The sequence below is a fragment of the Achromobacter pulmonis genome, assembly GCF_002885955.2.
GTDB lineage: Bacteria > Pseudomonadota > Gammaproteobacteria > Burkholderiales > Burkholderiaceae_B > Achromobacter > Achromobacter pulmonis_A.
Window position 1 is genome coordinate 167789 of record NZ_POQS01000004.1, and the last position, 54644, is coordinate 222432.

Sequence of the window (54644 nt, forward strand, 5' to 3'; positions counted from 1 at the left end):
GTGCGCGCGATGGCCGCGCGCTGCTGCTGGCCGCCGGACAGCGTGGAGGCGCGCTGAAATGCGTAGTCGTCTATACCAACCTGGGCAAGCGCATCGAGGCCCTGGCGCACTTCGGCGCGCAGGAAGCAGCGCGTCAGGCTGCGCCACAGCGGCACGCGTGGCAGCAGGCCGGTCAGGACGTTGGTGATGACGGGCAGGCGGCCCACCAGGTTGAACTGCTGGAACACGAAGCCGATGCCGGCGCGCGCGCCGCGCACGTTGCGGCTGAGGCGGCCGTCCTGCTGGATCGGCTGGCCGTTGACGGCCACGCTGCCCGCGTCGCCGGCCACGAAGCCGGCCAGATGGCGCAGCAGCGTGGACTTGCCCGAGCCGGAGGCGCCCAGCAAGGCGACCATTTCTCCGTCGGCCACTTGCAAGTCCACGCCGTCGAGCGCCTTGGCGCCCGCGTGGAAGCTCTTGCTCAGCCCTTGCACTTCGATGGCGTAAGTCATGGTCGAATTCCCCTTGATTGGTTCATGGGCGCATTCTGTTTTCGCGGCATGACAGCACGATGACCTGGGGATCGAATGATTTGGCGGAATTTAGGGACACCGCAATGGCCTGAAAGATCTCCGTCATAAACGCAGGCGCGCCAGCGCCGCGCGCCGCGGGTATATTCAAAACATCCCCACCACCTGCCGGGCGTTCATCATGATCAAGGGTTCCTGCCTGTGCGGCCGCATTGCGTACGAGATCACCGGCCCGCTCACCGACGTCCTCAACTGCCACTGCACGATGTGCCGCAAGTCGCACGGCGCGGCCTTCCGCAGCCGCGCCACGGTGCGGGTCACGGACTTCGCCTGGACGCGCGGCGAAAACCACGTCACCTGGTACTGCTCATCGCCGGGCAGCTACCGCGGCTTCTGCGAAGCCTGCGGCACGCCGCTGCTCAGCCGCTTCGACCAGCGGCCCGATTTCTACGGACTGCCGCTGGGTGCGCTGGACGACGACCCGGGCGTCAAACCCGCCGCGCACTGCCACGTCTCCAGCAAGGCGCCGTGGTTCGACATCACCGACAACCTGCCCCAGTACCCCGAGGGCTGCGGCTCGTTCGAAGAAGCCGATCCGCAGGCGGTTACATAAAAGCTCAACCAAACAGTTGAATCTCCGGCCTGGGCGGCGTTATATTCAACCGTATGGTTGAATCAACTTCCTCTCCCGCCCTGGATGCCGTGTTCCGCGCGCTGGCCGACCCCACGCGCCGCGACATGCTGCGCAGCCTGGCGCAAGGCGATCTGACCATCGGCGAACTGGCCGCCCCCTTGAGCATGAGTTTTGCGGGCGCCTCCAAACACGTGCAGGCCCTGGAGCGCGCCGGCCTGGTCCGGCGCTCCATCCGCGGCCGCACGCACGTATGCAGCCTCGATCCCGGACCCATGGCCGAGGCCATGCAGTGGCTGCGCTTTTATGAACAATTCTGGTCGGGCAGGCTGGGCGCGCTGGAAGCCGCGATCGCCGCCAGCCGCGCCCCGGCCGAGCCTTCTGGAGATCAGCATGAGTGATTACGGCGTCGTCCTTGACCCCACCTCCATCCGCTTCATCCGCATCCTGCCGGCCAGCGTCGAAGAGGTCTGGGCATTCCTGACCGAATCGGAGAAACGCGGCCGCTGGCTGGCCAGCGGCGACATGGAACTGCGCGAAGGCGGCGGCGTGACGCTGCGTTTCGTGCACGCGGACCTGTCCTCGGTGGCCGAGCCCGTGCCCGAGGCCTACAAACCCTATGCCGACGGCGTCACCACGCAGGGCGTCATCACCCGCTGCGAGCCGCCGCGGCTGCTGGCCTTCACCTGGGGCGGTTCGCCCGGCCATCCGTCCGAGGTCACGTTCGAGCTGTCGCCGCAGGACCAGGGCACCCGCCTGGTCCTGACGCACCGCAAGCTGGGCTCGCGCGGCGACATGGTGGACGTGGCCGGCGGCTGGCACGTGCACCTGGGCGTGCTGTCGGCCCGGATCGCCGGGCGCGAACCCGGACCTTTCTGGTCCGTGCTCGGGCAGGTCGAGGCGGAATACCGGCAGCGCATCCCGGGGGCCTGAAGTCGTTCAGCCGCAACTATCACAGGTCTGCAACAGATAAAAACTGGCTAATCATTGCGCTTTGCAGTAACATAAGTCCGTGATTTTTCCGCGAAAACCGGGCTTCGGTCATTCTGCGTCGCGAACCTGTAACGCCTCAGGGCAGTATTGCGAGGCCCCTTCTGGACGCGCCCGGCACTTCAGGATCAAGCCCGTCGCCGCCAGAGGCGCCACCGCACCGGGTGCAGTGCCTGCCGGCGCTGCACCAAACGTTCCAACCCGCTTCTTCCGGCAACGCGCGCATGGCGCGGCGCCGCGACCAAGCCGCGCATCGCGCGCACCTCGCCTGACCAGGCGCGAGTATCCGTCATTTCAGACATCCGCCAGGATGCCGTGGCCCCTACCGCGCCTGCCCGGACGTTTTACGTTCAAACCGCTGGACCTGCTAATTTGAGTCCAACGCGCTTGCCGCCCCGCGGCGAGCCATGCCGCCGGCATGGCTGCGCGTATTGATAGGAGTAGAAAATGGCTAAAGAAGAACTCATCGAACTGGATGGCATCGTTGACGAAGTGCTGCCCGATAGCCGCTATCGCGTCACGCTGGACAACGGCATCGAAGTCGGCGCCTACGCCTCCGGCCGCATCCGCAAGCACCGCATCCGCATCCTGGCCGGCGACCGCGTCACCCTGGAAATGTCGCCGTACGACCTGACCAAGGGCCGCATCAACTTCCGCCACAAGGACGAGCGCGCCCCCGCCACGGCCCAGCGCCGCCCGCAGCAGTTTCGCCGCTGAGCCGGATGCCAGGGCCGGCGGCTTCCAGCCGCCCCCGGCCTTTCCGGCGCCAGCCTTAAGCCGGCCCGCCGGCATGCCGTAATGCGGGCAGCGCCGCACCCTGAAAGAATGGCGATCCCGCCAGGCGCCACCTGGGGCGGGACGCGCACGACGCAAGATGGATCTGAAAGAACAGTTGCAGGCAGCCGCTGACGAGCTTGCCCTGGCGCGCCGGCGATACGCCAAGGGCGAGGAAGGCCTGCGCCTGCTGAACCAGTCGCGCGAGGCGTTCATCAACAGCCTGCGCAACACCGGCCTGACCTACGCCGAGGCCAAGACCAAATTCGACAACTGCCTGGACGAGCAACAGGCCCAGCAGCTGCACGTGCGCCAGCAGATGGAGTATGCCGAGCGCATGCACCAGCACGTGCTCGGCCAGATCGCGCTGCAGGCCGCGCCCGCCTGAGGCGCGCGCCCGCTCAGGGCTTGAACGCCCCGATGAAGATGGCGGGGTCCACGCGGGCGTCGTTCAGGCTGACGTTCCAGTGCAGATGCGGGCCGGTCGCCCGCCCCGTCGATCCCACCTTGCCCACCAGCCCGCCGCGCGGCAGCTCGTCGCCGACCTTCACGTCGATGGCCGACATGTGGCAGAACATGCTGACGAAACCCTGGCCGTGGTCCAGGAACACCGTCTTGCCATTGAAGAAGTAATCCCCCACCAGCACGACCACGCCGGCCGCCGGCGCCTTGATGGGCGTGCCCGCCGGTACGGCGAAATCCAGGCCCGAGTGCGGATTGCGCTCCTGGCCGTTGAAGAAGCGCCGCAGGCCGAAGGGGCTGGACAGGCGGCCGCCGTCGACCGGGCGGTCCAGCAGCAGGTTGCTGGGCGTGACCCCGGCGCGGTAGCCGCGATTGGCCGCGCTCTGCTCGGCCAGTTCGCGTTCGATGCGCTTGAGGTCGTCCGGGTTGGGTTCGACCTGGCGCTGGTTCTTCAGCGTGATGCGCTGGGCCGCGTATTCCTTGGCGCGGACCTTGAAGGACAGCGTGCGCTGGCCCTGCGCGTCGGACACGGAAACCTGGTGCTCGCCCGGCTTGACGCTGAGCGCGATGCCGACCACGGCGATCCAGCGCCGGCCCTCCTCGCGCACGACCAGCACGCGCCGCCCCTGGAACGTGACTTCGGGGGCCTGATCGGCGTCGCCCAGGCCCAGCACGGCGACGCCGCCGGGCACCGGGAAGTCTAGCTTGCGGGTGAGATAGCCGGCCGGCACGGCGTGCGCGGGCCAGCCCAGGCCGGCGGCGGCCGCGGCCAGCCCCAGCTTCAGAAGGTCGCGGCGTCGGAACATGGCGCTTACAGGCACAGGTTCGCCGGCTCGATGATGCTCTGGTCGCGCCGCGCGATGCGCGTGGACAGGCGGGCCTCGGTCTTGCCGCGCCAGTGGGTGGTGGTCAGCACCGCCTCGACGCCGAAGCTGTCCTGCTGGACCAGCTCGAAGCCGTTGCGCACGGCCTTGCGCTCGAATTCGATGCCCAGGTTCTTCCAGGCCTCGGCCACGCAGTTCGTGTAGTCCTCCGCCGTGCGCTGGGTCGAACCGTAGAACACGGGGTCGCGCTCGCGCACGTCTTTGACGTTGGCGCAGGCGGTCAGGGCGGCCAGGGCGGTAAGGGACAGGACGGTACGGACCTTCATGGCAATGGAACTCTCGTGCGGATGAAAATGGGATCGGGCGCGGCCAACTATAGCGCAGCGCCGGCGCGGTATCAGCGGCGGGCCGATTTGGGGCGGAAGGCCGCGACGACCTCGGGGCGGGTCTCGGCATACGGGCCGCCGATCAGGTCGATGCAATACGGAATGGCCGCGAAGATGCCCGGCACCAGCGCGGCGCCGTCCTCGCCCTTCAGGCCTTCCAGCGTTTCTCGGATGGATTTGGGCTGGCCGGGCAGGTTCACGATGAGGGCGGCGTGGTCGGCGGTTTCCCGGATCACGGCCACCTGCCGCGACAGGATCGCCGTGGGCACGAAGCGCAGGCTGATCTGGCGCATCTGTTCGCCGAAGCCCGGCATTTCCTTGGTGGCCACGGCCAGCGTCGCCTCCGGCGTGACGTCGCGGCGCGCCGGGCCGGTGCCGCCGGTGGTCAGCACCAGGTCGCAGCCGCAGCCGTCCACCAGTTCGATCAGCGTCTCGGAAATGCGGGCCGGCTCGTCGGGGATCAGGCGGTCGACCGCCTGCCACGGCGAGGCCAGCGCGCCGCCCAGCCACTCGCGCAGCGCGGGCAATCCCTGGTCCTGATAGGCGCCGCTGGAGGCGCGATCGGAAACGGATACCAGGCCGATGATCAGTTCATCGGGGTGGCTGCGGGCGATACGGGTAGCGGTCATGGCGAAATCGTCGTATGGGCAGAATGGGCGCCGCGGATGCGGCTCGTGGCGCGGTCAATCATGGAAATCCACGAGCACCGCGCAGCAACGATGCTATCGCATTCTTTCCCGGGGCTGGCTAACATCCGCCTACCCTCCGATCGGCGATCTTCCATGACTAAACGCACCTTGCGGCAGCACGCGCTGGCGGCGGCGCTGGCACTGGCCGCCGCCGCGGCCGCCGGATGGATCGCGCTGCACGCGCTGGCGCTGCGCACCGAGGCCGTGCCGCCCGCCGCCCCCGGCATCCACATCCCCAACCTGGGCAACACGCTGGAGGAACAGACCCGCAACCTGTCGCGCCTGAGCCAGGCCCTGCGCACGGGGGACCGCCTGGTCATCCTGGGTTCGTCGGAGCTGACCAGCAACGACCTGCGCTTCGTGCCCTACCGCTATCTGCCCGACGAGCTGCAGATGCCGGTGCTGGCCTACGGCCATTCGGGCTTCCAGTCCCTGGGCATGCAGCTGGTGCTGGCGGCGCTGGCCGACGATCTCTCGCCCGCGTCGCGCGTGGTGGTGATGCTGTCGCCCGGCTGGTTCGACGGCGACGGCGGACTGGGTCCGGACGAATTCAAGGAACACGTCAATCCGCTGCTGCCGCGCCTGCTGCGCCAGCCCGAGGGCCGGGCCGAGCTGCTGCGCTGGCTGCGGGCCAAGGGCGACGCGGGCGTGGCCTGGTCGATGGCGGCCGAACAGGCCTACGTGCTGCGCCAGCGCCTGGCCGGGCTGTGGACGCCGGCCCATGCCGCGCCCGCGCCGCAGCCGGAAATCGCGGGGCCGGCCGCCGCCGCCCGGGTGGTGGACTGGGACGCCCTGGCCAGCCAGGCGCAGGACGCCGAACAGGCCCGGATGGCAGGCAATCCCTATGCGGTGCGCGACGAGTTCTTCGGCAAGTACCTGCGGACGGTGCCGGCCGGCGGCAAGACGGCCTGGCTGCCCCAGCCGCTGACCGGCCGCGACGAGCTGCGCGAGCTGGACGCGCTGATGGCGCTGCTGCGCGGGCGCGGCGTGGACGCGCTGTTCGTGATGCAGCCGCTGCATCCGCTGGTGTTCAAGGACCTGGACCGCTTCGAGCCGGTGCGGCGCGAGGTCGCGGCGCTTTGCGGCCGCTACGCCATGCGCTGCATGGACATGTACGGCGCGCCCTTCGAAGTGGGCACGCTGCGCGACGTGCAGCACCTGGGCGAGCTGGGCTGGCTGCGCGTGAACCAGAAAATCGCCGAAACCTTTCGCCCCTGAAGACGGAGTCGCCCATGAAAAGAACCTTGTGGCTGTGCCTGCTGTACCTGGGGCTGCTGGCGGTCATGTTGATCCAGGCCGATACGTCCGCCAATCTGGGCAAGCCGATGGAAATCGAATTCCAATATTCAAAGTTCTGAGCCAGCCCGACGGTGCGTCCCGATTTTTCGGGCCGGAATGTGACAAGAAACAGGTCACAAATCTGCAATAATCAGCGTCTCGCCGGAACCTCTCCCCTCCTCCATGTTCGACCTCTTCCACGGCCTAGACTTCTGGGTTGGCCTCAGTCTCGTGCTGGCCCTGACATTCGTCCTGGCCTTCGAATTCATCAACGGATTTCATGACACGGCCAATGCCGTGGCCACCGTCATCTACACCAAGGCCATGCCGCCGCACCTGGCGGTCGTGCTTTCCGGCATTTTCAATTTCTTCGGCGTGCTGCTGGGCGGCGTGGGCGTGGCCTACGCCATCGTGCACCTGCTGCCGGTGGAGCTGCTGATCAACGTGGACACCGGCCGCGGGCTGGCCATGGTGTTCGCCATGCTGGCCGCGGCCATCGCCTGGAACCTGGGCACCTGGTACTTCGGCATCCCCGCCTCCAGCTCGCACACGCTGATCGGCTCGATCCTGGGCGTGGGCCTGGCCAATGCGCTGATCACCGACCTGCCGCTGGCCGAGGGCGTGAACTGGGGCAAGGCCATCGACATCGGCCTGTCGCTGGTGGTGTCGCCGGTGGCCGGCTTCCTGGTGGCCGGCGGCCTGTTGCTGGCGCTCAAGCGCTGGCTGCCGCTGTCGAAAATGCACAAGACGCCGGAACAGCGCCGCGCCATCGACAACAAAAAGCACCCGCCGTTCTGGAACCGCCTGGTGCTGGTGCTGTCGGCGATGGGCGTGAGCTTCGTGCACGGCTCCAACGACGGGCAGAAAGGCATCGGCCTGATCATGCTGGTGCTGATCGGCATCGTGCCGGCCAATTTCGTGCTGGACACCAACAGCACCACCTACCAGATCGAGCGCACCCGCGACGCGGCCAATCACCTGCAGATGTTCTACCAGCGCAACGAGGCGATGCTGGGCGATTACCTGGCGCTCAAGCGCCACGACGCCACCACCGAGCTGCCGCCGAACTTCCGCTGCGATCCCGAACTGACCCTGCCGACCATCGCCGCCCTGCAGACCGATCTGCACGGCGTGGCCAACTACGTCGACCTGCCGGCCGACAAGCGCATCTCCGTGCGCCGCTACCTGCTGTGCCTGGACGACACGGCCAAGAAGGTGGCGCGCATCGAAGGCCTGCCGGCGCGCGAACGCTCGGACTTGCAGCGCCTGCGCGCCGACCTCACGGCCACCACCGAGTACGCCCCGTTCTGGGTCATCGTGGCGGTGGCCCTGGCCCTGGGCGCGGGCACCATGGTCGGCTGGCGCCGCGTGGTGCTGACGGTGGGCGAGAAGATCGGCAAGCAGGGCATGACGTATGCGCAAGGCATGTCCGCGCAGCTGACCGCGATGGGCGCCATCGGCCTGGCCAACGTGTTCAGCCTGCCGGTGTCGACCACCCACGTCCTGTCCTCGGGCGTGGCCGGCACCATGGTCGCCAACCGCACCGGCCTGCACGGCAGCACGGTGCGCAACATCCTGATGGCCTGGGTGCTGACCCTGCCGGCCTCGATGCTGCTGGCCGCCGGCCTGTTCTGGGTCGGCGTGCAGATCGCGGGCTGACCGCGCGTCCGCGGACGAACGCCCGACGCGCGGCACCCATCAGCCAGCCAACGCCAGCAAAACCCCATACCCCGCCATGCCCAGCAGCACGGCCGCGCCCGTGTTGCTGACCAGCCGCGCCGCCACGGCCGTGACGACCAGCCCGCCGGCATAAGGCCCGATAATTGCGGCCTGCTCGCCGGCGGCAAGCAGGTCGGGCACGATCACCGCGGCGGCGATGCCCGCCAGCAGCGACGGTCCCAGCGCGGCCAGCGCCGAGCCTTCGCGCGACAGGTGGCGCAGCAGCCGGCTGCGCTCCGACAGCATGAAGGGCAGCGCCCGGGTCAGATAAGTGATCACGGCCATGGCGGCCACCGCCGCCCAGAAACCCAGTCCGTCGGCGTTCATGCCGTTCTCCTCAGGCGGTATGCGATGCAGCCCACGACGGCGCCGACCAGAATGGCCGTGCTGGTGTATCCCAGCGCGGCGACCGCGCCGGCGGCGGCCACCGCGGCCATCACCGGCAGGCCCATGCCGCGCCGGGCGCTCTGGCACACCAGGGCCATGAACAGCGCCGGCAGCGCGAAGCGCATCACCTGCGACAGCATCGGGTAATGGCGTTCCAGCCCGTCGCCGGCATAGACGCCGACGGCGGTGCCGGCGATCCAGGTCAGCCAGGCCCCCAGCCCCAGGGCCGTCATCCAGTCCTGGCGGCTTGCCGGGCTGACGCCCTGCAGGCGGTTGAAGGCGGTGGCGAAGACCTCGTCGGTCAGCAGAAAGGCGATTTTCAGGCGGTCGCGCAGCGCCGCCGGCAGAAAGCGCGACAGCAGCGGGCCGTACAGCAGGTGGCGGGCGTTGAGCAGCGAGCACAGCGCCACCACCCACAGCCAGGGCGTGCCGGCCTTGATGGACGCGAGCAGCAGGAACTGGCTGGCGCCGGCATACACCAGCACCGAAATCAGCACGACCTGCAGCGGCGCCAGGCCGGCCGCCATGCCGGCGATGCCGAAGGTCACGGCCACCGGAAAGTAGCCGATCATGACCGGCAGGCAGGATTTCAGGCCATCGAGGCGCGCGCCCGCGGGAGCGGGCGCCGGGGCGGATGAAGTCTCCAAGTTTTTTCGCTTTTATGGGTTGCGGCAGGCGCGTAGTTTACCGAGCCTCGTTACCCGGCCCCGCTAGACGTCGTCGGCCCCCAGCACCCGCAACTGGGCTTTCAGGCGCCGCACCTCCTGGCTCAGGTCCAGGATCAGCGCCGCGGCGTCCAGGCTGGCGCCGAAATCGCGCTCCAGCCGCCGCGCGTCCAGCGCGCGCTGCAGGTCCACGCTGTAGAAACGCCATTCCGCGGGCCGGCGTCCGCTGGCGTTGACGATGCCGACCTCGACCAGCCGGGCTATCCATTCCACTTCCTGGCCACAGGCGCGAGCGAGGTCGTCGGCGCTCAGCGGCTGCGACTTGCCCACGACGGTGGCGCTGGTGATGACGAGCTTCTTCATGATCAGACCCCCATGTGGCGCCGCGGGTTGAAAGGCAGCTCCTGTTCCAGCCTGCGGTAGGCCGCCTTGGCCGCCTCGCTGTCGGCCGGCGGCAGCACCAGGTCCAGCACCAGGTACAGGTCTCCCGGCGGATCGCCCGGAATGCCGCGTCCGCGCAGGCGCAGCTTGCGGCCGTTGCCGGAACCCGGCGGAATCGTGACCTCGACCGCGCCGCCCGGCGTGGGCGCCGTGACGGCGGCGCCCAGCGCGGCCTCCCAGGGCGCCACCGGCAGCGTCATGTAGAGATCGCGGCCGTCGGCGCGGTAGCGCGGGTGCGGCTTGAAGCGGATCTCCAGGTACAGGTCGCCGTTTTCACCCCCGCCATAGCCGGGCATGCCCTGGCCGGCCAGCCGGATGTACTGGCCTTCGCGCACGCCCGCGGGAATCCGCACGCTCAGCGTACGGGTCTGCATCTGCGGATGGCCTTCGTCGTCGATCTTCATGGAACGCAGGCTGATGTCGCGCGTGGCGCCCTTGATCGCATCCTCCAGGTCCACCTCGATGGCGGCGTGATGGTCTTCGCCGCGCGCGCGGAATTCCTGCTGCTGCGGGCCGCCGCGGCGGGCGCGGCCGCCGAACAGCGACGAGAAGAATTCGCTGAACTGGGCTTCCTCGCCGGGCGCCGCGCCGCGGTGGAATTCGAAGCCCTCGTCCCAGCCGGGCGGCGGCTGGAAGCCGCCTCCGGGCGACACGCCCGCGGCCAGATTGTCGTAGGCCAGCCGTTTTTCCTGGTCGCGCAGCACGTCGTAGGCCTCGTTGACGTCGCGCATCTTGGTCTCGGCGTCTTTTTCCTTGCTGACGTCGGGATGGTACTTGCGGGCGAGCTTGCGGTAGGCGCGCCGGATCTCGTCCTCGGACGCGCCGCGCTCCACTCCTAAAATGCCGTAGTAATCCTTGAACTCCATGGTCCGCCCTTTGCGAGGGTTGCGGCCGCCTTCGGATCGCGCCGGAATCCGGCCTTGAATATCAAGAAGATAGGGGCTGCGTACCGATTTTTCAATGCGTCCGGTCAGCCATCGTGCGCGGCGGCCGGGACGGCGATTAGCGTAGTATTTATGTTTTACCGGGTGAAACCGTCCTATCGCAACGCAGGATCGACCATGAAAATGAGCAATATCCCCTTCGGCACCACAGACTGGTCCGAGGTGGAACGCACCGAACACGCCGGCGAGACCGGCATGGCCTACTGGCGCACGCGGCACTTCGGCGACCTGCGCGTGCGCATGGTCGAATACACGCCCGGCTACCTGGCCGACCACTGGTGCAGCAAGGGCCACATCCTGTTCTGCCTGGAAGGCGAACTGCACACCGAACTCGAGGACGGCCGGCAATTCGTGCTGACGCCCGGCATGAGCTACCAGGTCGCGGACCAGGCCGAGCCGCACCGTTCCTCGACCGCCACCGGGGCCCGGCTCTTCATCGTGGACTGAGCCGGCCCGCATCAGTTTGGATATCACCGGAGACCGCACTTGGGCGCCCCGCTTACGCTATTCGTCGATTCCCTGTTCCTCAGCCCCTACGCCATGTCGGCCTATGTGGCGCTGACCGAGAAACGGCTGCCGTTCGAAATCCGCCCCATCGACCTGGAGGCGGGCGAGCAGCGCATGCAGCCCTACCAGGCGCGCGCCCTGACTTCGCGGGTGCCCGCCCTGACCCACGAGGGCTTTCACCTGACCGAATCGAGCGCCATCGCCGAATACCTGGACGAAGCCTTCCCGGCGCCGGCGCATGCCGCGCTCTATCCGAAGGAGCTGCGGGCGCGCGCCCGCGCCCGCCAGCTGCAGGCCTGGCTACGCAGCGACCTGGCCGCGCTGCGCCAGGAGCGCCCCACCGAAACCGTGTTCTACGGCGCCGCCGGCCAGCCGCTGTCCGACGCCGCCCATGCCGCGGCCGCCAAGCTCATCCAGGTGGCGAGCTGTCTGCTGGAAGGCGGCCGGTCCTGTCTGTTCGATGAATGGTGCATCGCGGACACCGACCTGGCGGTGACGCTCAAGCGCCTGTCCCAGGACGACCTGCCCGACGCGCTGCGCGCCTACGCCGACGGGCAATGGCAGCGGCCCTCGGTGCAGACCTGGCTGGAGCACAACGCCGCGGCGCGGGCCTGATCGGGCGCGCCGGCCGCGGCGCGGGATATAAAGGGACGGGTAATTCCGGCCTGTTTGACGCCGATCAGCCTTGCTCATGTTGCGATGCAACATCCGTTGCGGTGTAATGGGGGAGTCAATCTGGCCGGGTTCCACTCGGAACCGGCCTGGCGGCGACCGTCGCCGCCGATATCAAAGGAGATCGCCCATGGCCGGTTCCGACACCAATCGCTCCCCCGCCCCGCTCTTGAATCCCTGGGCCGCGGCCTACGAATACGCCGTGGACGCCTGGCAGCGCGGCGTGCTCTACGCCGACGTGATGCGCCAGCGCGGCAACCAGTATCACGAACACATGGCCAAGCGCGCGCCCAACGTGCTGAGCATGGAATCCGAGCTGGTGCTGGACGGCCGCTGCCTGCCGCGTCCCGTCAATTACGGCCTGCTGCGCATCAAGCCGCCGGCCGGCGTCGAAACCGACCCCATCAAGCGCCCCTTCCTGGTGGTGGACCCGCGCGCCGGGCATGGCCCGGGCATCGGCGGCTTCAAGCCCCAGAGCGAAATCGGCGTGGCGGTGCGCGCCGGGCATCCCTGCTATTTCGCCACCTTCCTGCCGCAGCCCATGCCCAGCCAGACCGTCGAAGACGTGATGATGGCCGAGGCCCGCTTCCTGGAAGAAATCATCGCGCTGCACCCCGACGCCGAGGGCAAGCCGGTGGTGGTCGCCAATTGCCAGGCGGGCTGGCAGATCATGATGACCGCGGCGGTGCGTCCCGAGCTGTTCGGCCCCATCATCGTGGCCGGCGCGCCGCTGTCGTACTGGGCCGGCTGGCGCGGCATGAATCCCATGCGCTACGCCGGCGGCCTGCTGGGCGGCAGCTGGCTCACCGCGCTGACCAGCGATCTGGGCAACGGCATGTTCGACGGCGCCTGGCTGGTGCAGAACTTCGAGAACCTGAATCCGGCCAACACGCTGTGGTCCAAGCAGTACAACCTGTACTCCAAGGTGGACACCGAGTCCCCGCGCTACCTCAGCTTCGAGAAATGGTGGGGCGGCCACGTCTTCCTGAACGGCCCCGAGATCCAGTACATCGTCGACAACCTGTTCGTCGGCAACCGGCTGGCCACCGCCGGCCTGGTGACTTCCGACGGCATCCGCATCGACCTGCGCAACATCCGTTCGCCCATCGTGGTGTTCTGCTCCAAGGGCGACAACATCACGCCCCCGCCGCAGGCGCTGGGCTGGATTCCCGACCTGTACCAGAACGAGGCCGAGGTGCTGGCCCACGGCCAGACCATCGTCTACGCCGTGCATGAAAGCATCGGCCACCTGGGCATCTTCGTGTCCGGCAGCGTGGCCTGCAAGGAGCACCTGGAGTTCACCTCCAACATCGACATGATCGACGTGCTGCCGCCGGGCATCTACCAGGCCGAAATCGCCGACAAGACGCCCGAGACGCCCAACGCCGACCTGGCCTATGGCAACTACGTGCTGTCGTTCGAGCAGCGCACGCTGGACGACGTGCGCGCCATCGTCGACCGCAAGGAAGAAGACGACCGCCGCTTCGCCGCCGTCGCCCGCATCTCCGACATCAACCTGGGCATGTACCGCAGCTTCGTGCAGCCCTGGGTGCGCGCCATGGTCACGCCGCAATCGGCCGAATGGGCGCAGCGCCTGCATCCGCTGCGCCTGCCCTACGAACTGATCTCCGACCGCAACCCGCTGGTCGCGCCGGTCGCCCAGGTGGCCGAGCAGGTGCGCGAACACCGCCAGCCGGTCTCGCCCAACAACCCCTTCCTGCAGGCCCAGGAAATGTTCTCGAAACTGATCGAGACCAGCCTGAACATCTGGCAGGAGCTGCGCGACTCGGCCGACGAGCGCACCTTCATGAGCGTGTACGGCTCGCCCCTGGTGCAGGACCTGGCGGGGCTGGGCGCGCGCTCCGGCCCGCCGCGCAAGCACCCCGGCGTTTCGCCCGAACACCTGCAGTTCATGGAGCAGCGCGCCGCCGAGCTGTGCTCGCTGCTGCAGGAAGGCGGCCTGCGCGTGGCCGCCATCCGCATGCTGCTGTACGTCTCGGGCGCCGAGGGCGGCCTGGACGAGCGCAGCTTCGCACTCATTCGCAAGATGCGCGCCGAGTCCGACACCGCGCTGACCCTGCAGGAATTCAAGGACATCACCCGCGACCAGGCCCTGATGATGACGCTGGATTCGGCCGCCGCGGTCCAGGCCATGCCGCGTCTGCTCGACGGCGCGCCGGCTGCCGCGATCCGCGAAACGCTGGACACCATGAAGCACGTGCTGGAGGCGGCCGAGCCGCTCAGCGAGGCCGCGCGCGCCAGCCTGGGCGAGATGGAACGCATCTTCGAGGCCGCCGAAGAACGCGCCAGGAAGTGCGAACAGGCCCTGCTCGAAGCCTCGCCCGCGGTCAAGCCCGCGGCGCGCGTGGCCTCGGCCCGCAGCGCCGCGCCGGCCGCCGCGGTCAAGCCCGCCAAGGCGGTGAAGGCCGTGAAAGCCGTGAAGACCGCCGCCAAGGCCGCTCCGCCGGCCAAGCGCGCCGCCAAGACCCCCGCACGCAAATCCGCCAAGGCCAACACACGATGACCCTGCCCGCCGCCACCCACTACGACAAGCTCATCGCCCGCGCGCAGACGCTGGCGCCGGCCCCGTGCGCCATCGCCCATCCCTGCGACGAACCGTCGCTGTCGGCCGCGCTGATGGCGCGCGACCTGGGCCTGCTGCAGCCCATCCTGGTGGGGCCGGAACTGAAGATCCGCTCCACCGCCGCCGAGCACGGGCTGGACCTGGGCAACGCCCGCATCGTCGACGCGCCGCACAGCCACGCGGCCGCCGAAACGGCGGTCGCGCTGGTGCGCAGCGCCGAGGCCACGCTGCTGATGAAGGGCAGCCTGCACACCGACGAGCTCATGCACGAGGTGGTGGCCCGCAACACCGGGCTGCGCAGCGGCCGGCGCATCAGCCATGCGTTCATCATGGAGGTGCCCACCTACGCCGAGCCGCTGTTCATCACCGACGCGGCCATCAACATCTTCCCCGACCTCGAAACCAAGGCCGACATCATCCGCAACGTGATCGACCTGCACCACGGCCTGGGCCTGGGCGAGCCGCGCGTGGCCATCCTGTCGGCGGTCGAGCAGGTCACGCCCAGCATCCCCGGCACCATCGACGCGGCGGCGCTGTGCAAGATGGCCGACCGCGGCCAGATCACCGGCGGCCTGCTCGACGGCCCGCTGGCGCTGGACAACGCCATCAATCCCGAGGCGGCCCGCATCAAGGGCATCCGCTCCCCCGTCGCCGGCATCGCGCAGGTGCTGGTGGTGCCGGACCTGGAAGCCGGCAACATGCTGGCCAAGAACCTGACCTTCCTGGCCAACGCCGAGGCGGCCGGCATCGTGCTGGGCGCGCGCGTGCCCATCATCCTGACCAGCCGCGCCGACAGCCCGCGCTCGCGGCTGGCTTCCTGTGCGGTGGCTGCCATCTACGCGCACCACCTGAGCCAGCAGCAGGCCCGCCCGCTGGCGTAAAGGTAAAACCCGGCAAAAAACCCGCCGCCCCTACTCTCCCGGAGTTACAGCGCCATGAGCGACACGCCCCGCGACACCATTCTCGTCATCAACGCCGGCAGTTCCAGCATCAAGTTCTACCTGTACGACATCGGCGGCGAGCAGGACCTGACCCCGCGGCTGGGCGGCCAGATCGAGGGCATCGGCACGCTGCGCCCCAGGCTGCGCGTGCGCGACGCGGCCGGCCAGCCGCTGGTCGAGCGCGACATCGCGCCGGGCCACGCGTCCGACGTGCCCAATGCGCAGGAAGTGGTGGGCACCTGGCTGAGCGGCCATCTGGGCGGCGCGCCGCTGGCGGTGGGCCATCGGGTGGTGCATGGCGGCCCCGACCTCTCCGAGCCCGTGCTGGTCGACGACGAGATCCTGGCGCAGCTGGAGGCCTATGCGCCGCTGGCGCCGCTGCACCAGCCGAACAACCTGGCCCCGATCCGCGTGATCCGCGAGCGCCGCCCGGCGATCGCGCAGGTGGCCTGCTTCGACACGGCCTTCCACCGCAGCCATTCCGACGTGGCCGACCGCTATGCGGTGCCGGAAAAGCTGTACCGCGAAGGCGTGCGCCGCTACGGCTTTCATGGCCTGTCCTACGAATACATCGCGCAGCGCCTGCGCCAGGTCCTGCCCGACATCGCCACGGGCAGGGTCATCGCCGCGCACCTGGGCTCGGGCGTGTCGGCCTGCGCCATGCACCACGGCAAAAGCGTGGACAGCACCATGGGCTTCACCGCGCTCGAAGGGCTGCCCATGGGCACGCGTCCGGGCCGGCTGGACGCCGGCGTGGTGCTGTGGATGATGGAACAAGGCATGAGCCACGACGAGATCGAGCACATGCTGTACTACGACTGCGGCATGAAGGGGCTGTCCGGCATCAGCAACGACATGCGCGAACTGCTGGCCAGCGAAGCGCCGTCGGCCAGGATGGCGCTGCAGTATTTCGCATGGCGCGTGGCCGAAGGCATGATCGGCCTGGCCTGCGCCATGAACGGCGTGGACGCCATCGTCTTCACCGCCGGCGTGGGCGAGAACTCCGCCGAGATCCGCCAGGCGATCAGCGCGCACTGGGGCTGGCTGGGCATCAGGCTGGACCCCGAACGCAACGCCCGCCACGGCCCGCGCATCTCCAGCGACGACAGCCCCATCGGCGTCTACGTCGTGCGCACCAACGAAGAACTGATCATTGCCCAGCACACGCTGGCGCTGCTGCGCCAGCGTTAGGCGCCGGCCGGCGCCAGCGCTCGATCGCGTCGACCGCCTGCTCGGGGCTGCCGAAGATCTTGTCGCGGCCGATCTTCCTGACCAGGCCGGAACGCTCCAGCGCCGTGCGGAACTGGCCGTGTCCGCCGGCGATCAGCAGCGTCATGCCGCGCGCGTCCAGCTCGCGCTTGAGTTCGTACAGCGCCTCGACCGCGTCGGCGTCGGCCTGGGTCATCGCCTCGGCGTCCAGCACGAACCACTGCGCGCCGGCGGCCTGGTCCATCACTTCACGGGCGCGCCGGCGGAACGCGTCGGCGTTGAAGAACCACACGGACGATTCGAACAGCCACACCACCGTGCCCGGCACCGGCTGAGCGTCGGGGTTCAGGTGCAGCTTGCCCAGCACCGATTCGCCGGGCAGCCGCCCCAGCAGCGCGTCGCGGGGATTGCCCGACACGTACATGGCGTACAGCAGCGTGGCGCCCACCGAAACCGCCACGCCCTGCAGCACGCCGAAGCCGATCACGCCCACGGCCGCCAGGATGCCGAAGGCCAGTTCGATGCGCGAAATGCGCGCCAGGCGCATGAAGGCCTGGCCGTCGAACAGGCTGACGGCGGCCAGCAGCAGGATGGCCGAGAGCACCGCCTGCGGCAGCCAGTACAGCGGCGCGCTCAACAGCCCCACCACCACGGCCAGCGCCGCCGCGGCGCTGATGCTGACCAGCGGCGACGAGCCGCCGGCCACCAGCCCGACCGCGGTGCGCGAGTCGGCGCCGGTCACCACGAAGCCCTGGAACAGGCCGGCGGCCACGTTGGCCGCGCCAAAGCCCACCAGCTCGCGGTTGGGGTCGATGTGTTCGCCGGTGCGCGCGGCGAAGCTGCGGGCCGTGACGATGCCGCTGGAAAAGCTCACCACCAGCACCCCGGCCGCGCCCATCAGGATGCCGTCCACGCCCTCCAGCCGCAGCGGCAGGCTGAGCGCCGGCAGACCGGCGGGCACGTCGCCGACCACGGCGATGCCCAGCGAGGGAAAGTCGAACAGCCAGGACAGCAGGCAGGAGCCCGCCACCAGCATGATGGGGCCGGGCCAGCCCGGCCGCCAGCGCTTGAGCGCCACCAGCAGCACGCATGAAAGCACGCCCAGGATGAGCGTGGGAATCCGGACCTCAGGCAGGCGCCGCGACAGCTCCAGGAAAGGATGCACCAGGCCGCTGTTGCGCAGGCCCACGCCCGTCAGGCCGCTGAGCTGCGAAAGGGCCAGCGTGACCGCCACGCCCGCCATATAGCCGATCAGCACCGGCCGCGACAGCAGGTTGGCCAGCACGCCCAGGCGCAGCACGCGCGCGATCAGGCAGCCCACGCCCACCGTCAGCGCGATGCCGGTGGCGGCCACCAGGCGATCTTCGGGGGTGCTGAGCGCCATGCCGGTAAGCGTGGCGGCGATCAGCGTGCAGGTGGCGGTGTCGGGCCCGACGATGAGCGTGCGCGACGATCCGAAGACCGCGTAGCCCAGCATGCCCGCGATGGCGGCCCACAGGCCGGCCACGGGCGGCACGCCCATCATGGCCGCGTAGGCCAGCCCCACCGGCAGCGCCACCGCCGCCACGCTCAGGCCGGCCATGGCGTCGCGCCGCGCCGATTCCCGGGTGAGGCCGCGGAGGTTGTTCAGGCCGGGAAACAGGCGGAGGATCATGGCGGCGCAATGACGGCAATGGCGGCAGCGGGGCCGGAGAAAACCGGCGGCTCGCGCCGCCGGATGGGTTACGCGCCGGCGTCCGTCGAGGCGCGGGCTTCCAGCACCGCGACGGCGGGCAGGGTCTTGCCTTCCAGGAACTCCAGGAACGCACCGCCGCCGGTCGAGATGTAGCCGACCTGCTCGCCGATGCCGTACTTGGCGATGGCGGCCAGCGTGTCGCCGCCGCCGGCGATGGAAAAGCCGGCCGAGTCGGCGATGGCGCGGGCCACCACTTCGGTGCCGTGGGCGAACTGGTCGAACTCGAACACGCCCACCGGGCCGTTCCAGACGATGGTGCCGGCCTGCTTCAGGATGCCGGCCAGCTGCGCCGCGGTCTGCGGGCCGATGTCCAGGATCATGTCGTCCTCGGCCACGTCGGCCGCGGCCTTGACCGTGGCTTCGGCGTCGGCGCCGAAGGACTTGGCGCAGACCACGTCCACCGGGATCGGCACGGCCGCGCCGCGCTGTTTCATCATATCGATGACGGCGCGGGCCTGCTCGACCTGGTCGGGCTCGGCCAGCGATTTGCCGATGGGCAGGCCGGCGGCCAGCATGAAGGTGTTGGCGATGCCGCCGCCCACCACCAGCTGGTCGACCTTGTCGGCCAGCGATTGCAGGATGGACAGCTTGGTCGAGACCTTGGAGCCGCCGACGATGGCGACCAGCGGACGCTTGGGCTCGTGCAGCGCGCGGCCCAGGGCTTCGAGTTCGGCGGCCAGCAGCGGGCCGGCGCAGGCCACGGGCGCGAAGCGCGCGATGCCGTGGGTGGTGGCCTCGGCGCGGTGCGCGGTGCCGAAGGCGTCGTTGACGTAGACGTCGCAAAGCGCGGCCATCTTGCGCGCCAGGGTTTCGTCGTCTTTCTTCTCGCCGACGTTGACGCGGCAGTTCTCCAGCAGCACGACCTGGCCGTGGTCGACCTTGACGCCGTCGACCCAGTCGCGCACCAGCTGCACGGGCATGCCCAGCAGCTCGGACAGGCGCTGGCCGACCTTGGCCAGCGAATCGGCCTCGGTCGGCACGCCTTCCTTGGGGCGGCCCAGGTGGGACGTGACCATCACGGCGGCGCCGGCGTCCAGCGCCATGCGGATGCCGGGCACCGAGGCGCGGATGCGGGTGTCTTCGCTGATGCGGCCGGCGTCGTCGAACGGCACGTTCAGATCGGCGCGGATGAACACGCGCTTGCCGGACAGGGCGCCGGACTTGGCCAGCGCGGACAGGGTATTGACCTTGGGCATGAGTATGGATTCCTACGATTGGCGTACAAAGGGGACGAACCCATTTTCCGCGCCGGCGGAAAACAAATCCGTCCCCTGTGGACTGACTGCGTGGCTTACTTGGCCGTCATCAGCGCGACGGTGGTGTCGAGCATGCGGTTCGAGAAGCCCCACTCGTTGTCGTACCAGGACGAGACCTTGACCAGGCGGCCCGAGACCTTGGTCAGCGACGCGTCGACGGTGCTGGAGGCCGGGTTGTGGTTGTAGTCCACCGAGACCAGGGGTTCGGTGTTGTAGTCCAGGATGCCCTTGAGCTCGCCTTCCGAGGCGGCCTTCAGGATGCCGTTGACTTCTTCGACGGTGGTGTCGCGCTTGGCCACGAAGGACAGGTCGACGATGGACACGTTGATGGTCGGGACGCGGATGGCGTAGCCGTCCAGCTTGCCGTTCAGTTCAGGCAGCACCAGGCCCACGGCGGCGGCGGCGCCGGTCTTGGTGGGGATCATGCTCATGGTGGCCGAACGGGCGCGGCGCAGGTCTTCGTGGTAGACGTCGGTCAGGACCTGGTCGTTGGTGTAGGCGTGGACCGTGGTCATCAGGCCGTTTTCCAGGCCCAGCTTGTCGTTCAGCGGCTTGACCAGCGGGGCCAGGCAGTTGGTGGTGCACGACGCGTTGGAGATGACGGTGTCCGAGGCCTTCAGCACGCCGTGGTTCACGCCGTACACGACGGTGGCGTCGACGTCCTTGCCGCCGGGAGCCGAGATGATGACCTTCTTGGCGCCGCCCTTGATGTGCGCGCCGGCCTTTTCTTTGGTGGTGAAAAAGCCCGTGCATTCCAGCACCACGTCGACCTTCAGCTCGCCCCAGGGCAGCTCGGCCGGGTTGCGGTTGGCCAGCACGCGGATCTTGTCGCCGTTGACGACCATGTATTCGCCGTCGACCTCGACCGTGCCCGGGAACTTGCCGTGGGCGGTGTCGTACCGCGTCAGGTGCGCGTTGGTCTTGGGATCGCCCAGGTCGTTGATGGCGACGATTTCGATGTCGTGCTTCTTGCCACCTTCGTAGTGGGCACGCAGGATGTTGCGGCCGATGCGGCCGTAACCGTTGATGGCGACGCGAATGGTCATGACTAAGCTCCTTTTTACAAAACTTGGCGGACGGTCTCGGCCACCTTGTCGGCGGTCAGCCCGAAGAACTTGAACAGCGCGCCGGCCGGCGCGGATTCGCCGTAGCGGTCGATGCCGACGACGGCGCCTTCCAGGCCCACGTACTTGTGCCAGAAGGCGGTGATGCCGGCCTCGACGGCCACGCGCGGCAGGCCCTTGGGCAGCACCGACTGCTTCCAGGCGGCGTCCTGGCGGTCGAACACATCGGTGCTGGGCATGGAGACCACGCGCACCGCGATGCCTTCCTTGGCCAGCTGGGCCTGCGCGTCCAGCGCGATGGCGACTTCCGAGCCGGTGGCGATGATGACGGCGCGGGCGCCCTCGGCGTCGCGCAGCACGTAGCCGCCGCGGGCGATGGCGTCCACGGTGGCGGCGTCACGCTGCACGAACGGCAGGTTCTGGCGCGACAGCAGCAGCGCCGTGGGGCCGCCGTCGTGCACGTCCATGCCGATGCTGGCCGGGCGCGTCACGGCCGCGTTCCAGGCCACGGCCGTTTCCGTGGTATCGCAGGGGCGCCACAGCGACAGGTTGGGGATCAGGCGCAGGCTGGAGGCGTGTTCGATGGACTGGTGGGTCGGGCCGTCTTCGCCCAGGCCGATCGAGTCGTGGGTGAACACGTGCACCACGCGCTGCTTCATCAGCGCCGCCATGCGGATGGCGTTGCGCGAGTAGTCGGAGAAGGTCAGGAAGGTGCCGCCGAACGGCAGGTAGCCGCCGTGCAGGGCCACGCCGTTCATGATGGCGGCCATGCCGAATTCGCGCACGCCGTAGTTGATATGGCGGCCGAACTGGATGCCCTGCTCGCCGGCGCGCACCGGCGCGACGCCCTTCCAGTCGGTGAAGTTGGAGCCGGTCAGGTCGGCCGAGCCGCCCAGCATTTCCGGCAGCGCGGCGGCCAGCGCCGCGATCGCGAACTGCGACGCCTTGCGGGTGGCCACGGTCTCGGCCTTTTCCAGCGTGGCGTTCAGGAAGGCCTGGAACTGCTCGGCGTAGCCGGCGGGCAGCTCGCCCTTCATGCGGCGGGTGAATTCGGCGGCTTCGGCCGGGAATTCGGCGGCGTAGGCGTCGAAGGCGGACTGCCATTCGGCCTGGGCCGCGGCGCCGCGCTTGCGGCCGTCCCAGCCGTCGTAGATTTCCTGCGGGATCTGGAACGGCTCCGACGACCAGCCCAGCGCGGCGCGGGTGGCGGCGATCTCGTCCTTGCCCAGCGGCGCGCCGTGCACGTTGTGGGTGCCGGCCATGTTGGGCGAACCCTTGCCGATGACGGTGCGGCAGACGATCAGGGTGGGCTTTTCCGATTGCGCGCGCGCGGCCTTGATGGCGGCGTCCACGGCGGCGACGTCGTGGCCGTCCACGCCGCGGATCACGTTCCAGCCGTAGCCTTCGAAGCGCTTGGCGGTGTCGTCGGCGAACCAGTGCTCGACGTGGCCGTCGATGGAAATGCCGTTGTCGTCATACAGCACCACCAGCTTGCCCAGCTTGAGCGTGCCGGCCAGCGAGCAGACTTCGTGCGAGATGCCTTCCATCAGGCAGCCGTCGCCGGTGAAGGCATAGGTGTGGTGGTCGACGATGGTGTGGCCGGGCTTGTTGAATTCGGCGGCCAGCAGGGCTTCGGCCAGCGCCATGCCCACGGCGTTGCCCAGGCCCTGGCCCAGCGGGCCGGTGGTCGTTTCCACGCCCGGGGTGATGCCCACTTCGGGGTGGCCCGGGGTCTTGGAATGCAGCTGGCGGAAGTTCTTGAGTTCTTCGATCGGCAGATCGTAGCCGGTCAGGTGCAGCAGGGCGTAGATCAGCATGGAGCCGTGGCCGTTGGACAGCACGAAGCGGTCGCGGTTGGCCCAGGCGGGATCTTTGGGGTTGTGACGCAGGTTGCCGGCCCACAAGGCTTGGGCGATTTCCGCCATGCCCATGGGAGCACCCGGGTGCCCGGAGTTCGCTTGTTGCACGGCGTCCATCGCGAGGGCGCGGATGGCATCCGCCAAGGCAAGTTTAGGGGCGGTCGGATTGCTCATTCGGAAGGCTCTTTGAAGCTGGTCACCTGGAACACGGCAGGGCCAGTTAAGTAGGTTGCGAAGCAGGGGATTTTAGCACCCGGGGGTTTCCCTCAGGCCATCGGCCATAAGCCGTCCCCCATGCTAGGCTACGCGGCTGACGCAAATGCCCCGCGCCGGCTCCGCCGCCGGGGCCGGCCGCCCCCCGGAGGGGCTGTTTTTTCCCCGATCCGCCACGTTTCGTTTCATGTCCGCCCCCCGCTTCTTCTGCGACCTCCCTCTGACCGCCGGCGCCCGAGTCGCCCTGCCGGACGCCCTGGCCCACCACGCGCTGCGGGTGCTGCGGCTGCGCCACGGCGAGGCCATCGTCCTGTTCAACGGCCAGGGCGGCGAATTCCCCGCCGTACTGGAGGCCGAGGGCAAGGCCGGGTTCGCCCGGCTGGGGCCGTTTTCGCCGCGCGAGGCCGAGCTGGCCGGGCGCATCACCCTGGTCCAGGGCCTGCCTTCCGGCGACAAGATGGACTGGGTGGTGGAAAAAGCGGTGGAACTGGGGGTGGCCCGGGTCTGTCCGGTGGCGGCGCAGCGCAGCGTGCTGCAATTGTCGGGGCCGCGGCTGGACAAGCGCGTGGCGCACTGGCGGCGCATCGCCCAAGCCGCCAGCGAGCAATGCGGACGCAACCGGCTGATGGCGGTGGACGCGCCCCTGGCGCTGGCCGAATGGCTGGCGCAGCCCGCCGACGGCCTGCGCCTGATGTGCCATCCGGAAGCGGCCGACGATCTGGCCGCCCGGCTGCGCGCAGATCCCGGCCTGCAGGCGCTGACGCTGCTGGTCGGCCCCGAGGGCGGATGGTCGGACAAGGAACTGGAACAGGCGCGGCAGGCGGGGGTCCAGGCGGTGCGCTTCGGCCCGCGGGTGCTGCGCACCGAGACGGCGGGCCTGGCGCTGGCCTCGGCCGCCGGGGCGCTGCTGGGCTGGTAGCCCGGCCAGGGCTTCAGTGGTTTTCGCCGTAGGGCGCGGCCGCCACGCCCGGCTCGGGATCGGGGTGCCTGCCGGCGTGTTCGATCACGTACGAAAACACGCGCCCGTTTTCGCGGGCGAAATCGGACGCATCGGAACATACGGTTTCGATCAGGCCGGCGTCTTCCTCGAGCGCCGGATCGCCCGAGTGCAGCCGGTACAGCCACAGCACCACGCCGGTCTTGTGGTCCAGCACGGTGTCGCACAGACAGTCGTAGAGCGCGTCGAGATTGCCGCCGAAGTACTCGGGGAAGTCGACCGCCTTGACGATGGCGCGCAGCACCGCCGAACGGCTGCGGGCGGGATCGCAATTGGCGACGAACAAGGCCAGGCCGAGCTCATGGGCGGCGTCTACCACGGCCTTCTTGTCCAGCCCCTCGTGGGCCAGCGCACCGCCGCGCAGCAGCTGCCGCTGCAAAGTAGATTGGCCATTGCGCGTCATGCCCGAGCCTCCTTGAAAAAGGCGATCACTTCATCGCTACGCTGCATCGTATCGGCATAACCCAGTTCAATCAATCGCTTGGTGTAGCTGGATTCAAACAGGAGGTAGGACATCAGCGACCCGCCTCCCGGACGGCCTGGATCGGACGATACACCGAGCACGCGGAAAAGGGCACGGGCCTGGGTCGGCATGTCCTTCAAATGCTCCAGCGCCATCAGGTCCAGCGACTGGCTGGGCGTGATGGTCAGCACCTCCACGCGGCGCACGCCGCCGCGGACGCCCTCCTCGCCGGCCAGCTCCGTCAGGAAGTTCATGCGCTGCAGGCGCTCGACGTCGGCCGATAGCCCGTCCAGGAAGATGCTGGCCAACGCATGGCCGCCCACCTGCGCCAGGGACGGGTACGGCGGCGAGTCTTCGCGGTTCTCGGGGTGGGTGTCGTCGCGGAATCCGGTGCCGATCACCAGCACGCGGCTGGCGCCCAGGTGGATGGCCGGGCTGATCGGCGCCAGCTGGCGCATCGAGCCGTCGCCGCACCATTCGCCCTTGCCGTGCACCTGCACCTGGCGGGCCGGGAAGACGAAGGGAATGGCCGACGAGGCCATCAGGTGGTCGATGCCGATCGGGGTCGGGATGGCCAGGCGCAGATAGCGGTGCCAGGGCTCGATCGGCGTATGCGCCTGGTAGAAGGTCAGGTGCTCGCCGCTGGTGTAGCCCGAGGCCGTGATGGCCAGCGCCGACAAGGCGCCGCTTTCGAGGTTGGCGCGCAGGTGCTGGAAGTCCAGCACCCGGCCCAGCAAGGCCTCCATGGGGCTGTTGTCCAGCAGCGAGGTGGGCCGCTTGCGCGCCAGGCCCGAGAACATCCAGCCCAGCGACAGCAGGCCCAGCCAGCGGCCGCCCGTGCGGATGATGCCGGGCGTGTCGGCCCGGTAGATCATGTCGGTGTTGAGCGAAGACCACAGGCGCCGGATGCGGCGCACGCCCAGGTGCGGACGGTCGGCGCGGCAGGCCAGCGCGGCGGCGTTGATGGCGCCGGCGGACGTGCCGCAGATGATGTGAAACGGGTTCTGGAAGCGCGAATGCCAGTCCGGGTCCAGCAGCTCCATGATGGCGCTGAGCACGCCGACCTGGTAGGCGGCGCGGGCGCCGCCTCCGGTCAGGACCAGGCCGGTCTGCGTGCGCGGGCACGCAGGGCCGGCCGGGCGGACTTCAACGCGGGGTGTTGGCATCGACGACCGTCATGGCGGTCATGTTGACGATGCGGCGCACGGTCGAGCTGGAAGTCAGGATGTGCACCGGCGCGTTCGCGCCCAGCAGGAACGGACCCACCGCCACGTTGCTGCCCGCGGTGGTCTTGAGCAGGTTGTAGGCGATGTTGCCGGCGTCCACGTTCGGGCACACCAGCAGGTTGGCCTCGCCCTTGAGCGAGGACGAAGGCAGGATGCGCATGCGCAGCGCCTCGTCCAGCGCGCAGTCGCCGTGCATCTCGCCGTCGATCTCCAGTTCCGGATCGATCTCCCGCACCAGCTCCAGCGCGCGGCGCATCTTCGCGCCCGAGGCCGAGCTGCCCGAGCCGAAGTTGGAACGCGACAGCAGCGCCGCCTTGGGCGCCAGGAACATGCGGCGCATCTCGTGGGCGGCCGCGACGGTGAACTCGGCGATCTGCTCGGCCGTGGGCTCGTCGTTGACGTGGGTGTCGACCAGCACCACCGTGCGCTCGTTGAGCAGCAGGATGTTCATGGCCGCGTACACGTTGTGGCCCGGACGNCGTAGACCACGCCTTCGATGTCGGTGACCCAGACGTTCTCCAGCGGCAGCCCCAGGTCCACCATCAGGTCCAGGCAGGCCAGCGCGGCCGCGCCGGCGCCCGAGGTCACCACCTTGACCTGCTTGATGTCCTTGCCCACCACCTTCAGGCCGTTGATGAAGGCCGCCGACACGGTAATGGCGGTGCCGTGCTGGTCGTCATGGAAAACCGGGATCTTCATGCGGTCGCGCAGCTTGCGCTCGACGATGAAGCATTCCGGGGCCTTGATGTCTTCGAGGTTGATGCCGCCGAAAGTGGCTTCCAGGCCGGCGATGATCTCGACCAGCTTGTCCGGGTCGGTCTCGTTGATCTCGATGTCGAACACGTCCAGGCCGGCGAACTTCTTGAACAGCACCGCCTTGCCTTCCATCACCGGCTTGGACGCCAGCGCGCCGATATTGCCCAGCCCCAGCACCGCGGTGCCGTTGGTGATCACGCCCACCAGGTTGCCGCGCGCCGTGTAGCGGAACACGTTGGCCGGGTCGGCCACGATTTCCTCGCAGGCCGCCGCCACGCCGGGCGAGTATGCCAGCGCCAGGTCGCGCTGGTTGGTGAGCTGCTTGGTCGGCATGACCGCGACTTTGCCGGGGCGTCCGTGCTCGTGGTATTCAAGGGCGGCTTTGCGGAGATTGGCATCCATAGGGGCGGGCTACTTGCTAGAGTGTGAGACACGGAAAGGGGGGAATTCTATTCCGATGGCGCCGGCCGCGATACCTCCGCGCCCCTTGCCAGGCTTGCGTTTCCATCTTAACGCGAGCTTACAAATTGTCGCTATTGCGGCGCCGACAACAAGGGGAAACGGCCGTCCGGATCGAACAGCGCCTTCACCCGCGAATCCAGCCGGGTCGTGGCCAGCCCGGGCGGCTCGGCCGGCGGCGGCAACTGCGGCGCCGGCGGCGCGTCGGCCAGCGTGACGCCAGACACCCACGCCAGCGTGCCGCCGTGGCCCAGCAGCAGCTGCCCCAGGTTGACGGTGGCCGGCGCCTCGGGCTTGAGCGCGTCCAGGCGGTAGCGTCCCAGCCAGCGTTCGCCGTCGCGCGTGGCGAAGGCGTCCCCGCCCGAGGCCAGCTGGAACAGCGACGGCACCAGGCGCTGCACGGTGGCGGAACGCAGCGGCTGCACGTCGGCCTCGCCGAAGGCCCCCAGCGTTTCCTCCACCCCATCGGCCAGCATCACGTCCACCGCCAGCACGCCCGAACCGGCGCAGCGCCCGGCCTCCCAGCGCGCCGGCGCGGCCAGCCAGGCGGCCAGCGTCAACTCGCCCGGCAGCCCGGCGAACTGGCGCAGCCCGGCGCGCGCCAGCGCGGCCAGCGGCACCCCGGGCCGGGCATGCCAGCGCGCGGGCTCGCCGGGCAGGCGCAGCAATTCCGTCAGGGCCGACGGGTCCACCCGCAGCAACGGCCCGTAATGGGTTTCGAACGGGCCTTCGGCCCCTTCAAGCGCCAGCGTGATGCGGTACTCGGCGCACAGGGCGCGGGCGTGCGCCACGTCGGCCTCGCGCGCCGGGATCAAAACGGCCCGGGGGCCGGCCTCGCCGCTCTCGCCCAGGTCGCGCACGGCGCCCTGGCACAGCAGCCCCAGGCGCTGCAGGAATGCCGCCCAGGGGCTCTGGGCCGGACGTCGGCCCAGGAGGAAAGCGCGGCGCGATGGCTGCATGACTACAATTCCTTTTTTGCTACGAAACGCCTTCGAGAATCCCATGCCCCGCCTTGCCGCCCGCACCCACGATTTCCTGACCTTCCAGGTAATGGAGCTTTTCAAGCAGGCGCAAGCGCTGCAGGCGGCCGGCAAGGACATTATCAGCCTGGGCATCGGCGAACCGGACTTTACCGCGCCGCCCCAGGTCGTGGAAGCGCTGGAACGCGCGGCCCGCGCCGGGCTCAGCGGCTACAGTCCCTCGGCCGGCCTGACCCCGCTGCGCGAAGCCATCGCCCGGTTCTACCACGAACAGTTCGGCGCCAGCATCGATCCGTCGCGCGTCATCGTCACCGCGGGCGCCTCGGGCGCGCTGACGCTGGCCTGCGCGGCCCTGGTCAACGGCGGCGGCGAAGTGCTGATGCCCGACCCCTCCTACCCCGCCAACAGCAATTTCGTGCTGGCCGCCGGCGGCGTGCCGCGGCTGATTCCCAGCACGGCGCAGAAGCGTTTCCAGCTGTCGGCCCAGGACGTGGCCGATAACTGGACGCCGGCCACCCAGGGCGTGCTGATCGCTTCGCCCAGCAACCCCACCGGCACCTCCATCGCCCACGGCGAACTGGCCGAGCTGCTGGCGCAGGTCCGCGCGCGCGACGGCTTCGCCATCGTCGACGAGATCTACCTGGGCCTGTCCTACGAGGGCCAGCCGCGTTCGGCGCTGACGCTGGACGACGACGTCATCGTCATCAACAGCTTCTCGAAGTATTTCCACATGACCGGCTGGCGCCTGGGCTGGATGATCGTGCCGCAGGACATGGTGGCGCCGGTGGAGAAGATCGCCGCCAGCCTGGCGATCTGCGCGCCCACGCTGGCCCAGCATGCCGCGCTGGCCTGCTTCACGCCGGGCGCGATGAAAACCTTCGAGCACCGCCGCGAGGCGTTCAGGCAGCGCCGCGACTACCTATTGCCGGAATTCGAGCGCCTGGGCATCCAGGTGCCGGTCAAGCCGGACGGCGCCTTCTATATTTATGCCGACATCTCCAACCTGGGCATGGACAGCGCCGCGTTCTCGCAGCGCCTGCTGCTGGAGGCCGGCGTGGCCGCCGTGCCCGGGCTGGACTTCGGCCCGGCCCACGGCGGACACACCATGCGCTTTTCCTATGCCACGGGACTGGACCGCCTGGAAGAGGCGGTGGCCCGGATGGGGCGGTTGCTGCAGGGGTGAGGGGCGGTTGCGGCTGGGGTCGGTCGAATGCCTCGCGCCGCGCCCGTCACCGTAGGATGGGTGCAGCGCGTCGCCATCATCACAAGAACGCGACTGTCGAGCGCGCGTAACCCATCGGGCGGCGCCAGCCGCCATTTTGAGGCGTTCAGTCGCGCGCCAGCGCGATGCCCGAGGCCAGCGCCAGGCGGCGCCGTTCGGCCTGCACCTTGGCGCCGTAGCCGTTGTCGTCGGGCCCCGTGGCGCCCACGTAACAGGCCAGGCCGCCGTCCACCGATCCGCGGCGGTTGATGCAATCGCGCAGAATCGTGGTGCCCACGCCGATGTTGGCGGCCGGGTCCAGCGGGTTCTTGCCGACGGCGTCGAACTTGTCCTGGTGCACGCTGGTCATCACCTGCATCAGGCCCTGGGCGCCCACGTGGCTTTCGGCCAGCGGGTTGTAGCGGGACTCGATGGCGATCACGGCCAGCACCAGCAGCGGATCCAGCTTCTTTTCGCGGCTGACCTTGTATACCGTGTTCAGCAGCGGGCCGGTCGCGTCATACGCGACCTTGTACTTGCGCGAGATATAGTTGCGCAAGGCTTCGGCCTGCGGGCCGCTCGCGATGCTGGCAACCGGCTTCACCGGCGGCGGAGCGACGCGCGCCGGCCCCAGCATGCCGGTGGCGTTGCTGGCGGGCGCGTCGGGGATGGCCATGGCGATGGCCGACGACATGTCCGTGCCGAGTTCGGAACCCGTATCGAGATCGGTGCCGGCTTGCATGGACGTGGGCGCTAGGGCGGTCAACAAGGCTTTGTGCACCTGCAATGCCTGGTCGCGCAATCCAGGCAGGGCGAATCCCATGCTTACCGTCACGATCACCGCGATGCCCAGGTAGACGGAGCAGATGCGCAGCGATTCGGCAAGATATTGGTGCACTCCTTGGGCCATGCTCCTGAAGAGCGAGGCCACTGACGCATCGGGCATATAACCTCCTGCGTAAAAAAGAGGGAGTCAATGTTAACCTCTCTTTCTCTCCAAAATGTAACCAAATCGCCGGGATCTGTAGTGAAATACCGCGACCTTAGAGACTTCCTCGCTCAACTCGAACGCATGGGCGAGCTCAAACGCATCGCCCCGCCGGTGTCCACCCGGCTGGAAATGACCGAGATTTCCGACCGCGTGCTGCGGGCCGAAGGCCCCGCCCTGCTGTTCGAAAACGCCATGCACGACGGCCGTCCGGCGCAGATGCCGGTGCTGACCAACCTGTTCGGCACGCCGGCCCGCGTGGCCCGCGGCATGGGCGCCGACGACGTCAGCGCGCTGCGCGACATCGGCGAGCTGCTGGCATCGCTGCGCGAGCCCGAAGCGCCCCGCGGCCTGCGCGACGCGCTGGCCAAGGTGTCGATGCTGAAATCGGCGCTATGGGACATGAGCCCCAAGAACGTCAAGAGCCCCGCCTGCCAGGAGATCGTCTGGGAAGGCAAGGACGTGGACCTGACCCGCCTGCCGATCCAGACCTGCTGGCCGGGCGACGTGGCGCCGCTGCTGACCTGGGGCCTGGTGATCACGCGCGGCCCGAACGCGCGCCGCCAGAACCTGGGCATCTACCGCCAACAGCTGCTCGGCCCCAACAAGCTGATCATGCGCTGGCTGTCGCATCGCGGCGGCGCGCTGGATTTCCGCGACCACGCCCTGGCCCATCCCGGCACGCCCTTCCCGGTCGCCGTCGCCCTGGGCGCGGACCCCGCCACCACGCTGGGCGCGGTCACGCCGGTGCCGGACAGCCTGTCCGAATACCAGTTCGCCGGCCTGCTGCGCGGCTCGCGCACCGAAACGGCGCAGGCGCTGGGCAGCAACCTGTCGGTGCCGGCCTGGGCCGAGATCGTGCTGGAAGGCCACCTGCTGCCCTCGTCGGACCCGCGCGCCGTCGCGCCCCGGGTGCCCGAGGGCGTCAATCCGCCGGCCAACACCGACTACGAGATGGCGCTGGAAGGCCCCTACGGCGACCACACCGGCTACTACAACGAGCAGGACTGGTTCCCCGTCTTCACGGTGGAGCGGATCACGATGCGGCGCAATCCCATCTATCACTCCACCTATACCGGCAAGCCGCCGGACGAGCCCGCCGTGCTGGGCGTGGCGCTCAACGAGGTGTTCGTGCCGCTGCTGCGCCGCCAGCTGCCGGAGATCGTGGACTTCTACCTGCCGCCCGAGGGCTGCAGCTACCGCCTGGCGGTGGTGTCCATCCGCAAGCAGTATGCCGGCCACGCCAAGCGCGTGATGTTCGGCCTGTGGAGCATTCTGCGGCAGTTCATGTACACCAAGTTCATCGTCGTGGTGGACGAGGACATCAACCCGCGCGACTGGAAGGAAGTGGTGTGGGCGATGACCACGCGCATGGACCCGGTGCGCGACACCCTGCTGGTGGAGAACACGCCCATCGACTATCTGGATTTCGCCTCGCCGGTGTCCGGCCTGGGCGGCAAGATGGGCATGGACGCCACCAATAAATGGCCGGGCGAAACCCAGCGCGAATGGGGCACGCCCATCACGATGGACGCCGACGTCAAGCAGCGCGTGGATGCGCTGTGGGGCCAGCTCGGCCTGTAGGCCGGGCCGCCCGGCTCAGCGCGGTTCGCCGTCGCGCCCGCCGTCCTGGCGGGCGCCCCGCCAGGCCTTGAACAGCTGCCAGCCGACGAACGCGCCGCCGGCGATCTTCAAGAGCCTGGAACGCTTGCCCCCGCGCATGACCATGGCCGAGAGCGAGGAACTGACGAGAGGATAGCGGCGCGCCAGGCTGATCGCCTGCAGCGCCCAGCGCGATGCGCTGCTGGAGGCCAGGCTGGGCAGCAGGCCGCGCAGAAGCGCGGACGGCTCCAGCCTGCGGCCCGCGGACGCGATGCTTTGCGCCAGCGATTCGCGCTCGATCGCGGCGCGGGCGCGCAGCAGTTCGATGCGCACGGCGCGGTCGACGGAAGGAGATCTTTTCGCCATCGCTCAGGCCTCCTCGCGGCGGGGCGCCTGCGGCGCTTCGTCTTCGTCCTGCGCGTCGCGGATGCGGTCGAGCAGCTCCGCGTCGCGCCCCAGCTCTTCGAGCGTGGCGGAGAACGGCGGCGCGCCGTAGACCAGCCCGTGCCGGACCATCAGCAGCAGCACCACGCCGACGATGCCGTAGAAGGCCGCCAGCAGGCCCAGGGCCAGATAACGGTCTTCGGTGGGCCAGAAGGCCACCGCCACCGTGACGGTAAAGACCAGCACCGCCAGCGTCAGGAAGAGCAAGGCAGCAAACGCCATGCCCAGCAGCTTGAGCAAGCGCGCCTTTTCGTCCGAGGCCTCCAGGGCCAGGAGTTCCAGGCGCGTGCGCAGCAGCCCGACCAGGCTGGACGCGACGCCAAATACAGATTTACGCAGACCCATGGCGTGATGGACGCCGGGCGGCAGACGGCTGGCGTCGCCCGCCCGGATGCCCGGCCCCGTCAGCGGCGGCTGATCAGCAAGCCGAGCAGCAGGCCGGTCACGCCTGCGATGCCGATGGCTTGCCAGGGATTGTCATGCACGTAGTCGTCGGTCGCGCGGGCAGCCTTGCGGCCCCGTTCGAGCACGGCGTCCTGGGCCTCGTACAGGGCCTCGCGCGTGCGCTTGAGCGAAGTCAGCGCGCGGTCGCGCAGTTCGTTGGCCTTGTCGCCCGTGCTGCTGGCGGCTTCGCGCAGCAGGCTTTCGGCGTCGTTGAGGCTGGACTTGACACTGTCGATGAGTTTTTCTTTTGCGACGTCTTCGGATTTTCTCGTGGCCATTTTCTTGAGCTCCTGTTGTGTGTCCATGACGCAAACATAATACCAGCCGCCATCGCCGCGGCGCGGCGCGCTTGCTACGGTGTGCTACTTGATCTGCGTAATCTCAACGGCCGACTTCACGCCGCCCTGGTCGATGTCCTGTTTCATTACCAGATTGACGGCCGGGCAGTACCAGTCCGTCACGGTGGTGTTCATGCCGGGAATGGGCAGGGTGAGGCCCTGGAAGGTGGCCATGGTGGGGGTGGTGTCGCGGCTGTAGGTGATCGGATGGCAGGACTGCTTGCCCAGGGCGGTGTCCAGGGACGTCTTTTTGCCCACTGTTTTTTCGCCGATGCGCACCGTGGTGGCGGGCTGGCCGCCCACCGGCGCCTCCTTGCCGATCTTCAGGCGAAACGAGGAGCCGGGCAGCTTCTGGCCCTGGCTGAGCTGGCCGTCGTAGGCGAACAGGCCCAGCATGCGCAGGTCGAACTGGCCCTCGGACGGCCGCGGCGCTTCGCCGGCGGTGGCGTAGCGCACGAAGGTGGCCTGCCCGCTCTTGACGGTCATCAGGTAATCGAGCCTGGACTTGCCCGGCGGCAGGCCGGCGTAGCTGAACGTGGCCACGCCGCGCACCCGCGCGCGGCAGTTGTCGCCGTTGGTCTTGGAGACTTCGGCGAAATTGAGGTCGGCGCCCAGCGCCAGGTTGCCCGTGCCGGTCAGCTGCACCGCGCCGCCGTCGTGCATGAACTGCGCGTCGCACACGCCGGCCTGCGCCGCCTGCGCCGCCGCCAGCGCGCCCGCCGCGAAAACAAAGGATGCCATTTTCCGCATCGTCACAAGCCACTCCATGAATCCGTAAAAAACCGTCCGCCGGACCTGCGGCGTAGGGGTGGCTCGATACTACACCGGGTTCGTCCCGGGGCGTATGTCGGAACGTGTCGGCGGCGGCGCGGCGCGGGCCAACATGGCCAGGATCTCGGGCACGCACGAACCGCAGCCCGTGCCGCAGCCCAGTCCGGATTTCAGCGCGGCCAGGTCGCAGCCCTGCCCGATGCCGGCCTGGATGGCCGCTACGCTTACGCCATTGCACACGCACACGGTGCGCGAGCGCGCCGCGCCGGCGATGCGGCCGGTCAGCAGCGCCGCCACGCCGCGCGGCGCCTCGCCGCCGGCGGCCCATGACAGCAGCGCTTCCTGGGCCCGCAGATCGCCGGTCAGCAGAAAGCCGCGCAGGGCGCCCTGTTCCACCCTGACCCGCCGCATCAGGCCGCGCGCCGGATCGTCGAAGGCCACGTCGGGCCGGCGCAGATCCAGCGCGTCCGCCAGGGCGTCCAGCATGGCGGACGGCGGCGCGGCGGGCGCGGCCAGCCGCAGGCGCACGCCGCCCGCGCCCGCCGGCAGCGCCACGGCGTAGTCGAATCGGCGCAGCCACGGCGCCAGGCGCAGCCGCAGCGCGGCGGCGTCGCCCTGCAGCCACGCCGCCGCCTGCCATGGCAGGCCGGCGGGTTCGGCCGACACGGCGCAGTGCTTGAGTTCGGGCTGGCGCGACAGCGGATCGGCCGCCGGATTGGTCAGCGCGTTCACGCCCAGGCCCGCCATGAACGCGCTGCCCCAGTGCATCGGCAGGAACGCGCAGCCCGGCCTCAAGCCCTCGTCCGGCTGCGCCGGCGCGACCACGCTGCCCCGGCGCGACGTCAGCCTGGCCAGCGCGCCGGGCTCCAGGCCCAGGCGCCGCATGTCCTCGGGATGCAGCGACACCCAGGGTTCCTCGACGTGCCGCGTCAGCGCGCGCGCCAGCGAGGTGCGCGCCATCGTGTGCCAGTGGTCGCGCAGCCGCCCGGTGGTCAGCTGCAGCGGAAACGCCGGGCTGGCGGCTTCGGCCGCGGGCCGATACGCCAGGTCGATGAAGCGGGCCCGCCCGCCGGGCGTGGCGTACACGCCGTCGCCATACAGGCGCGCCGCGCCCCGTCCCTGCCGGTACGGCCATTGCTGCGGCCCGCCGGCTTCCAGCGCGGCGTAGTCCAGCGCGCTGTAGTCCAGGTCTCGGCCGGCCGTCATGCGGGCGTGCTCGGCGAAGACCTCGGCCTCGTCGCGGTAGCCGAACAGCGCCGCCTTGCCCGGCGCCAGCCTGGCGGCCAGGCGCTGCGCGACGGCCTGCGCCAGCCGCCAGTCGGGCCGGGCATCTCCAGGCGGCGGGACGGCCGCGCGCACCCGGCTGATGCGCCGCTCCGAATTGGTCACCGTGCCGGACTTCTCCGGCCAGGTGGCCGCCGGCAGCACCAGGTCGGCATAAGCCAGGGTCTCGGTGCCCGCGTACGCTTCCTGCACGATCACGAATTCCGCGCGCTCCAGCGCCGCGCGCACGCGGGCCTGGTCCGGCAGCGACTGCGCGGGATTGGTGGCCGCGATCCACAGCAGCTTGATGCGTCCGTCCAGCGCGGCGTCGAACATCTCCAGCGCGGTTGCGCCCGGCGCCTGCGGCAAGGCGTCCACGCCCCACAGCGCGGCCGTCTCGCGGCGGTCCCCGGCCGAGGCCGGATCGCGGTGCCCCGGCAGCAGCGTCGCCATGCCGCCGGCCTCGCGCCCGCCCATGGCGTTGGGCTGGCCTGTCAGCGAAAACGGTCCGGCTCCCGGCCTGCCGATCTGGCCGGTGGCCAGGTGCAGATGGATCAGCGCGGCATTCTTGTCGGTGCCGCTGGTCGACTGGTTCAGGCCCATGGTGTAGAGCGACAGCGCCGCCCCGGCCTGGCCGAACCAGCGCGCCGCCTGCGCGATGTCGGCCGCCGGCACGCCGCAGATCTCCTGCGCGGCCGCCGGCGTGCAGGATCGCACCCGCTCCCGCAGCGCCTCGAAGCCCTCGGTGTGGCGGCGGATGTAGCCGCGGTCGATCAGGTCCTCGTTCACCATGACGTGCAGCATGGCGTGGAACAGCGCCACGTCGGTGCCGGGCGCCAGCTGCAGGTGCAGGTCGGCGCAGGCCGCGGTATCGGTGCGCCGCGGATCTGCCACGATCAGCTTCATGCCGGGACGGCGCGCGCGCGCCGCCTCCAGCCGCCGGAACAGCACCGGGTGGGCGTAGGCCATGTTGGAGCCGGCAATCAGCACCGTGTCCGCCAGCTCCAGGTCTTCATAGCAGGCCGGCGGCGCGTCGGCGCCCAGGGTGCGCTTGTAGCCCGACACCGCGCTCGACATGCACAGGCGCGAATTGGTGTCGATATTGTTGGTGCCCACCAGCGCCCGCGCCAGCTTGTTGAAGACGGCATAGTCCTCGGTCAGCAGCTGGCCCGACAGATAAAAGCCCACCGAGTCGGGACCGTGGCGCGCGACGCAGTCGGCCAGCCGCCCGGCCGCGATGTCCAGGGCCTGGTCCAATGCGATGTCGGCCAGCGGCTGGCCGCGGGCCGCGCGCCATTGCGCCGACAGCACGCGCGCGCCGTCGCGCCGCACCGTGTCGGCCAGCGCCAGTCCCTTGCTGCACAGCCTGCCGCGGTTGGCGGGATGCGCGTCGTCGCCCCGCACGCCCACCACGGCGCCGTCCCGCACCTGCACGCGCACGCCGCAGCCGGTGCCGCAATAGCAGCACACCGACGGCACTTCGGCGACGCCATCGGCCGCGGCGGGCCGGATCATGATCGTGTCCATGCGCTACCCGCCCGCCGCGCTTTCGCCGCCCATGAGCCGGTCGCGCAGCGCGCCTATGCCCCGCCCTTCCCGGATCAGCCGCAAGTACCAGGCGCCGTCGGCGGTGTCGCCGTACAGGCAGACGCCCACCAGCCTGTCGCCGCGGATGACCAGCTTCTTGTAGACGCCGTCCAGCGAGTCGGCCAGCGTGATGGCTTCGGTCTGCCCGCCGCCGGCGAATTCGCCGGCGGAGAACAGCTCGATGCCGCTGACCTTGAGTTTGGCCGACGTGACGCTGCCCTGGTAGCGGCCGATGCCGTGCAGCGCCAGATGATTGGCCGCCACCCGGGCCTGCTCGAACAGCGGCGCCACCAGCCCGTAGGCCGTGCCCCGATGGTTGGCGCATTCGCCCACCGCGTAGACGCGCGGATCGTAGGTCTGCAAGGTGTCGCTGACCACCACGCCGCGGTTCACGTACAGGCCGCAGCGCTCGGCCAGCTCGGTGTTCGGCCTGACGCCGGCCGCCATCACGACCAGATCCGCCGGGATCTCCTCGCCGTCGGCGAAACGCAGCGCGCGCACGCGCCCGTCCGCGCCGCCCAGGATGACCTGGGTCTGGCGCCGCAGCAGGAATTTCAGCCCGCGCGCCTCCAGGCTGGCGCGCAGCAGCGCCGCGGCCGCGCCGTCCAGCTGCCGGTCCAGCAGCGACGCGCCCAGGTGCACCACCGACACATCCATGCCGCGCGCGGCCAGGCCGTTCGCGGCCTCCAGGCCCAGCAGCCCGCCGCCGACCACGACCGCGTGCCGGTAGCGCGCGGAAGCGTCGATCATCTCGTTCACGTCGCCGATCCCGCGAAAGGCGACCACGCCCCGGAGATCCTTGCCCGGCACCGGCGGCATGTAAGGCGTCGAGCCGGTGGCCAGCAGCAGCCGGTCGTAGGGCGCGCAGCCGCCCTCGTCGTCCAGCACCCGGCGGCGCGCGCGGTCCACCTCCACCACCTTGCGCCCCATCAGCAGGCGGATGCCGTGGCGGGCGTACCAGTCCTCGTCGTTCAGCACGATGTCCCGCAGGCTTTGTTCGCCGGCCAGCACGGGCGAGAGCAGGATGCGGTTGTAGTTGGTGTAGGGCTCGGCGCCGTACACCGTGATGTCGTACAGGTCGGGCGCCAGCTTCAGCAGTTCTTCCAGCGTGCGTATGCCCGCCATGCCGTTGCCCACCACCACCAGTTTCTGTTTCGCTCTCATGATGCCGCTAGGCCGCGGCGCGCGCGGCGCCGGCCTCCTCCAGCGCGACTGGGGCAGCGGCCGCGTCCGCCTGCGCGGCGGCCGGCGCGCGCTCCGGATTGCCGTAGCGCCGGTGCAGGAAGTCCACCACGGCGGCGCGGCATTGCAGATAGACGGCGTCGTTGGCCAGCCCGACCCGGTCGCGCGGCCGCGCCAGGGGCACGGGCAGGATGTCGCCGATGGTCGCGGCGGGGCCGTTGGTCAGCATCACGATGCGGTCCGACAGCAGCACCGCCTCGTCCACGTCGTGCGTGACCATGATGGTGGTAGTGCGCGTCTGAGCCACGATCTTCAGCAGCTCGTCCTGCAGGTGCGCGCGGGTCAGCGCATCCAGCGCGCCGAAGGGTTCGTCCATCAGCAGCACGCGCGGCTCGATCGCCAGCGCCCGCGCGATGCCCACGCGCTGCTTCATGCCGCCGGAGATTTCGCGCGGCAGCTTGTTCTGCGCGGGCAGCAGCCCCACCAGGTCCAGCGCGGCCCGCGTGCGCTGCGCCAGCTGCGGGCGTTTCTCGGCGCCGCCGTACACCCGCTCCACCGCCAGATACACGTTCTGGAAGCAGTTCAGCCAAGGCAGCAGCGAATGGTTCTGGAACACCACGGCGCGGTCCGGCCCGGGACCGGCGATCTCGCGTTCCGCACACAGCAGCACGCCGCGGGTCGGGCGCGTCAGGCCCGCGATCAGGTTCAGCAGGGTCGACTTGCCGCAGCCGGAATGGCCGATCAGGGTGATGAATTCGCCCTGCGCCACGGTAAGGTCGATGTCGCGCAGCGCCACGAACGGGCCGCGGCCGGTGTTGAACGTCTGCCCGACGCCTTCGATGCGTACGAATTTCTTCATGGCCTCATTCCTCGGTGTAGGTGTAGCGGCGCGCCAGCGCGACCAGCATGGTCTCCAGCAGCAGCCCGACAATGCCGATCACGAAAATCGCGATGACGATGTGGTCGACCTTCAGGTTGTTCCATTCGTCCCACAGCCAGAAGCCGATGCCGGTGCCGCCGGTCAGCATTTCGGCGGCCACGATCACCAGCCAGGCGGTGCCGATGGACAGCCGCACGCCGGTCAGCACGTGCGGCAGCACGGCCGGCAGCAGCACCTTGGTGATGACCTTCCATTCGGACAGGTTCAGGACCCGCGCCACGTTCAGGTAGTCCTGCGGCACCCGCGCCACGCCGGCCGCGGTGTTGACGATCATGGGCCAGATCGAACAGATGAAGATCGCCCAGATGGCGGCCGGGTCGGCCGCCTTGAAGAGCAGCAGCCCCAGCGGCAGCCAGGCCAGCGGCGAGACCGGGCGCAGCAGGCTGACGATGGGCGAGAACATCGCGCGCACCGCCGCGTAGCGGCCGATGACGAAGCCGGCGGGTATGCCGACCAGCGCGGCCAGCCCGAAGCCGATGGCCACGCGCTGCAGCGAGGCCAGCACGTTCCAGCCGATGCCGCGGTCATTGGGCCCGTTGTCGTAGAAGGGATCGGCGAACAGCTGCACGGCCGCATGCCAGGTGGCGCCCGGCGTGGGGATTTCCGGTATGCGCATCGCCACCGCCTGCCACAGCAGCACGAACAGCGCGAAGCCGGCCGCCGGCCCCACGATGGCGCGCAGCGCGGACTCCAGGCGCACGCGCCACAGGATGGCGGCTTCGCCGCCGCCGGACACATTCGTCAAGGTGGACATGGCCACTCCTTTTTTCGTATCGGCGCTCAGGCGCGGACCTTGAACCCGTCGGCGTAGGCCGCGGGGTTGCTGCCGTCCCAGGCCACGCCGTCGATGAGCCTGGAGCTGCGCATCTCGCCGGCCGGCAGCGCCGCGCCGGCCGCCTGCGCGGCCTGCTTGTAGATATCGATGCGGTTGACCTGGCGGGCCACCGCCAGGTAATCGGGATGTTCCTTCAGCAGCCCCCAGCGCTTGTGTTGGGTCAGGAACCACATGCCGTCGCTCAGGTAGGGGAAATTGGCCGAACCGTCGGCGTAGAAGCGCATGGCGTGATCGTCGGTCCAGCGCTTGCCCGCGCCGTCGTCGTAACGGCCCTGCATGCGGTCCACGATGGTCGCGGCGTCGGTGTTGACGTAGGACTTGGCGGCGATGGTCTCGGCGGTCTTCTGGCGGTTGGCGGGCGAGGCGTCTATCTATTTGCCGGCTTCGAGTATGGCGGCGGTGACCGCGCGCGCCGTATTCGGATGGCGCGCGACGAAGTCCGCGCTGGCGCCCAGCACCTTCTCGGGGTGCTCGGGCCAGATGGCCTGCGAGGTGACCGCGGTGAAGCCGATGCGGTCCTGGATGGCGCGCGCGCCCCAGGGTTCGCCCACGCAGTAGCCGTCCATATTGCCCACGCGCATGTTCGCGACCATCTGCGGCGGCGGCACCGTGATGACCCTGGCGTCCTTCATCGGATCGACGCCGTAGGCCGCCAGCCAGTAGTACAGCCACATGGCGTGCGTGCCGGTGGGAAAGGTGTGCGCGTAGGAGTAGGTGCGCTTCTCGGAAGCCATCAGCCGGGCCAGCGATTCGCCGTCGCGCGCGCCGGCCTCCAGCAGCTTGTTCGACAGCGTGATCGCCTGGCCGTTCTGGCTCAGGCCCATCAGCACCGCCATGTCCTTGCGCGGCCCGCCTATGCCCACGTGCACGCCGTAGACCAGGCCGTAGAGCACGTGCGCCATGTCCAGCTCGCCGTTCATCAGCTTGTCGCGCACCGCCGCCCAGGAGGCTTCCTTCGACGGCTGGATGGTGACGCCGTATTTCTTGTCTATGCCCAGCACCGAGGCCATCACCACCGACGCGCAGTCGGTCAGCGGGATGAAGCCGATCTTCACCTCGGTTTTCTCGGGCGCGTCGGTGCCGGCGGCCCAGGCGCCGGCGCGCACCAGCGGATCGACCAGCGACAGCAGGCCGGCGCCGGCGACCGCGCGCGCCGTGCCGCCCAGCCACTTGCGGCGCCCCAGGTCGGCGCCGGCTTCTGCGCGGGCCGCGGTGTCGGTGGAATGGCTGGCGATGGTTGGCTTCATGCGTGGCTCCTGGCGAAAAAAAACGTCCCGCGCGCCACGGCGACCAGGCCGGTGGCGATGCGGAACGTCGTTGTCCCTTGCCGCGGATCGCGGCGCTTTGCGTGGTCAGCCGCCGTTGGCCGCCCGTTTTCACTCAAGCAAAGACCGTGCCAATCGCGAAAAGACCCTGCCGCGCAGGGCGCGCGCCGCCGGACGCCGCGGCGCGAACCGACTTGGTGCGCAGTCCGATGCGGCGCCGCACCATTCCTGTGCGGGCGCCGCCCCTCGCCGGGCGCGCCCAGGGCGGGACGCGATGGCATGGAACTTGCATGACCGTCTCCATCAGGAGGAAGCGTCATGCTCAAGGTCATGCTGCTCAACGATGGCGAAGGACGCGCGGCGTCGCTGCGGCAGGTGCTGGCCGCGGCGGGCGTGCGCGTGGTGGCGGAAGCGGCGACCGGCATGGATCTCGCCGCCCGCATCGCCCGCGCGGCGCCGGACGTGGTGCTGATCGACAGCGATGCGCCCGGCCGCGACACGCTGGAGGACGTCTGCGTGGCCAGCGAGCACAGCGACCGCCCGGTGGTGATGTTCACCGGCGACGGCGACCGCGCAACCATACGCGCGGCCCTGCGCGCCGGCGTCGCGGCCTATGTGGTGGGCGAGGTGCCAGCGGCGCGCATCGAGCCCTTGCTGACCGTGGCCATCGAACGCTTCGCCATGGAAAAGTCGCGCCGCGACGAGCTGCGCGAGACGCGCGAGCGCCTGGCCGAGCGCCAGGTGGTGGAAAAGGCCAAGGGCATTCTGATGAAGGCCCGCGCGGTCCCGGAAGACCAGGCCCACCGCCTGCTGCGCGAGTACGCCATGCAGAACCAGAAACGGCTGGGCGAGGCCGCCCGCGAAATCGTGGAGATGAGCCAGTGGCTCAATCGCGCCTAGGCGCGGCGAGCTAATAAGTTATGGCTATATGGAATGAAGAAATCAAAAGTTGTGGGGATGAAACCCCGTCCCTATGATCGAAAGACATTTACCCGGGTTCGCCCGAGGCGGGCATTCATGAAGCTTTTCCCGATTTTTGCCGATCTGAAAGACAGGCGGGTCGTCGTGGTGGGCGGCGGCGCGGTGGCCGAGCGCAAGACGCTGGCGCTGCTGGAGGCCTCGGCCGACGTGGTCGTGGGCGCGCCGGAACTGACGCCGGCCCTGGCGGCGCTGGCGGCCGAAGGCCGCATCCGCCATCTCGCCGGCCGCTTCGACCCGGCCTGGCTGGACGACGCCTGGCTGACGGTCGCCGCCACCGACGACCGCGAGGCCAACGCCGCGGTGTCGCAGGCCGCCGGCGAGCGGCGCCTGTTCTGCAACGTGGTGGACGACCCGGAACTGTCGTCGTTCCAGGTGCCGTCCATCGTCGACCGTTCGCCGCTGATCGTGGCGATTTCGTCCTCGGGCGTGGCGCCGGTGCTGGCCCGGCGGCTGCGCGAACGCATCGAATCCCTGTTCGACCACACGCTGGGCCAGCTGGCCGCGCTGGCGGCCCGCTACCGCAAGCCCATCCGCGCCAGCCATCCGGACCTGGGCGCGCGCCGCCGCTTCTATGACTGGCTGCTGGACGGCCCGGTGGCCGGCCTGCTGCGCCAGCAACAGCCGGTGCAGGCCGAGGCGGCGCTGACCGCGGCGCTGGCGGCCCCGATCGCGCCGGCCGCCGGCAGCGTGGCGCTGGTCGGCGCCGGCCCCGGCGACCCGGGGCTGCTGACGCTGAAGGCCTTGCGCGCGCTGAACGAGGCCGACGTCATCCTGTACGACCGCCTGGTCAGCGACGAGGTCATGTCGCTGGCGCGGCGCGACGCCGAACGCGTGGCGGTCGGCAAGCAGCCGGGCGAAGACCACCACGCCACGCAGGCGCGCATCCACGCGCTGCTGGTCGAGCACGCGCGCGCCGGGCGGCGCGTGGTGCGGCTCAAGGGCGGCGACGCCTTCATCTTCGGCCGCGGCGGCGAGGAACTGGAATACCTGCGCGCGCACGGCGTGCGCTACGAGGTGGTGCCGGGCATTACCGCCGCGCTGGCCTGTGCGGCCTACGCCGGCATCCCGCTGACGCACCGCGACCATGCCCAGTCGGTGCGCCTGGTCACCGCGCACTGCCGCGAGGACGAGGACAACCTGGACTGGGCCGCGCTGGCGCAGGAAAGGCAGACCGTGGCGTTCTATATGGGCGTGGGCCAGCTGGACCTGCTGACGCAGCGCCTGCTGCGCCACGGCCGCGCGCCGGACACGCCGTTCGCGCTGATCGAAAACGGCAGCCGGCCCGGGCAGCGGGTGCTGTCGGGCACGCTGCAACGGCTGCCGGCCCTGGCCGCCGAACACGCGATACGTTCGCCTGCCCTGCTGCTGGTGGGCGAGGTCGCGGGGCTGGCGCCGCGGCTGCGGTGGTTCGGGGAGTATGTCGAGGGGAATCTGGAGAGGATGGCGGCTTGAAGGGGGGATTGGCGGCTGGCGCCGCCTGATGGGTGTCGCGCGTTCGACGGTTGATTGCTTGCGCGAACCGGTTCGCGCAAAAACCCGGCCGTCCAACGCGCGGCACCCATCACCCCGCCCGCCTATTCCGTCTTCTGCGTGGTGCCGAAGATCCGGTCGCCGGCGTCGCCCAGGCCCGGCATGATGTAGCCGTTTTCGTTCAGGCCGTCGTCGATGGACGCGGTGTAGATGTGCACGTCGGGGTGCTTGGCCAGCACGGTGTCGATGCCGACCGGGGCGGCCACCAGCACCAGGGCGCGGATTTCCTTACAGCCGGCGCGCTTGAGGAGGTCGATCGCGGCCACCATCGAGCCGCCGGTGGCCAGCATCGGGTCTACGATCAGCGCCAGGCGCTGGTCCAGTTCGCCGACCAGGCGCTCCAGATAGGTGTGGGCCTCCAGCGTCTCTTCGTTGCGGGCCACGCCCACCACGCTGACCTTGGCGCCCGGAATCAGGCTGAGCACGCCGTCCAGCATGCCGATGCCCGCGCGCAGGATCGGCACCACGGTCACTTTCTTGCCGGCGATCTTCTCCACCTCGACCGGGCCGCACCAGCCCTCGACGGTGGCCGGGGCCAGCGGCAGGTCCTTGGACGCCTCATAGGTCAGCAGCGCGCCGACTTCCTGGGACAACTCGCGGAAGCTCTTGGTGCTGAGGTCGGCGCGGCGCATGATCCCGAGCTTGTGGCGGATCAGCGGATGGCGGATTTCGTGCACGGGCATGTGCGTAACACTCCAGAATATTGATCAAGGGGTTGGTCGCCCCGGACGCAACCGCGGCAGCGCGGCGCTGCGCGCCGCCCGCGTCGAGCCGCTTCCGGGGATCGTAATCGGGTTTGGGGCCGGTGCGAAGTTCCTTTTTCTCTGTACAGGCCCCGGGGCGCCGTTCGCTATTGTTCGGCGAGCCAGGCGATCAGCGCGTCGTCGAAGGCACGCACGGCGCCGGCCTGCTCGTGGTTGACGATGCTGACCACCACGTAGCGCTTGCCGCTGGCGCCCAGCACGTAGCCGGCGATCGCGCGCACGTCGCGCAGCGACCCGGTCTTGAGGTGGGCCATGCCCTGGGCGCCGTTGCCCTTGAGGCGGCGGCGCACGGTGCCGTCCACCCCGGCGATCGCGAAAGACGAAATGTACTCCGGCATCAGGGGAGAACTCCAGGCCAGGGTCAGCATCGAGGCCAGGCTGTCGGCCGAGACCCGGGCCTCGCGCGACAGGCCGGCGCCATTGTCGATGACGAGTTCCGGCATGTCCAGGCCCTGCCTGGCCAGCAGGTCCTTGGCCACGGCCTCGCTGCTGGGCACGGTGGCCGGCCGCCGGCCGCGCTCGGCGCCCAGCGTCAGCAGCAGGGTGCGGGCCATGACGTTATTGCTGCGCTTGTTGATCTGGCGGATCGCCTCGGACAGCGTGGGCGAATCGTGCGAGGCCAGCACCACCGCGTCGGGCGGCACCACACCGGCGCGCACCTGGCCCTTGAACGTGCCGCCCAGCTCCTTCCACAGCATGCGGAACACTTCGGTGGCGTAGTCCGGCTGCGACAGCGCCAGCCGGTACAGGCTGAATTCGCCGCAGGAGCCGGCCACCTTGCCGTTGACGCGGATGGTCACGCCCTGCTGGGTGATCACCGGATCGGTGGTCACCACCGGCGGGCCGGGGCAGCGCACGTCGCTCCATTCGACGCGGCCCTCGATCTTCAGGCCCGGCAGCGGCGGATCGATCAGCGGCACCCACTTGTTGGCCACCGGATCAGGCGTGAACAGCAGGCGCAGCGCGCCGAAGCCCACCATCAGGGCGTCCGGGCTGGCGTTGTAGGCGCGGTCCGGAGCGCCGTCGAAAGCGCCGGGGTCGGTCGCGACCTGGCCGAAGATGCTGCGGTCTATGACCAGGTCGTTGATCTGCTTGACGCCCTTCAGGCGCAGCTCGCGCAGCAGCACCCACAGGTCCTGCAGCAGGAACTGCGGATCGCCGCCGGCCTTCAGGTACAGGGGGCCGGCCAGCGCGCCCTTGGCGTCGGGCCGCGCGCCGGGCGCCGTCATGAATTCGGTGCGCCAGACGTAGTTCGGCCCCAGCTCGGACAGCGCGGCCCAGGTCGTCACCAGCTTCATGACCGAGGCCGGATTGCGCGCTTCCTTGGCGTTCAGCGCCGCCAGGCGCGGACCGTTCACTTCCTGGACCACCAGCGACAGGGAACTGTCGGGCAGCTTGGTGGCTTTCCAGGCCCGGACCACGTCGGCCGGCAGGCCGGGAACCTGGGCGCAGGCGGCGCCCGCGGCCAGGGCCAGCAGCCCTCCCGCCAGCCACCGCTTCAGCCCGCCCCTACGCTTGTACCCTAGTCCCGTCATGCCACGCCCGTCCGGTTGCTCATCCAGCAAAAACGAGAGCATACAAAATCGGCAGGGCTTGCGGGCGCGGCGCGACGGCCGCTACTTCTTTTCAAGCTTCCATTTGCCGGCGGCGATGGTCGCCATCACCAGCGCGCGTTCGTCCAGGCCGTTATGGTCGGTCGGGCTCATCGTGACCACGCCGGTCGCGGTGGGCAGGTTCCTGACGTTTTCCAGCGCGTCGCGCAGCGCCGCCCGGAATTCGGCCGTGCCGGGCTTGGCCTGCTTCAGCGCCACCGGAATCGCCTGCTGCAACAGCAGGCCGACGTCCCAGGCATAGGCGGCGAACAGCGAGACGCTGCCCGCGCCGTTGGCGGCCTCGTATTTCCGGGCGAAGGCGCTGGCCGTGGCCTTGACCGGGTTGTCGTCGGGCAGCAGGTCCGCCACCATCACCGGGCCGACGGGCACCCAGGCGCCGTCGCAGGCCGCGCCGCAGACGCGCAGGAAATCGTTGTTGGCCACGCCGTGGTTGAAGTAGATCCTGCCCTGGTAGCCGCGCTCGCGCAGCGCCCGGGCCGGCATGGCGGCGGGCGTGCCCGAGGCCCCCACCACCACCGCGTCCGGCGCCACGCCGACCAGCTTGAGCGTCTGGGCCACGGCCGAGGTGTCGGTGGGCGCGAAGCTCTCCTTGCCCACCACTTCGATGCCATGCTTCTTGGCCGCCTTCTCGACCTCCACCCAGAAGGTCTCGCCCAGCGCATTGTTGAAGCCGATGAAGGCCAGCTTCTTCACGCCGTTGGCGGCCGCGTGGCGCGCGATGCCCTCGGCCATCAGCGAATCGGAGTGCGGGGTCTTGAACACCCAGCGCCGCTTGTCGTCGACCGGCTCGATCAGGCGCGCCGACGAGGCCAGCGTGATCACCGGCGTGGCGCCGCTGGCCACCGTGTCCAGCATGGCCATGGTGTTGGGCGTGGTGCTGGACCCGACGATCAGGTCCACCTTGTTCTCCGAGATCAGCTTGTGCGAATTGCTGACCGCGCGGGTGGTGTCGGAGGCGTCGTCCAGCACCACGTACTCGACCTTGACGCCGCCGATCTCGGCGGGCAGCAGGCTGATGGTGTTGCGTTCGGGAATGCCCAGCGAAGCCTGCGGGCCGGTGGTCGACAGGGTGGCGCCTATCTTCACCTGGGCCAGCGCGGGCGACGCGCCTAGGGCCAGCAGGGCCGCCAGCGCGGCGGCGGTCAGGGTATGGCGGGGAATCATGCGCGGTCTCCAGTGGTGGACGTACGTCGGTGGGCGGATGTCTGGTTATGCATGGCGCCGATCCGCTACGGCGTGAAACGGCGGTCAGGCGCGCACGCCCGCAAGCGGCATGGCCTGCTCCATCAGGCGCTGCATGGAGTCCAGCACCAGGTCCTGCGGCATCAGCCCGAAGTTGTGCAGGCCGAGCACGTGGTCCAGGCCCATGTCGGCCAGCCGCGCCAGCTTGGCGGCCACGGTGGCCGGGGAGCCGAACAGCGACAGGCCGCTGGCGATGATGTCGTCGTAGACCTGCTTGCGCGCGTACAGCCGGGTATCCACGTACAGGTCGAAGGCGCGCGCGGCGCGCCGGCGCGCCTCCTCGTCGGTGGCGGCCACGTGCGTATGCAGCGCGACCGCCGCCATGCCGGCGGCGTCCTCGATGCCGGCCTCGGCCAGCCCGCGGCGGTAGTCCTGCATCATCTGGCCGATTTCCTCGAAATCGTCCACCGCCGCGTAGGGCACGAACAGCATGCGCCGGCCCTGGCGGCCCACGTGGTAGGCGGCCTCGCGCCGCAGGATGGCCACGTACAGCGGCACCGGGTCCTGCACCGGCTGCACGTTCAGGCGCACCTCGCGGACGGTGTTGAACCTGCCCTCGTGGGTCACGCGTTCGCCGCGCAGCAGCCGCTCGACCAGCATCAGGTTCTCGTCGAAGCGCTCGCGCTTGGTCGCGGGGTCGATGCCGTAGCCGTCGAACTCATGCTTCAGGTAGCCCGAGCCCACGCCCAGCGCCAGCCGCCCTTGCGACAGCTGGTCCACCAGGGCATAGTTTTCCGCCACCGTCAGCGGGTTGTGGAAGGTCAGGATGGAGATGGCGGTGCCCAGCCTCAGCCGGCTGGTCTGCTGCGACAGCGCCGCCAGGAACACGGCGGGGTTGGGCACCGCGCCGTATTCGTGGAAATGGTGCTCGGCCACCCAGAAGGTGTCGTAGCCCAGCTGTTCGGCGCGCCGCGCCTGCTCCAGCACCTGGCTGTAGAGCTGGCCCAGCGTGCGCGGCTGGGACGGATAGTGGTCCTGGACCGAGAAGATGGACATCTTCATGGCTGGCTTGTCTCCGCGATTGTCCGCCGCTTGCGGCTGATGTATTTTTTAGTGATACACGTATTCTAATAAGCGACGATCCCATGTCAACAAACAGCAGTACCGGCATCCAGTCCGCCGAAATCGCGCTGGACGTGCTGACCCGGCTGGCCGAGCTGGGCGGCGCGCTGTCGGTGTCGGAGCTGGGCCGCAGCCTGGACATGCCGCGCGCCAAGGTGCACCGTTATCTGGTCTCGCTGGAGCGGCGCGGCTACGTCGAGCAGGACCCCGCCAGCGCCCGCTACCGGCTGGGCCCGCAGGCGCTGCATACGGGCCTGGCGGCGCTGGCCGAAGTGGATTTCGTGAAGCTGGCGGCCGGCTGCCTGGATGGCCTGAGCGCGGCCATCGGCCAGACGGTGTTCATTTCGGTGTGGGGCCAGCACGGCCCGACCATCGTGCAGTGGCGCGACGCGCGGCTGCCGGTGACCGTCAACGTGCGGGTGGGTTCGGTGCTGCCGCTGCTCAACAGCGCCACGGGCCGCGTCTACGCCGCCTGGCTGCCTGAAACCCTGGTCCTGCCGCGCGCGCTGTCCGAATGGGACGCGCTGCTGGCCCAGCACGCCGACGCCGCCCGCGCCCTGGACGCGCCCGAACCGCCGGCCGACCCCGCCGCCCTGCTGCGCCGGCAATGGCAGGCCACGCGCGAGCGCGGCTACGCCAGCGTCAGCGGCAACCTGCTGCATGGCATCGATTCGGCCGCCGTGCCGGTCATGGACGCCCAGGGCCGGCTGGCGGGCGCCATCACCGGCCTGGGGCTGCACGGCGGCTTCGACCTGGCGCCGCAGGGCCTGCCGGTGCGGGCCCTGGTCGCGGCGGCGGCCGACTGCTCGCGCCGTCTGGGCTGGAATCCGTCCCCCTGAACAAAACCCGCGCGCGGCGGCCGCTTTACAATACCGGGTTGCGCCGGGCTTGCCCGGCCCGTCCGTGCCATCAACGGCCGCCCTTTTCTGCCGTCCTGTCCGGGCGGATACCCGCGTGACCCAGTCCCTTACCGTTTCCGATTTCGATTACGACCTGCCGCCTGAGCTCATCGCCCAGACGCCCGCCGCCGAGCGCACCGGCAGCCGCCTGCTGCACCTGGATCGCGCCGGCCAGCTGCACGACCGGCAGTTCGCCGACCTGGCCGCGCTGCTGCGCCCCGGCGACCTGCTGGTCTTCAACGACACCCGCGTCATCAAGGCGCGCCTGACCGGCCACAAGATCACCGGCGGCAAGGTCGAGGTGCTGGTCGAGCGCATCACCGAGCCCGACCGCGTGCTGGCCCATGTGCGCGCCAGCAAGTCGCCCGGCGCCGGCATGGTGCTGCGCCTGGCCGAGGCCTTCGACGCCACCGTGCTGGGCCGGGACGGCGAACTGTTCGACATCCGCTTCCCCGGCCCGGTGCTGGAACTGCTGGACGCCCACGGCGCGACGCCGCTGCCGCCCTACATCACGCACCAGGCCGACGCCGGCGACGACGAACGCTACCAGACGGTCTATGCGCGCGAACCGGGCGCGGTGGCCGCGCCCACCGCCGGCCTGCATTTCGACCAGCCCACCCTGGACCGCCTGCAGGCGCTGGGCGTGGCGCGCGCCTTCGTCACGCTGCACGTGGGCGCGGGCACCTTCCAGCCCGTGCGGGTCGACAACCTGGCCGACCACGTCATGCATGCCGAGTGGTACACCGTGCCGCAGGCCACGGTCGACGCCATCGCCGCGGCCCGCGGCCGCGGCGGCCGCGTCATCGCCGTGGGCACCACCAGCGTGCGCGCGCTGGAATCGGCCGCCGCCCAGACCGAGGGCCGCGCCGCCCCCGGCCTGCCGCTGGCGCCCGCCCAGGGCGACACCCGCCTGTTCATCACGCCCGGATACCAGTACCGTGTCATCGACGCGCTGGTCACCAACTTCCACCTGCCCCAGTCGACCCTGCTGATGCTGGTGTCGGCGCTGGCCGGCGTCGAACCGATACGCCGCGCCTACGCCCACGCCGTCGCCGAGCGCTACCGCTTCTTCAGCTACGGCGACGCCATGTTCATCGAATCCCCTGCCCCATGACCGGACTGAACTTCGAACTGCTCGCCACCGACGGCGGCGCCCGCCGCGGCCGCATCACGCTGAACCACGGCGTGGTCGAGACGCCCATCTTCATGCCCGTGGGCACCTATGGCAGCGTCAAGGCCATGCTGCCGCACGAACTGAAAGAGATCGGCTCCCAGATCGTGCTGGGCAACACCTTCCACCTGTGGCTGCGTCCCGGCACGCAGATCATGGAAAAGCACGGCGGCCTGCACGGCTTCATGCAATGGGACAAGCCCATCCTGACCGACTCGGGCGGCTTCCAGGTGTTCAGCCTGCAGGGCATGCGCAAGATCACCGAGGAAGGCGTCAAGTTCGCCTCCCCCATCGACGGCGCGCGCCTGTTCCTGACGCCCGAAGAGTCCATGCGCATCCAGCGTTCGCTGAACTCGGACATCGTGATGGTGTTCGACGAATGCACGCCCTATGAAATCGACGGCCGCCCCGCCACCGTCGAGGAAGCCGCCCGCTCGATGCGCATGTCGCTGCGCTGGGCGCGCCGCTCGCGCGACGAGTTCGACCGCCTGGGCAACCCCAACGCCCTGTTCGGCATCGTCCAGGGCGGCATGTACGAGTCGCTGCGCGACGAATCGCTGGCCGGGCTGCAGGACATCGGCTTTCACGGCTACGCCATCGGCGGCCTGTCGGTGGGCGAGCCCAAGGAAGACATGATGCGCATCCTGGCGCACGTCACGCCCCGGCTGCCGCAGCACGCGCCGCGCTACCTGATGGGCGTGGGCACGCCGGAAGACCTGGTCGAGGGCGTGGCCCGCGGCGTGGACATGTTCGACTGCGTCATGCCCACCCGCAACGCCCGCAACGGCTGGCTGTTCACCCGCTACGGCGACGTCAAGATCCGCAACGCCAAGTACCGCGACGACACCCGCCCGCTGGACCCGAGCTGCGGCTGCCACACCTGCGCGAATTTCTCGCGCGCCTATCTGCACCACCTGCAGCGCGCCAACGAAATCACCGGCGCGCGCCTGAACACGCTGCACAACCTGCATTTCTACCTGACCATCATGCAGGAGATGCGCGAGGCCATCGCCGAGGGCCGCTTCGAGGCCTGGCGCGCCCGCTTCGCCGCCGACCGCGCGCGAGGGGTGGATTAGAATTTGAACAGGCCGCCGGCCCCTATATACAATAGTCGGCTTGCCCTATCCATGGCTCGCGCGGGGATGGGTGCAGAAAAATACAAACATGACCCTCCAAACATACTAAACGCAGGAGAATTCAATGTCCGTTATCGATACCGCCAGCCTCGTCGTGGCCCAGGCCGCCGCTCCCGAAGGCAATGCGCTGATGGGCATGCTGCCCATCATCCTGATGTTCGTGATCCTCTACTTCCTGATGATCCGTCCCCAGATGAAGCGCCAAAAGGAACACCGCAACCTGCTCGCCGCCCTGGCCAAGGGCGACGAAGTCGTCACCGCCGGCGGCCTGCTCGGCAAGGTCACCAAGGTCAACGACAGCTACGTCACCGTGGAAGTCTCGGAACTGGCCGACAAGCCGGTCGAAGTCATCATGCAGAAGTCCTCGGTCTCGACCGTGCTGCCCAAGGGAACCATCAAGGCCCTGTAAGCGTCCCACAGGGGCCCACCGGGCTCCTGCGCCCGATGGTCCCCGCCGCCCGCCGCGCCCGCCGCCCGGGCGGCCCTTCTATCACTCTCTCATGAAGTAGCCGGCAATGAACCGCTATCCTCTCTGGAAGTACATTACGGTCCTGATCGCGGTCCTCATCGGCCTGCTGTACACGCTTCCCAATTTCTACGGCGAGTCGCCCGCCGTCCAGGTCTCCAGCGCCAAGGCCACCGTGAAGGTGGACAACGCCATGCTGAGCCGGGTCGAACAGGTGCTGACCGACGCCAAGATCCCTAACGAAGGGGTCTACTACGAACAGAACGGCACGCTGGGCACCGTGCGCGCCCGCTTCGCGTCCACCGACCTGCAGCTGCAGGCCCGCGACCTGCTCGACCGTTCCCTCAACACCGTCGCCGACGATCCCCACTACACGGTCGCGCTGAACCTGCTGCCGGCCTCGCCGGCCTGGATGCGCTCGCTGGGCTGGTTCGCGCCCAAGCCCATGTACCTGGGCCTGGACCTGCGCGGCGGCGTGCACTTCCTGCTGCAGGTCGACATGCAGGGCGCGCTGACCGCCCGCTACGACTCGCTGGCCGCCGACGTGCGCTCGGTGCTGCGCGACCAGAAGGTCAACGTGGCCGGCGTCGAACGCTCCGGCCTGGGCATCGCCGCCACCTTCGCCAACAACGATGACCGCGACCGCGCCATCTCCACGCTGCGCAGCCGCCTGCCCGACCTGGAATTCACCGAGCGCGAGGAAAACGGCAAGCCCCTGCTGATGGGCGCCCTGAATCCGGCCGCCGTCACCCGCGTGCAGGACTCCGCGCTCAAGCAGAACATCAACACCCTGCACAACCGCATCAACGAACTGGGCGTGGCCGAGCCGGTCATCCAGCAGCAAGGCGGCGACCGCATCGTGGTCCAGCTGCCCGGCGTGCAGGACGTGGCCAAGGCCAAGGAACTGCTGGGCCGCACCGCCACGCTGGAAATCCGCATGGTCGACGACACCCCGGCCGCGCAGGCCGCCCTGCTGGGCGGCACCGTGCCCTTCGGCCTGGAACGCTACAACGACCGCGACGGCCGTCCCATCCTGGTGCGCCGCCAGGTCATCCTGACCGGCGAAAACCTGCAGGACGCCCAGCCCGGCCGCGATTCGCAGACCCAGCAGGCCGCCGTGCACCTGACGCTGGACTCCAAGGGCGCGCGCATCTTCCGCGACGTGACCCGCGACAACGTCGGCAAGCGCATGGCCATCCTGCTGTTCGAAAACGGCAAGGGCGAAGTGGTCACGGCCCCGGTCATCCGCAGCGAAATCGCCGGCGGCCAGGTCCAGATCTCCGGCAGCATGACCTCCGAAGAGGCCGCCGACACCGCGCTGCTGCTGCGCGCCGGCGCGCTGGCCGCGCCCATGTCCATCATCGAGGAACGCACCATCGGCCCGAGCCTGGGCGCCGACAACATCGCCAAGGGTTTCCACTCGACGCTGTACGGCTTCCTGGCCATCGCCGTGTTCATCATCCTGTACTACCACCTGTTCGGGGTGTTCTCGACCATCGGCCTGACGCTGAACGTGCTGCTGCTGCTGGCGCTGCTGTCCATGCTGCAGGCCACCCTGACCCTGCCGGGCATCGCGGCCATCGCGCTGACGCTGGGCATGGCCATCGACTCGAACGTGCTCATCAACGAGCGCATCCGGGAAGAACTGCGCGGCGGCGCCTCGCCGCAGCAGGCCATCCACCACGGCTTCGAGCGCGCATGGGGCACCATTCTCGACTCCAACCTGACCACGCTGATCGTCGGCCTGGCGCTGTTGGCGTTCGGTTCCGGCCCGATCCGCGGTTTCGCGGTGGTCCATTGCCTGGGCATCCTGACCTCGATGTTCTCGTCGGTCGTGGGCGTGCGCGCGCTGGCCAACCTCTGGTACGGCCGCAAGAAGAAGCTCGCGTCCATCTCCATCGGCGAAGTCTGGAAGCCGAAGACCAACTGAACATGCTTGCGGGCGGCCATGCCGCCCGCCACCGAATAGCCAGGGCAAAAAATGGAATTTTTCCGGATTCACCGCACCATCCCGTTCATGCGCCACGCGCTGGTGCTGAACATCATCAGCCTCGTCACCTTCGTGGCGGCGGTCTTCTTCATCGCCACCCGCGGCTTCCACCTGTCGATCGAATTCACCGGCGGCACGGTCATGGAAGTCAGCTACGCCCAGACCGCGCAGCTGGAGAACGTGCGCGGCGTGGTCTCCAAGCTGGGCTACACCGACTTCCAGGTGCAGAACTTCGGCACCTCGCGCGACGTCATGATCCGCCTGCCCCTGCAGGAAGGCCAGACCTCGGCGACCCAGAGCGAAACCGTCATGGCCGCGCTCAAGGCCGCCGATTCCGGCGTCGAACTGCGGCGGGTGGAATTCGTCGGCCCGCAGGTCGGCCAGGAGCTGCTGCACAACGGCCTGATGGCGCTGCTGGTCGTGGTCATCGGCATCATGGTGTACCTAGGCTTTCGCTTCGAATGGAAGTTCGCCGTCGCCGGCGTGATCGCCAACCTGCACGACGTGGTCATCATCCTGGGCTTCTTCGCCTTCTTCCAGTGGGAATTCTCGCTGTCGGTGCTGGCGGGCGTGCTGGCGGTGCTGGGCTACTCCGTGAACGAATCCGTGGTCATCATGGACCGTATCCGCGAGAACTTCCGCAAGTACCGCAAGGCCGACGTGCACGAGGTCATCAACAGCGCCATCACGCAGACCATCTCGCGCACCATCATCACCCACGGCTCGACCCAGATGATGGTGCTGGCCATGCTGTTCTTCGGCGGCCCCAGCCTGCACTACTTCGCCATGGCCCTGACCATCGGCATCTGGTTCGGCATCTACTCGTCGGTGTTCGTCGCCGCCGCGCTGGCCATGTGGATGGGCGTCAAGCGCGAAGACCTGGTCAAGCCGGTCAAGAAGGAAGGCGAGGAAGCCGCCTGAGCGCGCCGCGTTCCTTCCCCAACCGACGACCCGCCCGCGTGGCGGGTTTTTTATTGCGCGCCGCGTGACATTTCCGTCCCTGGAAATGAAATCCCCGGCTCAAGGCCGGGGTGAAATCAGGTCTTACATGATGGGTCGTAGGCGCCTTGCGCACCCATTGGAAGCCATCACCAACCTGTACTGGATCGTACGCGCGCCTGTCCGTCCGGGTCAAGCCTGATCCAGGACAGGCTGGAGCACACTGGAGACCGCCAAGCACCTGGCGCAGGTACACCGCGTTGAATCCATGGATGTCCTGGCCGGACTGGTGGCGCGGTGCCATGCGCGAAACGAAACCCTGGCTGCGCGATTGCGCCACGGCCCATCAGCGCCGTTTCTGATTTCCCTGC

General features: G+C 69.3%; 51 protein-coding genes and 3 pseudogenes (1 of these 54 cut by a window edge). 24 read left to right on the forward strand and 30 right to left on the reverse strand.

Translation table 11 applies throughout. From position 1 onward, the window contains the following. Positions 1–491, reverse strand: partial view of a phosphonate ABC transporter ATP-binding protein gene (phnC, locus tag C1I89_RS15825; protein ID WP_102773661.1) — the 5' portion only. 331 nt of this gene lie to the left of the window's left edge; the window shows 491 of its 822 coding nt (coding positions 1–491); the start codon lies at positions 489–491; its stop codon lies off the left edge, out of view. A gap of 199 nt (positions 492–690) precedes the next feature. On the opposite strand from phnC, the gene C1I89_RS15830 reads away from it, so the two are divergent. The 5 genes from C1I89_RS15830 (at position 691) to C1I89_RS15850 (ending at position 3292) form a co-directional block, all read left to right on the forward strand. Next, complete coding sequence (locus tag C1I89_RS15830) at positions 691–1122, forward strand: GFA family protein (protein WP_102773662.1); 432 nt, start codon at positions 691–693, stop codon at positions 1120–1122. A gap of 53 nt (positions 1123–1175) precedes the next feature. Beyond that, positions 1176–1541, forward strand: coding sequence for an ArsR/SmtB family transcription factor (locus C1I89_RS15835; protein WP_102773663.1), 366 nt, complete (start codon positions 1176–1178; stop codon positions 1539–1541). Continuing rightward, positions 1534–2073 (forward strand): SRPBCC family protein, encoded by a 540-nt coding sequence (locus C1I89_RS15840; protein WP_102773664.1) that lies wholly within the window; start codon positions 1534–1536, stop codon positions 2071–2073. The genes C1I89_RS15835 and C1I89_RS15840 overlap by 8 nt, the downstream gene beginning before the upstream one ends. A 504-nt stretch (positions 2074–2577) precedes the next feature. After that, complete coding sequence (gene infA, locus C1I89_RS15845) at positions 2578–2847, forward strand: translation initiation factor IF-1 (protein WP_102773665.1); 270 nt, start codon at positions 2578–2580, stop codon at positions 2845–2847. A gap of 157 nt (positions 2848–3004) precedes the next feature. Further along, positions 3005–3292 (forward strand): hypothetical protein, encoded by a 288-nt coding sequence (locus C1I89_RS15850; protein ID WP_102773666.1) that lies wholly within the window; start codon positions 3005–3007, stop codon positions 3290–3292. Positions 3293–3305: 13 nt separating this feature from the next. On the opposite strand, the gene C1I89_RS15855 is transcribed toward C1I89_RS15850, so the two are convergent. From C1I89_RS15855 to mog, 3 genes are all read right to left on the reverse strand, one after another. Then, on the reverse strand, positions 3306–4172 hold the full coding sequence (locus C1I89_RS15855; RefSeq protein WP_102773667.1) for a peptidoglycan DD-metalloendopeptidase family protein: 867 nt from the start codon (positions 4170–4172) through the stop codon (positions 3306–3308). 5 nt (positions 4173–4177) lie between these two features. Then, positions 4178–4516, reverse strand: a complete 339-nt coding sequence (locus C1I89_RS15860) for a hypothetical protein (RefSeq protein ID WP_102773668.1) — start codon at positions 4514–4516, stop codon at positions 4178–4180. Between the two features lie 71 nt (positions 4517–4587). Further along, positions 4588–5205, reverse strand: a complete 618-nt coding sequence (gene mog, locus C1I89_RS15865) for a molybdopterin adenylyltransferase (protein WP_102773669.1) — start codon at positions 5203–5205, stop codon at positions 4588–4590. A gap of 153 nt (positions 5206–5358) precedes the next feature. On the opposite strand from mog, the gene C1I89_RS15870 reads away from it, so the two are divergent. The 3 genes from C1I89_RS15870 to C1I89_RS15875 all read left to right on the forward strand — a co-directional run bounded on the left by C1I89_RS15870 (position 5359) and on the right by C1I89_RS15875 (position 8202). Continuing rightward, the gene (locus tag C1I89_RS15870) at positions 5359–6483 is read left to right on the forward strand and encodes a D-alanyl-lipoteichoic acid biosynthesis protein DltD (RefSeq protein ID WP_102773670.1); all 1125 of its coding nucleotides are present in this window, start codon (positions 5359–5361) and stop codon (positions 6481–6483) included. Between the two features lie 14 nt (positions 6484–6497). Next, entirely contained in the window at positions 6498–6623 is a 126-nt protein-coding gene (locus C1I89_RS35290; protein WP_258231456.1) for a hypothetical protein, read from the forward strand. Positions 6624–6726: 103 nt separating this feature from the next. Beyond that, a complete protein-coding gene (locus C1I89_RS15875) occupies positions 6727–8202 on the forward strand; it encodes an inorganic phosphate transporter (protein ID WP_102773671.1) in 1476 nt (491 codons plus the stop codon). A 39-nt stretch (positions 8203–8241) separates the two neighbouring features. On the opposite strand, the gene C1I89_RS15880 is transcribed toward C1I89_RS15875, so the two are convergent. The 4 genes from C1I89_RS15880 to C1I89_RS15895 form a co-directional block, all read right to left on the reverse strand. Further along, complete coding sequence (locus tag C1I89_RS15880; protein ID WP_102773672.1) at positions 8242–8589, reverse strand: AzlD domain-containing protein; 348 nt, start codon at positions 8587–8589, stop codon at positions 8242–8244. After that, on the reverse strand, positions 8586–9296 hold the full coding sequence (locus tag C1I89_RS15885; protein ID WP_102773673.1) for an AzlC family ABC transporter permease: 711 nt from the start codon (positions 9294–9296) through the stop codon (positions 8586–8588). The genes C1I89_RS15880 and C1I89_RS15885 overlap by 4 nt, the downstream gene beginning before the upstream one ends. Before the next feature lie 63 nt (positions 9297–9359). Further along, the gene (locus tag C1I89_RS15890; protein WP_102773674.1) at positions 9360–9677 is read right to left on the reverse strand and encodes a chaperone modulator CbpM; all 318 of its coding nucleotides are present in this window, start codon (positions 9675–9677) and stop codon (positions 9360–9362) included. Between the two features lie 2 nt (positions 9678–9679). Then, positions 9680–10621: a DnaJ C-terminal domain-containing protein gene (locus C1I89_RS15895; RefSeq protein ID WP_102773675.1), complete on the reverse strand. Its 942-nt coding sequence runs from the start codon at positions 10619–10621 to the stop codon at positions 9680–9682. 195 nt (positions 10622–10816) lie between these two features. On the opposite strand from C1I89_RS15895, the gene C1I89_RS15900 reads away from it, so the two are divergent. The 5 genes from C1I89_RS15900 to C1I89_RS15920 all read left to right on the forward strand — a co-directional run bounded on the left by C1I89_RS15900 (position 10817) and on the right by C1I89_RS15920 (position 16594). Continuing rightward, on the forward strand, positions 10817–11146 hold the full coding sequence (locus C1I89_RS15900) for a DHCW motif cupin fold protein (protein WP_102773676.1): 330 nt from the start codon (positions 10817–10819) through the stop codon (positions 11144–11146). A 39-nt stretch (positions 11147–11185) separates the two neighbouring features. Then, positions 11186–11821 (forward strand): glutathione transferase, encoded by a 636-nt coding sequence (gene yfcF / locus C1I89_RS15905; protein WP_102773677.1) that lies wholly within the window; start codon positions 11186–11188, stop codon positions 11819–11821. A gap of 187 nt (positions 11822–12008) precedes the next feature. Then, the gene (locus C1I89_RS15910; protein ID WP_102773678.1) at positions 12009–14402 is read left to right on the forward strand and encodes a DUF3141 domain-containing protein; all 2394 of its coding nucleotides are present in this window, start codon (positions 12009–12011) and stop codon (positions 14400–14402) included. After that, a complete protein-coding gene (locus C1I89_RS15915; protein ID WP_181390970.1) occupies positions 14399–15343 on the forward strand; it encodes a phosphate acetyltransferase in 945 nt (314 codons plus the stop codon). Before C1I89_RS15910 ends, C1I89_RS15915 begins: the two co-directional genes overlap by 4 nt. Positions 15344–15397: 54 nt before the next feature. Continuing rightward, the gene (locus C1I89_RS15920) at positions 15398–16594 is read left to right on the forward strand and encodes an acetate/propionate family kinase (RefSeq protein ID WP_102773679.1); all 1197 of its coding nucleotides are present in this window, start codon (positions 15398–15400) and stop codon (positions 16592–16594) included. Here C1I89_RS15920 and C1I89_RS15925 read toward each other — a convergent pair. The 4 genes from C1I89_RS15925 to tkt form a co-directional block, all read right to left on the reverse strand. Beyond that, complete coding sequence (locus C1I89_RS15925; protein ID WP_181390971.1) at positions 16554–18266, reverse strand: SulP family inorganic anion transporter; 1713 nt, start codon at positions 18264–18266, stop codon at positions 16554–16556. The genes C1I89_RS15920 and C1I89_RS15925 overlap by 41 nt on opposite strands. A gap of 68 nt (positions 18267–18334) precedes the next feature. Continuing rightward, positions 18335–19543 carry a phosphoglycerate kinase gene (locus tag C1I89_RS15930; RefSeq protein ID WP_102773680.1) on the reverse strand — a complete coding sequence of 403 codons (1209 nt, stop codon included), beginning with the start codon at positions 19541–19543 and terminating at the stop codon, positions 18335–18337. 95 nt (positions 19544–19638) lie between these two features. Beyond that, a complete protein-coding gene (gene gap / locus C1I89_RS15935) occupies positions 19639–20649 on the reverse strand; it encodes a type I glyceraldehyde-3-phosphate dehydrogenase (protein WP_102773681.1) in 1011 nt (336 codons plus the stop codon). A gap of 14 nt (positions 20650–20663) precedes the next feature. Next, complete coding sequence (gene tkt / locus C1I89_RS15940) at positions 20664–22700, reverse strand: transketolase (RefSeq protein ID WP_102773682.1); 2037 nt, start codon at positions 22698–22700, stop codon at positions 20664–20666. 226 nt (positions 22701–22926) lie between these two features. On the opposite strand from tkt, the gene C1I89_RS15945 reads away from it, so the two are divergent. Continuing rightward, complete coding sequence (locus C1I89_RS15945) at positions 22927–23658, forward strand: 16S rRNA (uracil(1498)-N(3))-methyltransferase (protein WP_102774141.1); 732 nt, start codon at positions 22927–22929, stop codon at positions 23656–23658. Positions 23659–23671: 13 nt separating this feature from the next. On the opposite strand, the gene C1I89_RS15950 is transcribed toward C1I89_RS15945, so the two are convergent. The 4 genes and pseudogenes from C1I89_RS15950 to C1I89_RS15965 form a co-directional block, all read right to left on the reverse strand. Beyond that, entirely contained in the window at positions 23672–24139 is a 468-nt protein-coding gene (locus C1I89_RS15950) for a barstar family protein (RefSeq protein ID WP_102773683.1), read from the reverse strand. Continuing rightward, complete coding sequence (locus tag C1I89_RS15955; RefSeq protein WP_168202165.1) at positions 24136–25365, reverse strand: patatin-like phospholipase family protein; 1230 nt, start codon at positions 25363–25365, stop codon at positions 24136–24138. Before C1I89_RS15955 ends, C1I89_RS15950 begins: the two co-directional genes overlap by 4 nt. Next, positions 25346–26583, reverse strand: a pseudogene (locus C1I89_RS15960) (phosphate acyltransferase). Before C1I89_RS15960 ends, C1I89_RS15955 begins: the two are co-directional and overlap by 20 nt. A 131-nt stretch (positions 26584–26714) precedes the next feature. Further along, a complete protein-coding gene (locus C1I89_RS15965) occupies positions 26715–27599 on the reverse strand; it encodes an FAD-binding protein (RefSeq protein WP_102773684.1) in 885 nt (294 codons plus the stop codon). A gap of 43 nt (positions 27600–27642) precedes the next feature. Here C1I89_RS15965 and C1I89_RS15970 point away from each other — a divergent pair, with 43 nt between their 5' ends. Further along, positions 27643–28803, forward strand: coding sequence for a pyridoxal phosphate-dependent aminotransferase (locus tag C1I89_RS15970; RefSeq protein ID WP_102773685.1), 1161 nt, complete (start codon positions 27643–27645; stop codon positions 28801–28803). A gap of 145 nt (positions 28804–28948) precedes the next feature. Here C1I89_RS15970 and C1I89_RS15975 read toward each other — a convergent pair whose 3' ends face one another. Then, positions 28949–29767, reverse strand: a complete 819-nt coding sequence (locus tag C1I89_RS15975; protein WP_102773686.1) for a lytic transglycosylase domain-containing protein — start codon at positions 29765–29767, stop codon at positions 28949–28951. An 81-nt stretch (positions 29768–29848) separates the two neighbouring features. On the opposite strand from C1I89_RS15975, the gene ubiD reads away from it, so the two are divergent. Continuing rightward, complete coding sequence (gene ubiD / locus C1I89_RS15980) at positions 29849–31393, forward strand: 4-hydroxy-3-polyprenylbenzoate decarboxylase (protein ID WP_102773687.1); 1545 nt, start codon at positions 29849–29851, stop codon at positions 31391–31393. A 15-nt stretch (positions 31394–31408) separates the two neighbouring features. On the opposite strand, the gene C1I89_RS15985 is transcribed toward ubiD, so the two are convergent. From C1I89_RS15985 to C1I89_RS16025, 9 genes and pseudogenes are all read right to left on the reverse strand, one after another. Beyond that, a complete protein-coding gene (locus C1I89_RS15985; protein ID WP_102773688.1) occupies positions 31409–31777 on the reverse strand; it encodes a hypothetical protein in 369 nt (122 codons plus the stop codon). A gap of 3 nt (positions 31778–31780) precedes the next feature. Then, the gene (locus tag C1I89_RS15990; RefSeq protein WP_102773689.1) at positions 31781–32200 is read right to left on the reverse strand and encodes a phage holin family protein; all 420 of its coding nucleotides are present in this window, start codon (positions 32198–32200) and stop codon (positions 31781–31783) included. Between the two features lie 59 nt (positions 32201–32259). Further along, positions 32260–32577, reverse strand: a complete 318-nt coding sequence (locus C1I89_RS15995; protein WP_043544379.1) for a DUF883 family protein — start codon at positions 32575–32577, stop codon at positions 32260–32262. 84 nt (positions 32578–32661) lie between these two features. After that, entirely contained in the window at positions 32662–33387 is a 726-nt protein-coding gene (locus C1I89_RS16000) for a hypothetical protein (protein WP_102773690.1), read from the reverse strand. Positions 33388–33456: 69 nt separating this feature from the next. Continuing rightward, positions 33457–36198: a nitrate reductase gene (locus C1I89_RS16005; RefSeq protein ID WP_258231458.1), complete on the reverse strand. Its 2742-nt coding sequence runs from the start codon at positions 36196–36198 to the stop codon at positions 33457–33459. 9 nt (positions 36199–36207) lie between these two features. After that, positions 36208–37422, reverse strand: a pseudogene (locus tag C1I89_RS16010) (NAD(P)/FAD-dependent oxidoreductase); the annotation flags it as partial. Positions 37423–37429: 7 nt separating this feature from the next. After that, positions 37430–38299 carry an ABC transporter ATP-binding protein gene (locus tag C1I89_RS16015; RefSeq protein WP_102773692.1) on the reverse strand — a complete coding sequence of 290 codons (870 nt, stop codon included), beginning with the start codon at positions 38297–38299 and terminating at the stop codon, positions 37430–37432. 4 nt (positions 38300–38303) lie between these two features. Continuing rightward, positions 38304–39134 (reverse strand): nitrate ABC transporter permease, encoded by an 831-nt coding sequence (gene ntrB / locus C1I89_RS16020; RefSeq protein ID WP_102773693.1) that lies wholly within the window; start codon positions 39132–39134, stop codon positions 38304–38306. A gap of 26 nt (positions 39135–39160) precedes the next feature. Beyond that, positions 39161–40462 (reverse strand): annotated as a pseudogene (locus tag C1I89_RS16025) (CmpA/NrtA family ABC transporter substrate-binding protein). Positions 40463–40798: 336 nt separating this feature from the next. Here C1I89_RS16025 and C1I89_RS16030 point away from each other — a divergent pair. Both C1I89_RS16030 and cysG read left to right on the forward strand, forming a co-directional pair. Further along, positions 40799–41380 (forward strand): ANTAR domain-containing response regulator, encoded by a 582-nt coding sequence (locus tag C1I89_RS16030; RefSeq protein WP_102773694.1) that lies wholly within the window; start codon positions 40799–40801, stop codon positions 41378–41380. A gap of 117 nt (positions 41381–41497) precedes the next feature. Then, on the forward strand, positions 41498–42913 hold the full coding sequence (cysG, locus tag C1I89_RS16035; RefSeq protein WP_102773695.1) for a siroheme synthase CysG: 1416 nt from the start codon (positions 41498–41500) through the stop codon (positions 42911–42913). A gap of 122 nt (positions 42914–43035) precedes the next feature. Here cysG and upp read toward each other — a convergent pair whose 3' ends face one another. From upp to C1I89_RS16055, 4 genes are all read right to left on the reverse strand, one after another. Continuing rightward, positions 43036–43674 carry a uracil phosphoribosyltransferase gene (gene upp, locus C1I89_RS16040; RefSeq protein ID WP_102773696.1) on the reverse strand — a complete coding sequence of 213 codons (639 nt, stop codon included), beginning with the start codon at positions 43672–43674 and terminating at the stop codon, positions 43036–43038. Between the two features lie 167 nt (positions 43675–43841). Then, on the reverse strand, positions 43842–45290 hold the full coding sequence (dacB, locus tag C1I89_RS16045; protein ID WP_102773697.1) for a D-alanyl-D-alanine carboxypeptidase/D-alanyl-D-alanine endopeptidase: 1449 nt from the start codon (positions 45288–45290) through the stop codon (positions 43842–43844). 81 nt (positions 45291–45371) lie between these two features. Further along, positions 45372–46532, reverse strand: coding sequence for an ABC transporter substrate-binding protein (locus tag C1I89_RS16050; protein WP_102773698.1), 1161 nt, complete (start codon positions 46530–46532; stop codon positions 45372–45374). Positions 46533–46616: 84 nt separating this feature from the next. Beyond that, positions 46617–47612, reverse strand: a complete 996-nt coding sequence (locus C1I89_RS16055) for an LLM class flavin-dependent oxidoreductase (protein WP_102773699.1) — start codon at positions 47610–47612, stop codon at positions 46617–46619. Between the two features lie 83 nt (positions 47613–47695). On the opposite strand from C1I89_RS16055, the gene C1I89_RS16060 reads away from it, so the two are divergent. The 6 genes from C1I89_RS16060 to secF all read left to right on the forward strand — a co-directional run bounded on the left by C1I89_RS16060 (position 47696) and on the right by secF (position 54255). Beyond that, on the forward strand, positions 47696–48511 hold the full coding sequence (locus C1I89_RS16060) for an IclR family transcriptional regulator (RefSeq protein ID WP_102773700.1): 816 nt from the start codon (positions 47696–47698) through the stop codon (positions 48509–48511). A gap of 115 nt (positions 48512–48626) precedes the next feature. Then, positions 48627–49685 (forward strand): tRNA preQ1(34) S-adenosylmethionine ribosyltransferase-isomerase QueA, encoded by a 1059-nt coding sequence (queA, locus tag C1I89_RS16065; RefSeq protein ID WP_102773701.1) that lies wholly within the window; start codon positions 48627–48629, stop codon positions 49683–49685. Beyond that, a complete protein-coding gene (tgt, locus tag C1I89_RS16070) occupies positions 49682–50818 on the forward strand; it encodes a tRNA guanosine(34) transglycosylase Tgt (RefSeq protein ID WP_102773702.1) in 1137 nt (378 codons plus the stop codon). Before queA ends, tgt begins: the two co-directional genes overlap by 4 nt. Positions 50819–50942: 124 nt before the next feature. After that, positions 50943–51287: a preprotein translocase subunit YajC gene (yajC, locus tag C1I89_RS16075; protein ID WP_102773703.1), complete on the forward strand. Its 345-nt coding sequence runs from the start codon at positions 50943–50945 to the stop codon at positions 51285–51287. Between the two features lie 106 nt (positions 51288–51393). Then, positions 51394–53274, forward strand: coding sequence for a protein translocase subunit SecD (secD, locus tag C1I89_RS16080; protein WP_102773704.1), 1881 nt, complete (start codon positions 51394–51396; stop codon positions 53272–53274). Between the two features lie 51 nt (positions 53275–53325). Then, positions 53326–54255: a protein translocase subunit SecF gene (gene secF / locus C1I89_RS16085; protein ID WP_102773705.1), complete on the forward strand. Its 930-nt coding sequence runs from the start codon at positions 53326–53328 to the stop codon at positions 54253–54255. Positions 54256–54644 lie beyond the last annotated feature (389 nt).

Excerpts from the sequence above, each read along its gene's own strand:
- C1I89_RS15830 (WP_102773662.1), top strand. The coding sequence starts at position 691 with ATGATCAAGGGTTCCTGCCTGTGCGGCCGCATTGCGTACGAGATCACC.
- C1I89_RS15875 (WP_102773671.1), top strand. The coding sequence starts at position 6,727 with ATGTTCGACCTCTTCCACGGCCTAGACTTCTGGGTTGGCCTCAGTCTC.
- mog (WP_102773669.1), bottom strand. The coding sequence starts at position 5,205 with ATGACCGCTACCCGTATCGCCCGCAGCCACCCCGATGAACTGATCATC.
- C1I89_RS15880 (WP_102773672.1), bottom strand. The coding sequence starts at position 8,589 with ATGAACGCCGACGGACTGGGTTTCTGGGCGGCGGTGGCCGCCATGGCC.
- gap (WP_102773681.1), bottom strand. The coding sequence starts at position 20,649 with ATGACCATTCGCGTCGCCATCAACGGTTACGGCCGCATCGGCCGCAAC.
- C1I89_RS16055 (WP_102773699.1), bottom strand. The coding sequence starts at position 47,612 with ATGAAGATGTCCATCTTCTCGGTCCAGGACCACTATCCGTCCCAGCCG.
- C1I89_RS15910 (WP_102773678.1), top strand. The coding sequence starts at position 12,009 with ATGGCCGGTTCCGACACCAATCGCTCCCCCGCCCCGCTCTTGAATCCC.
- dacB (WP_102773697.1), bottom strand. The coding sequence starts at position 45,290 with ATGACGGGACTAGGGTACAAGCGTAGGGGCGGGCTGAAGCGGTGGCTG.
- infA (WP_102773665.1), top strand. The coding sequence starts at position 2,578 with ATGGCTAAAGAAGAACTCATCGAACTGGATGGCATCGTTGACGAAGTG.
- C1I89_RS15995 (WP_043544379.1), bottom strand. The coding sequence starts at position 32,577 with ATGGCCACGAGAAAATCCGAAGACGTCGCAAAAGAAAAACTCATCGAC.
- C1I89_RS35290 (WP_258231456.1), top strand. The coding sequence starts at position 6,498 with ATGAAAAGAACCTTGTGGCTGTGCCTGCTGTACCTGGGGCTGCTGGCG.
- C1I89_RS15860 (WP_102773668.1), bottom strand. The coding sequence starts at position 4,516 with ATGAAGGTCCGTACCGTCCTGTCCCTTACCGCCCTGGCCGCCCTGACC.
- tkt (WP_102773682.1), bottom strand. The coding sequence starts at position 22,700 with ATGAGCAATCCGACCGCCCCTAAACTTGCCTTGGCGGATGCCATCCGC.
- yajC (WP_102773703.1), top strand. The coding sequence starts at position 50,943 with ATGTCCGTTATCGATACCGCCAGCCTCGTCGTGGCCCAGGCCGCCGCT.
- C1I89_RS15890 (WP_102773674.1), bottom strand. The coding sequence starts at position 9,677 with ATGAAGAAGCTCGTCATCACCAGCGCCACCGTCGTGGGCAAGTCGCAG.
- C1I89_RS15840 (WP_102773664.1), top strand. The coding sequence starts at position 1,534 with ATGAGTGATTACGGCGTCGTCCTTGACCCCACCTCCATCCGCTTCATC.
- C1I89_RS16030 (WP_102773694.1), top strand. The coding sequence starts at position 40,799 with ATGCTCAAGGTCATGCTGCTCAACGATGGCGAAGGACGCGCGGCGTCG.
- C1I89_RS15975 (WP_102773686.1), bottom strand. The coding sequence starts at position 29,767 with ATGCCCGATGCGTCAGTGGCCTCGCTCTTCAGGAGCATGGCCCAAGGA.
- C1I89_RS16000 (WP_102773690.1), bottom strand. The coding sequence starts at position 33,387 with ATGCGGAAAATGGCATCCTTTGTTTTCGCGGCGGGCGCGCTGGCGGCG.
- C1I89_RS15990 (WP_102773689.1), bottom strand. The coding sequence starts at position 32,200 with ATGGGTCTGCGTAAATCTGTATTTGGCGTCGCGTCCAGCCTGGTCGGG.
- C1I89_RS16005 (WP_258231458.1), bottom strand. The coding sequence starts at position 36,198 with ATGGACACGATCATGATCCGGCCCGCCGCGGCCGATGGCGTCGCCGAA.
- C1I89_RS16015 (WP_102773692.1), bottom strand. The coding sequence starts at position 38,299 with ATGAAGAAATTCGTACGCATCGAAGGCGTCGGGCAGACGTTCAACACC.
- C1I89_RS15950 (WP_102773683.1), bottom strand. The coding sequence starts at position 24,139 with ATGACGCGCAATGGCCAATCTACTTTGCAGCGGCAGCTGCTGCGCGGC.
- C1I89_RS15945 (WP_102774141.1), top strand. The coding sequence starts at position 22,927 with ATGTCCGCCCCCCGCTTCTTCTGCGACCTCCCTCTGACCGCCGGCGCC.
- ntrB (WP_102773693.1), bottom strand. The coding sequence starts at position 39,134 with ATGTCCACCTTGACGAATGTGTCCGGCGGCGGCGAAGCCGCCATCCTG.
- C1I89_RS15915 (WP_181390970.1), top strand. The coding sequence starts at position 14,399 with ATGACCCTGCCCGCCGCCACCCACTACGACAAGCTCATCGCCCGCGCG.
- C1I89_RS15925 (WP_181390971.1), bottom strand. The coding sequence starts at position 18,266 with ATGATCCTCCGCCTGTTTCCCGGCCTGAACAACCTCCGCGGCCTCACC.
- tgt (WP_102773702.1), top strand. The coding sequence starts at position 49,682 with ATGACCGGACTGAACTTCGAACTGCTCGCCACCGACGGCGGCGCCCGC.
- C1I89_RS15870 (WP_102773670.1), top strand. The coding sequence starts at position 5,359 with ATGACTAAACGCACCTTGCGGCAGCACGCGCTGGCGGCGGCGCTGGCA.
- C1I89_RS15970 (WP_102773685.1), top strand. The coding sequence starts at position 27,643 with ATGCCCCGCCTTGCCGCCCGCACCCACGATTTCCTGACCTTCCAGGTA.
- C1I89_RS15895 (WP_102773675.1), bottom strand. The coding sequence starts at position 10,621 with ATGGAGTTCAAGGATTACTACGGCATTTTAGGAGTGGAGCGCGGCGCG.
- upp (WP_102773696.1), bottom strand. The coding sequence starts at position 43,674 with ATGCCCGTGCACGAAATCCGCCATCCGCTGATCCGCCACAAGCTCGGG.
- C1I89_RS15930 (WP_102773680.1), bottom strand. The coding sequence starts at position 19,543 with ATGCCCAAGGTCAATACCCTGTCCGCGCTGGCCAAGTCCGGCGCCCTG.
- C1I89_RS15955 (WP_168202165.1), bottom strand. The coding sequence starts at position 25,365 with ATGCCAACACCCCGCGTTGAAGTCCGCCCGGCCGGCCCTGCGTGCCCG.
- C1I89_RS15920 (WP_102773679.1), top strand. The coding sequence starts at position 15,398 with ATGAGCGACACGCCCCGCGACACCATTCTCGTCATCAACGCCGGCAGT.
- C1I89_RS15965 (WP_102773684.1), bottom strand. The coding sequence starts at position 27,599 with ATGCAGCCATCGCGCCGCGCTTTCCTCCTGGGCCGACGTCCGGCCCAG.
- C1I89_RS15850 (WP_102773666.1), top strand. The coding sequence starts at position 3,005 with ATGGATCTGAAAGAACAGTTGCAGGCAGCCGCTGACGAGCTTGCCCTG.
- C1I89_RS15855 (WP_102773667.1), bottom strand. The coding sequence starts at position 4,172 with ATGTTCCGACGCCGCGACCTTCTGAAGCTGGGGCTGGCCGCGGCCGCC.
- C1I89_RS15900 (WP_102773676.1), top strand. The coding sequence starts at position 10,817 with ATGAAAATGAGCAATATCCCCTTCGGCACCACAGACTGGTCCGAGGTG.
- cysG (WP_102773695.1), top strand. The coding sequence starts at position 41,498 with ATGAAGCTTTTCCCGATTTTTGCCGATCTGAAAGACAGGCGGGTCGTC.
- secD (WP_102773704.1), top strand. The coding sequence starts at position 51,394 with ATGAACCGCTATCCTCTCTGGAAGTACATTACGGTCCTGATCGCGGTC.
- C1I89_RS15985 (WP_102773688.1), bottom strand. The coding sequence starts at position 31,777 with ATGGCGAAAAGATCTCCTTCCGTCGACCGCGCCGTGCGCATCGAACTG.
- C1I89_RS16050 (WP_102773698.1), bottom strand. The coding sequence starts at position 46,532 with ATGATTCCCCGCCATACCCTGACCGCCGCCGCGCTGGCGGCCCTGCTG.
- secF (WP_102773705.1), top strand. The coding sequence starts at position 53,326 with ATGGAATTTTTCCGGATTCACCGCACCATCCCGTTCATGCGCCACGCG.
- C1I89_RS15835 (WP_102773663.1), top strand. The coding sequence starts at position 1,176 with ATGGTTGAATCAACTTCCTCTCCCGCCCTGGATGCCGTGTTCCGCGCG.
- C1I89_RS16060 (WP_102773700.1), top strand. The coding sequence starts at position 47,696 with ATGTCAACAAACAGCAGTACCGGCATCCAGTCCGCCGAAATCGCGCTG.